Below are 55,002 nucleotides of genomic sequence, written 5' to 3'. Positions count from 1 at the left end.
GGTGGTTGCCGGGGGTCCGTGGGGTACGTTATAAAGGCCCGCTTTCCCGGGCCCCGGGGGAACCAAGGATGAGCGTTTCGTGGCTGCTAAAAAACCTGCAAAAAAGGCCGTCGAGGCCGCCAAGAAGTCCGCCAAACCCGCTGCGAAGAAGGTAGCGGCGCCTGCTGCTGCAAAACCGGCCGCCAAGAAGGCGACTCCGGCTCCTGCGCAACCGGTTGCCAAGAAGGCAGCTGCGACCAAGACCGTTGCCAAGCCGGCGCCGGCCTCCAAGACCGCAGCGACCAAGCCCGTGAAACCTGTCGCCAAGACCGCTGCCAAGCCGGCGGCGAGCAAGGCAGCTTCTGCTGCCGCCAAACCGGCTGCCAAGCCGGCGGCGTCCAAGTCCGTACCGAAACCGGCTGCAAAGCCGGTTCCGGCCAAGTCAGTCCCGGTCAAGGCTGAGAAGCCCGCGCCCGCACCGGCCCCCAAGGCCGTCCCTGCGAAGCCGGCAAAGCCCGCGACCCCGTCACTTAAGAATCCCGTGCCCGTTTCGAAATCTTCCGCAAAAACGCCAACCAAAACCGAAGCCCCCGCCAAGCCCGCCGCGACCCGTCCGGTCGGCAAGGTGGCAGTGGCCGTGACTGCAAAGTCGTCCAGCCCGACGCCCAAGACCAAGTACAAGGTGGTCGACTACAAGATCGACGAGACCACCGGTCGCCCGATCCTCCCGCAGGGCTACAAGCCTTCGGCGGACGAGGAGTACATGAGCAAGCTGCAGCAGGAATACTTCCGTCAGCGTCTGCAGAGCTGGCGCAACGAGATGGTCGAGGAATCCAAGCAGACCATCGAAAACCTGCGCGAAGAAGTCCGCGATATCGGCGACGAAGCCGAACGCGCCACGCGTGAGACCGAAAACTCGCTGGAACTGCGCGCACGCGACCGTGCACGCAAGCTGATCTCCAAGATCGACAGCACGCTCAAGCGCCTGGAAGACGGCGACTACGGCTACTGCGTGGACACCGGCGAAGAAATCGGCCTGGACCGCCTGGACGCGCGTCTGACTGCCGAGCGCACCATCGACGCCCAGGAGCGTTGGGAGCATCTGCAGAAGCAGCAGGGCGACTGATCGTCTTCCGCCGTTCGCAAAAAACCCCGCCATGTGCGGGGTTTTTTGTATGGGCGGCGGGTTGTTGCGGGCCGTTGTCGTGATGCGTGGTTGCAATGCGGTGTGTTGCGGAATCCGGTGGATCCCGTTGCATCGACCGTCGCGGCGCGAGTAAGCGCGAGCGGTGCAGGGCACTGGCGGCATCTGCAACCCGCACCTCGCCAGGCTTGGTCTGGAGCGGCTTGACAACACCTGGCGCGATTTGCAGCCGGTGCCTCACCAGACTTGGCTTGAAGCGGCTAGCAGCAAGTAGCGAGCAGTCATCAGGCGGACTTGGCCGCCGCGCTCAGAACCCACATGCACCCGTTGTACCTACCGCGCCGAGCACCGACTGCACCCGTCCTGCGGTGAGCGCAGTCGTCTTGTCGGCTGCGCTTATTGCAAATCGCGTAAATCCAGCTTGCGCAACCGCGGCGCTTTCCAGGCCGTGGTCGCCACTACGCCCAGCGTGACGCAGCCGCCGATGACGACCGCCGGCACCAGCCCGACCAGCCGCGCCATGACGCCGTCGTAGAACGCGCCCAGTTCGTTGGACGAGCCGATGAAGATGCCGTTGATCGACGACACCCGGCCACGCATCGCGTCCGGCGTAGCGAGCTGCAGAATGGTCTGCCGCACCACCACCGACACGCCGTCGCACATGCCGTAGACCAGCAGGATCGCCGCCGACAGCCAGAAGTGCCGCGACAGGCCGAAGGCGATGGTGCACAGCCCGAAGCCCGCCACCGACAGCATCAGGATGCGGCCGGCATTGCGCTGCAGCGGGTGCCGCGCCAGCCACACGCCGACCACAATCGAGCCCAGCGCCGGCGCACCGCGCAAGATGCCCAGTCCCTCGGGGCCGTAATGCAGGATTTCCTGGATGAAGGCGGGCAACATCGACACCGCGCCGCCCAGCAGGACCGAAAACATGTCCAGCGCCATCGCGCCGAGCATGATCTGGTTGGAGAGCACGAACTGCGCACCTTCGGCGATGCTGCGGAAGATCGGCGCACGCGGGCCGGCGTTGACCGGCTCGCTGACGCGCAACAGCGCCAGGGCCAGGATCGCCACCAACGCCACGCCTGCGGCAACGCCATAGGCCAGGCCCTTGCCGCCCCAGCCGACCAGCACGCCGCCCAGTGCCGGGCCGATCACCATACCGGCCTGGAAGGTGACGCTGCCGATGCTGGCGCCGCGTGCGAACGCTTCGCGCGGCAGCGCACGCGCGAACAAGGCGTTGTAGACCGGCGACAGGAACGAGCGCGCCGCGCCGGTCAATGCGATGGCGGCGTAGATCGGCCACACGCCTTGGATGGGCAGCCAGCCCTGCGCGACTGCCATCAACAGCAGCGCGGTAGCGACTAACCCCAGCACTGCGATCATGCCCAGGCGCCTGCGTGGCAGATGGTCGACCAGGTAGCCGGCAAACGGCGCGATGCAGAAGAACGGCAGGATTTCGGCAAGGCCGATCAGCCCGAGCGACAGCGGATTGCGCGTGATCTCATAGATGTGCCAACCGACCGTGACCGCCACGATCTGGTACGACAGCATCGCCGCGACGCGGTACAGCAACACCAGGCCGAAGCCCGGATGGGCGAACAGCGTGCGCAGCGAGTCGGTGGGCGAGGGCGTCGGCGTCGGTGTGTTCACTGTTGCGCGCGCGCCGTTTCACGGATGAAAGCCAGCATGGCGGCCACGCCGTTGCTGCGCGTCGGCGACAGATGTTTGGCCAGGCCAATGCCGGCGATGTAGTCCGGTTCGGTGGCCAGGATTTCCTGGGCGCTACGCCCGGAATACACGCGCAACGCCAGATAGATCAGCCCGGACACGATGGCCGAATCGCTGACGGCATGGAAGTCCAGCCGCTCGGCATTGCCTTCCGGCACGATCCACACCATCGACTGACACCCGTGCAAGCGGTGTTCTTCGGTCTTCCACTGCTCGGGGAAGGTGGGCAGCTTGCGGCCCAGATCGATCAGGTACTGGTAGCGCTCGGACCAGTCGCCGAAGAAGGAGAACTCGTCGGCAATGGCGGCCTGCGCTTCGACGGCAGTGGGTTCAAGCGGGAAGGGGGTGGTGGTCATCAAAATTCCAGAATCATTCGCAAAAATTCAGGGTCGTTCGGTCAAAGCCCCTCTCCCACCGGGGCGAGAAGGCGCGGTTTGCGCGCCATTGGCGCGCGTGCCTTGGAGCGCCCGCGCCGCCAGCGCGGGCCGGGGCGCGGAGCGGGGGTTGGGGTGAGGGTACGGGCGAAGCCTCGCTGGAATTCGATGCGGACTTCGTCCAGCCCTCAAAAAAGCGGTACACGCGGCTTCGCCTGCACCCTCATCCGCCCCTTCGGGGCACCTTCTCCCGCGCGCGGGAGAAGAAATCTGACGGACGCAGGCAAGAGGTCAGCTGCGCTTCCAGCGCACGCCTTGCGGGGTGTCTTCCAGCACGATGCCTTCGTCGGCGAGTTGCTTGCGAATAGCGTCGGCACGGGCAAAATCCTTGGCTTTCTTCGCCGTGCTGCGTTCTTCGACCAGGGCGGTGATGCGTGCATCGTCGCCGGCATCGGTGCCGCGCGAGAACCAGGCGGCCGGGTCTTGCTGCAACAAGCCCAGTGCCATTCCGGCACCCAGCAGCTCGGCCTTGGCGCGTTGCAATGCTGCAAGATTCTCTGGGCTGAGCCCGTCGATTGAGCCGCCGGCCGGTGCAAGCTCGAGCAGCGCCCGGTTCGCATCCTTGGCAAGCTTTGCCAGCACCGCCAGCGCCAGCGGCGTATTGAGATCGTCATTGAGCGCGTCTTCTATCTGCTCGGGAATCGCTGGCTCCGCCTCGATCGCTTTCAGGCTGCGCAAGGTCCCGTACAAGCCGTCGAGCCGCTTGACCTGATCGTCGATCAGCGCATCCGACCAATCCAGCGGCTGCCGGTAATGCGCGCTCAGCAACGCAAGACGCAGTGCTTCCGGCGGGTGTTTTGCGATCAGGTCGTGCACGGTCTCGATGTTGCCCAGCGACTTGCTCATCTTGGCGCCGCTGAAGTTGAGCATGCCGTTGTGCAGCCAGAAGCGGGCGAAGGTGGCGCCGCCATGCGCGCACTCGCTTTGGGCGATTTCGTTTTCGTGATGCGGAAACTGCAGGTCCACGCCACCGGCATGGATGTCGATGGTCGGGCCCAGGTGCGCGGCGGCCATCGCCGAGCATTCGATATGCCAGCCGGGGCGGCCGCGGCCCCACGGCGACTCCCAGCCGGGCAGGTCGTCGGTGGACGGCTTCCACAACACGAAGTCGCCGGGGTCGCGCTTGTACGGCGCCACGTCCACGCGTGCACCGGCCAGCATTTCATCGGGGTCGCGACGCGACAGCTTGCCGTAGCCGTCGAAACTGGCCACCGCAAACAACACGTGGCCTTCGGCGGCATAGGCATGGCCGTTGGCGATCAGCTGCTCGATCATCGCCACGATCTGCGGGATATGCGCGGTGGCTTCCGGTTCGATGTCCGGCGGCACCACGCCGAGCGCGGCCATGTCCTGGCGATAGATCGCCGCGAAGCGGTCGGTGATGGTGGAGATCGGGACGCCCTGCGCCTGCGCGGCGGCATTGATCTTGTCGTCCACGTCGGTGATGTTGCGTGCGTAGCGCAGCGCGCCATAACGGCGGCGCAACAGCGCGGCAAGCACGTCGAACACCACCGGGCCGCGGGCGTTGCCGATATGCGCGTAGTTGTAGACGGTGGGGCCGCACACATACAGCGTGGGGCAGGACGGATCGAGCGGCGCGAACGGTTCGACCCGCCGCGTCAGGTTGTTGTGCAGGCGCAGGCTCATCGGCATCTGAAAAAGGGTAACCGCACGATTCTAGCCCCTTGCGGCAGGATGGCGAACCGCCACGCCGACACCGGCGACCGGATGGGCTGCGTTCAGCCCAGGAGATCGCAAGCTCCATACACTTACGTATTGCCTGGCTTCGCCACTTCGGTCCTGATGCGACTTCTTCTGTTCCCCACGCTGTGTGTGTTGGCCTGGCAGGCACTGCCGGCACATGCGGCAGAGCCCGATGCCAAAAACCGGGTCGTCGTCATCGAAAACGTCAAGCTGGACTACGCGCAGGTGCTCAATGTCGAGCCGGTCTATCAGACCCTGCGCGCCACGCGTATCGAAGAGCAGTGCGAGGCCGAACAGGCGACGCCGGTGCCGGTTGCGGCGATCGAGGACGAGGGCCGCATCAACCGCATGGTGGATTCGGTCAAGGAGATGTTCTCGCGGCGACCCGAGCTGGCCACGCCGGCGGCAGTGCCGCCGACCAGTACGCGCCGTAACTGCAAAGTGGTGGAAGTGCCGCGCGAGTTCCGGCGCCCGATCGCCTTCGACGTGGACTACGTCTACAAGGGCACCAAGTACCGCTCGCGGCTGCCGGAAGATCCGGGCAACCGGCTGCGCATCCGGGTGTCGGTGACCCCATACATTCCCGACGCCATCGTCGCGCCGCCGCGCTGAGGCGCATGGCGGTTGCGCCGTGCCCGCATGCATGCGAGGATTCGCGCCCTATGCAAGCAATCCCCTTTCAGCACGACACCAGCGCCGCCCGGATGGCCTCCGGCATGACCTCGCGTGCCCGCCGACCGGAATCCCACATTTTCGCTGGGTAACCGGGGCGTTTTGCTGTCCGTTCTGAAGACCCAGCCCACCGGCTGGGTTTTTTCGTTTTGGCGTCACAAAAGTTTCAACCGCAAGAAACGCGCATGTCGCGCACCCCGTCGCTCCTGGCGGACCACGCAGCAGAAGCACGCAGCAAAGGATCGATCGATGTCACTGAAGCACTTCTTGAACACCCAGGACTGGAGCCGCGCCGAACTGGACGCGCTGTTGACCCAGGCCGCGTTGTTCAAACGCAACAAGCTGGGAAGCGAGCTGAAGGGCAAGTCGATCGCGCTGGTGTTTTTCAACCCGTCCATGCGCACCCGCACCAGCTTCGAGCTGGGTGCGTTCCAGCTGGGCGGGCATGCGGTGGTGTTGCAGCCGGGCAAGGATGCGTGGCCGATCGAGTTCAACCTGGGCACGGTGATGGATGGCGATACCGAAGAGCACATCGCCGAAGTGGCGCGTGTGCTGGGCCGCTATGTCGATCTGATCGGCGTGCGCGCGTTTCCCAAGTTCGTCGACTGGTCCAAGGACCGCGAAGATCAGGTGCTGAAGAGTTTTGCCAAGTATTCGCCGGTGCCGGTGATCAACATGGAGACCATCACCCACCCGTGCCAGGAACTGGCGCACGCGATGGCATTGCAGGAACACTTCGGCACGCAGGATCTGCGCGGCAAGAAGTACGTGCTGACCTGGACCTATCACCCCAAGCCGCTCAACACCGCGGTGGCCAATTCCGCGTTGACGATTGCCACGCGCATGGGCATGGACGTGACCCTGCTGTGCCCGACGCCGGACTACATCCTGGATCAGCGTTACATGGACTGGGCAGCGCAGAACGTTGCCGAAAGCGGCGGCTCGCTGCAGGTGAGCCACGACATCGCAAGCGCCTACAGCGGCGCCGATGTCGTCTATGCCAAGAGCTGGGGCGCGCTACCGTTCTTCGGCAACTGGGAGCCGGAAAAGCCGATCCGCGACCAGTACCAGCACTTCATCGTCGACGAAGCCAAGATGGCGCTGACCAACAACGGCGTGTTCTCGCACTGCCTTCCGCTGCGTCGCAACGTCAAGGCCACCGACGCGGTGATGGATTCGCCCAACTGCATCGCCATCGACGAGGCGGAAAACCGCCTGCATGTGCAGAAGGCGATCATGGCTGCCCTGATCGGCCGGGACCCGTAACAGCGTCGCTGGTGCGATCGCACTTTATTTTCAGTTCCAATCAATCGCCACAGGAGTTTTCTAATGTCGCAATCCAATGCTTCCCCGGGTCCCCGGTCCCCGGTCCCCGGTCCCGGCACCAAGGACATCGTCCTGGCGTTCTCCGGTGGTCTGGACACCAGCTTCTGCATCCCGTATCTGCAAGAGCGCGGCTATGCGGTGCACACGGTGTTTGCCGATACCGGCGGTGTGGATGCCGACGAGCGTGATTTCATCGAGAAGCGCGCCGCCGAGCTCGGTGCAGCCAGCCATGTCACCGTCGATGGTGGCCCGGCGATCTGGGAAGGCTTCGTCAAGCCGTTCGTGTGGGCGGGCGAGGGCTACCAGGGCCAGTATCCGTTGCTGGTGTCGGACCGTTACCTGATCGTCGATGCCGCGCTCAAGCGCGCCGAAGAGCTGGGCACGCGCGTCATCGCGCACGGCTGCACCGGCATGGGCAACGACCAGGTGCGTTTCGACCTGGCAGTGAAGGCGTTGGGCGATTACCAGATCGTCGCGCCGATCCGCGAAATCCAGAAAGAACACACCCAGACCCGCGCCTATGAGCAGAAGTATCTGGAAGCGCGTGGCTTCGGCGTGCGTGCCAAGCAGCAGGCTTACACCATTAACGAGAACCTGCTGGGCCTGACCATGTCCGGCGGCGAGATCGACCGTTGGGAAGCGCCGGGCGAGGGGGCACGCGGCTGGTGCGCGCCGCGCAGTGCGTGGCCGACCGAAGCATTGACGGTGACCTTGAAGTTCGTCGAAGGCGAAGCGGTGGAACTGGACGGCAAGCCGCTGCCGGGCGCCAAGATCCTGGCCAAGCTCAACACCTTGTTCGCGCAGTACGGCGTGGGCCGTGGCGTGTACACCGGCGACACCGTGATCGGCTTGAAGGGCCGCATCGTGTTCGAAGCGCCGGGCCTGATTTCGCTGCTCACCGCGCACCGTGCGCTGGAAGATGCGGTGCTGACCAAGCAGCAGAACCGCTTCAAGCCGGACGTGGCGCGCAAGTGGGTGGAGCTGGTGTACGAAGGCTTCTATCACGACCCGCTCAAGACCGATATCGAGGCGTTTTTGAAGTCCTCGCAGTCCAAGGTCAACGGCGAAGTGACGCTGGAAACCCGCGGCGGCCGCGTCGATGCGGTGGCGGTGCGTTCGCCGCACTTGCTCAACACCAAGGGCGCGACCTACGCGCAGTCGGCCGATTGGGGCGTGGAAGAGGCGGAAGGCTTCATCAAGCTGTTCGGCATGAGCTCCACGTTGTATGCGCAAGTGAATCGCTGAAGATCCAACGCCCCTCTCCTGCCAGGAGAGGGATTGGGGTGAAGGGACGTGCGAAGCTCAGCAATGTTCGATTGCACGAAGCCTCGTTCGTCTGCTCATCCGCCCTTGCAACATCCGATTTCACCGGGCTTCGCCCGTACTCTCATCCGCTCGCTTCGGGGCACCTTTTCCCGCTGGGAGAAGTCGTTGTCGCAATGGAACCCATGACCGCACTGCGCATCAGCACCGACAAGCAGGAACTGGATCTGCCCTTGATCCATCGCTTCCTCAGCGAGCAGGCCTATTGGTGCCTGGGTATCCCGCTGGACACGGTGCAGCGGGCGATCGCCGGTTCGCTGTGCGTCGGCGGCTATGTCGAGGGCGCAGGGCAGGTCGCGTTCGCACGGGCGATCACCGACGGCGCGACCTTCGCCTATCTGGCCGACGTGTTCGTGCTCGACGCCTACCGCAGCCGCGGCTACAGCAAGCAGTTGGTGGCAGCGATCATGGCCCACCCGCAGCTGCAGGGCCTGCGCCGCTTCATGCTCGCCACCTCCGACGCGCATGCGCTGTACGCCCAGTACGGCTTCGCTGCGCCGACTCATCCGCAGTCGCTGATGGAAATCGCCCATCACGACCTCTACCGCACCAGTCCCCCGGCTGCCTGACCCACCATGACCGACCTGCTCCAATCCACCCTCGAACACCTGGAAACGCTGGTGTCCTTCGATACCCGTAACCCGCCGCGGGCGATCGCTGCCGAGGGCGGCATCTTCGATTACCTGCGCGCGCAGCTGCCCGGCTTCCAGGTCGAGGTGATCGACCACGGCGCCGGTGCAGTGAGCCTGTACGCTGTGCGCGGTACGCCAACGTATCTGTTCAACGTGCATCTGGATACGGTGCCGGATTCGCCGCATTGGAGCGCCGACCCGCATGCGATGCGGCGCACCGAGGACCGGGTGATCGGTTTGGGTGTGTGCGACATCAAGGGCGCGGCGGCGGCGCTGGTGGCCGCGGCCAATGCCGGCGATGGCGATGCGGCGTTCCTGTTTTCTTCCGACGAAGAGGCCAACGACCCGCGTTGCATCGCTGCATTTCTGGCGCGTGGGTTGCCCTACGAGGCGGTGCTGGTCGCCGAGCCGACCATGAGCGAGGCGGTGCTGGCGCATCGCGGCATCAGTTCGGTGTTGATGCGCTTTGCCGGCCGTGCCGGGCATGCGTCGGGCAAGCAGGATCCATCCGCAAGCGCCTTGCACCAGGCGATGCGGTGGGGCGGCAAGGCGCTGGATCATGTCGAGTCGTTGGCGCATGCGCGCTTCGGCGGTTTGACCGGCTTGCGCTTCAATATCGGCCGCGTCGACGGCGGCATCAAGGCCAACATGATCGCGCCGGCGGCCGAGCTGCGCTTCGGCTTTCGTCCGTTGCCGTCGATGGACGTGGACGGCTTGCTGACCACTTTTGCCGGCTTTGCCGATCCTGCGGCAGCGCACTTCGAAGAAACCTTTCGTGGCCCCAGTTTGCCGTCGGGCGACATCGCGCGTGCAGAAGAACGCCGCCTGGCCGCGCGCGATGTGGCCGATGCGCTGGACCTGCCGATCGGCAACGCGGTGGACTTCTGGACCGAAGCCTCGCTGTTTTCGGCTGGCGGCTACACCGCGCTGGTCTACGGGCCGGGCGACATCGCCCAGGCGCACACCGCCGACGAATTCGTGACGCTGGAGCAGTTGCAGCGTTACGCCGCATCGGTTCACCGCATCATCAACGGCGCGCACTGACGCCCGATTCCTGCGCCTGGCGCATCCTTCTCCTCTTTCGATCACGGCAATGTCCCTCTCCGCACAGCCCCACAAACAGACCCGCCAGACCATCGTGCGCCTGCTTTCGAGCATGGCCAGCGCCAAGGAAATCAGCCAGTACCTCAAGCGTTTTTCGCAGCTGGACGCCAAGCGCTTTGCGGTGGTCAAGGTGGGCGGCGCAGTGCTGCGCGACGACCTGGACGCGCTGACGTCGTCGTTGTCGTTCCTGCAGGAAGTGGGCTTGACGCCGATCGTGCTGCATGGCGCCGGCCCGCAGCTGGATGCGGAGCTGTCTGCGGCGGGCATCGAAAAGCAGACCGTCAACGGCTTGCGGGTGACCTCGCCGCAAGCGCTGGCGATCGTGCGCAAGGTGTTCCAGGCGTCCAATCTGAAGCTGGTGGAAGCGCTGCAGCAGAACGGTGCGCGTGCGACATCGATCACCGGCGGCGTATTCGAGGCGGAGTATCTGGACCGCGACACCTACGGCCTGGTCGGTGAGGTCAAGGCGGTGAATCTGGCGCCGATCGAGGCCAGCCTGCAGGCCGGTTCGATCCCGGTGATCACCAGCCTGGGCGAAACCCCGAGCGGGCAGATCCTCAACGTCAATGCGGATTTTGCCGCCAACGAACTGGTGCAGGAACTGCAGCCGTACAAGATCATCTTCCTCACCGGCACCGGCGGGCTGCTGGATGCCGATGGCAAGCTGATCGATTCGATCAACCTGTCCACCGAATACGATCACCTGATGCAGCAGCCGTGGATCAATGGCGGCATGCGCGTGAAGATCGAACAGATCAAGGACCTGCTCGATCGCCTGCCGCTGGAATCGTCGGTGTCGATCACCCGGCCTGCAGACCTGGCCAAGGAACTGTTTACCCATAAGGGCTCGGGCACGCTGGTGCGGCGGGGCGAGCGCGTGCTGCGCGCGACTTCGTGGGATGAGCTGGATCTGCCGCGGTTGACGTCGCTGATCGAATCCAGCTTCGGCCGCACCCTGGTGCCGGATTACTTCGCCAACACCACGCTGCTGCGCGCCTACGTCAGCGAGAACTATCGTGCCGCGGTGATTCTCACCGACGAAGGTCAGTTCGGTGCAGGCCGGCTGACCTACCTGGACAAGTTCGCCGTGCTCGACGATGCGCAAGGCGAAGGCCTGGGCCGTGCGGTATGGAATGTGATGCGCGAAGAAACCCCGCAGCTGTTCTGGCGCTCGCGTCACAACAACCAGGTCAACATCTTCTACTACGCCGAATCCGACGGCTGCATCAAGCAGGAAAAGTGGAAGGTGTTCTGGTACGGGCTGGAGAATTTCGAACAGATCCAGCACTGTGTGGCGCACTGCGCGACGCGTCAGCCGACCTTGCTGGGCTGAGCGCAATGACACCCGCCGCCTTGCCACCGACTTGGAGCGAGATGCCCATCTTGCGCGGGCAGCACGCTACCCTGGAGCCGCTGCAGCCTGCCCATGCCGATGGCCTGCGTGCGGCGCTGGGCGACGGCGCGTTGTCGCGCTTGTGGTACACCGGCGTGCCGGCACCGGCCCAGGTCGATGTCTACATCGCGGCGGCAATGGCAGCCCGCGCCGATGGCACGGCGTTGCCGTTGGTGGTGCGCGATGCGGCAGGTGACATCGTCGGCTGCACGCGCTATTACGCGCTGGATGCCGCCGTGCCGCGGCTGTCGATCGGCTACACCTGGTACGCACCGCGTGTGCAACGCAGCGGCGTCAATACCGAAGCGAAGCTGATGCTGCTGCAGTACGCCTTCGAAACGCTGGGCTGCCTGAGCGTGGTGTTCGAAACCAGCTGGTTCAATCACACCTCGCGCGCGGCGATCGCGCGGCTGGGCGCAAAGCAGGACGGCGTCCTGCGCAATCACACCCGCCACGCCGACGGTACGCCGCGCGATACCGTGGTGTTCTCCATCATCGATACGGAATGGGCCGGGGTGAAACGCCACCTGCAGTTCCGCCTGGAAGCAAACGCATGAGTGTTCAAACAACAACCATCGGCATCGTTGGCGCCCGCGGGCATACCGGTTCGGAACTGATCAAGCTGGTCGTGGCGCATCCGCATCTGCAGCTGGTGTTCGTGTCCTCGCGCGAACTGGCGGGGCAGGCCGTGGCCGACCATAACGACGGCTATCGCGGCGATCTGCGCTTCGAGAGCCTGGATGCCGACGCGGTGGCCGCCAAGGGCGCCGATGTGGTGATCCTGGCACTGCCCAACGGCAAGGCCGAGCCGTTTGTTGCCGCAATCGATGCGCGCCTGCCGCAGACGCTGCTGATCGATCTGTCGGCAGACTATCGCTTCGACCCGGCGTGGTATTACGGCTTGCCGGAACTCACCCGTGGCAAGTATGCGGGGCAGCGCCGCATCAGCAACCCCGGCTGCTATGCCACTGCAATGCAGCTGGCGATCACCCCGTTGCTGGACCAGCTGGCCGGTCCGCCGCAATGCTTTGGTGTGTCCGGTTATTCCGGCGCAGGGACGACACCATCGGACAAGAACAACCCCGAGCTGCTCGCCGACAATCTGATGCCGTATGCGCTGACCAACCACATGCACGAGCGCGAAGTGTCGGCGCAGCTCGGCGTGCCGGTGGAGTTCATGCCGCACGTGGCGCCGCATTTCCGCGGCATCACCATGACCGTCAACCTGTGGCTGCAGCAGCCGCTGACGCGCGAGCAGATCCAGGCGCGCTATGCACAGCGTTACGCGGGCGAGCCGCTGATCGAGCTTGTCGACGAGGCGCCGTGGGTGAGCCGCATCGCCGGCAAACACGGCGTGCAGATTGGCGGCATCACCCTGGCGCCCGGCAACAAGCGCGTGGTGGTGGTGGCGACCCTGGACAACCTGCTCAAGGGCGCGGCGACCCAGGCCATGCAGAATCTCAACCTGGCATTGGGCTGGGACGAGTTGACCGCAATTTCGATGTGATTCTCGGGACCAGGGACCAGGGACCGGGGACCCGGGAAGAGCAAGGGCAAACGCTCTTAGCTTTTCCGGGTCCCCAGTCCCCGGTCCCCGGTCCCGCAAAAAGGACCCAAATGACTAATCTGTTGTGGCAAAAGCCCGGTGTTGCGGTGGACGCCAAAATCCAGACGTTTCTGGCCGGCGACGACGTGATCCTGGATCGCGAATTCTTCCTGCACGACATCGCAGCCAGCAAGGCGCATGCGCAGGGGCTGCAGCACATCGGCATCCTGTCGTTGCAGGAGCTAGGCGGCTTGAGCGAACAACTCGATCTGCTGGCGGACGATTTCCGCAGCGGTGCGTTCGTGCTTGATGCGCAATACGAAGATTGCCACTCGGCGATCGAAGCGCGCTTGACCGAGCGTCTGGGCGATGCCGGGCGCAAGATCCACACCGGGCGCAGTCGCAACGATCAGATTCTGGTCGCCACGCGGCTATGGTTGAAGGACAAACTGCAGCGCGTGGCCGAGCTCAGCGGCGAGATCGCCAAGGTGGCGCTGGATCGCGCGCAGGCCGAAGCGGCATTGCCGGTGCCGGGCTACACGCATATCCAGCGTGCGGTGGTGTCGTCGGCGGGCATGTGGTGGGCGGGCTGGGCAGAGGCGTTTATCGATAACGCCGTGCGCGCGACCGATACCCTGCGCCTGGTGGACAGCAACCCGCTCGGCACCGCCGCCGGGTACGGCGTCAATCTGCCGCTGGACCGCGCGCATACCACTGCCGAGCTCGGCTTTGCACGTCTGCAGGTCTCGCCGATCTACGCGCAGCTGTCGCGCGGCAAATACGAGCTGGCCGCACTCGAAGCACTGGGTAGCGCTACGCTGGACCTGCGGCGTATCGCCTGGGATCTGTCGCTGTTCACCAGCGGCGAATTCGCCTTTGTCGCGCTGCCGGCGCAGTACACCACCGGCAGCTCGATCATGCCCAACAAGCGCAACCCGGACGTGATCGAACTGATGCGCGCTACCCATGCCAGCGTGGCAGCCGCACGCACCGAGATCGAACAACTGCTGTCGCTGCCCTCCGGCTACCACCGCGATCTGCAGAGCAGCAAGGGCGCCATCGTGCACGGCTTCGGCCGTGGCCTGGCCGCGTTGGAATTGCTGCCTGCGTTGCTTGCCAATCTGGAGTGGCGCCCGGACAAACTGCATGCGGCGATAGACTCGGGCATGTACGCCACGGACGTGGCGGTGGAAGCGGCCGTGGCCGGCGTGCCGTTTCGCGATGCCTACAAGGCTGCCGCGGAAGCATCCGAGACCGCAGGACAGGGACGCACGCCGGAAGGCAGCCTGGCCGCGCGCGTCTCGCCTGGTGCCGCAGCCGATCTGCAACTGGATGTGTTGCGCGCGCGTTGGCAGGCGCTGCGCTGATGGCCATGATCAGCACCGACACGGCCGAGCATTACCCGTGGGGCGAGGCCTGCGAAGGCTGGCATCTGTTGCGCGACCCCAGCTTGAGCGTGCTCGAAGAACGCATGCCGCCAGGCGCCGCAGAGTTGCGCCATCGGCATAGTCGCGCACGGCATTTTTTCTACGTCGTGGCTGGTGAAGTGATGCTGCAGCTGGACGGTGCGCAACATGTGCTGCGCGTGGGGCAGGGCCTGCATGTGCCGCCGGGGTCTACCCATCAGATGCAAAATCTCTCGGACGTGGAAGCGCGCTTTTTGGTGATTTCCGCACCGCATGGCCGCGAACGCACGTCAGCGGCCGCACGCATCAAGGATGCAGGCTGATGAAGACGCGCTATCTGGTGTTGGCGATCCGCAATGCCACGTTTCCCGCCGATGTGGTGGAGCCGCATCTGGCGTTTCTGGAGGAACTGCGCGCCGCCGGGCAACTGGAGTTGACCGGTGGCTTCAGCGATCGCTCCGGCGGGGCGTATGTGCTGGTCAACGTCGACAGTCTGGAGGAGGCCAAGCGGATCGTCGCGCGCGACCCCCTGGTGCTGCGCGATGCGTCCACACTGACCGTCTACGAATGGAACACGTTCTGAGTACCTTGCCCCCATGAGTACGCCCGCCGGCACGTCATCGCCCTTTACCGAGCAGCCGCTGCCGCCGTGGCGGCGCGCGGTGCTCAAGGTCGGCAGCAGCCTGCTTGCCGCCGATGGCGGTGGCCTGTCGCCGCGCTTCGCGCTGGGCTTGGCGCAGTTCGTCTCGGCCAATCTGGCGGCCGGGCGTGAACTGGTGATCGTGTCGTCGGGCGCGGTGGCCGCAGGCCGCGCAATCTTGCCGAAGGCTGCCGAGATCGGCGCGCCGATCGCAGCGCGACAGGCGCTGGCTGCGCTGGGTCAGGCGCAGTTGATTGCGCTGTGGCAACGCTTTTTCGAACGGCCGGTCGCGCAGGTGCTGCTCACGCACGACGACCTGCGCAACCGTCGTCGTTATCTCAATGCACGCGCCACCCTGGGCGAGTTGCTGCGGCTGGGCGCGCTGCCGGTGATCAACGAAAACGACACCGTGTCGGTGGACGAGCTCAAGCTGGGCGACAACGACAATCTGGCTGCAATCGTCGCCGCGCTGGTCGATGCCGATGCGTTGTTCATCGCCACCGACATCGACGGCCTGTACAGCGCCGACCCGCGCAGCAACCCGCTGGCGCGGCCGCTCGACGATGTTCCCGAGCTCACCCCACAGGTGATGGCGATGGCTGGCGGCAGCGGCAGCAGCGTGGGCACCGGCGGCATGCGCACCAAGCTCGAAGCCGCCGCAAAGGCCGGCGCGGCCGGCATCGAAACCTATCTGTTCAATGGACGCAGCAGCGAGGTGGTACGCGGGCTGGCGCAGGATCGCCTGTGCGGTACGCGCATCCACGCCGCACGCACGCGCATCGCGGCACGCAAATACTGGCTGCGTCATGCACCGGTGGAGGCGGGCGCCATCCTGATCGATGCGGGCGCTGCAACCGCGCTCAGCGACAAGGGCGCCTCGCTGTTGCCGGGCGGCGTGGCCGGTGCCGAAGGCGACTTCCGTCGCGGCGACATGGTGGAGATCCGTCTGCGCGATGCCGATGGCGAGCGGTGTCTGGCGCGCGGCGTCAGCCAGTATTCGGCGCTGGATATCCGCCGGATTGCGCGCCGCCACTCGCGCGAGATCGATGGCGTACTCGGTTACAGCTATGGCGAGAACGTGGTGCATCGCGACGATTTGGTGCTTTTGTAGCGGGGAATGGAGAATCGGGAATGGGGAATCGCAAACGCTTGTCACCGAACTTCTCCCGGCGCCGATTCCGTCGCAGTAAAGTGATATCGCGTGCTTTTACCATTCCCGAATCCCCACTCCCGGCCCCCAAATGACCATCAAAACGCTCGCCCTGCAATGCCGCGATGCCGCGCAGGTACTGTCGCAACTCTCTGCCGACGCAAAGCAGTCCTTGCTTGAAGCGATGGCTGCGGCGCTGGAAGCCGATGCCGCATTGATCCTGGCTGCCAACGCGCGCGATCTTGAGGCGGCGCGTGCGAAGGGAACGGCCAGTGCCATGCTCGATCGGCTGGCGCTGGACGACACGCGCCTGGCCGGCATCGCGGCGGCATTGCGCGAGGTGGCGCAGTTGCCGGACCCGGTCGGTCAGATCACGCGCGACGACACGCGCCCCAATGGCATCCGCGTGCAAAAGGTTCGTGTGCCGCTGGGGGTGATCGCGATGATCTACGAGGCCCGCCCCAACGTCACCGCCGACGCTGCGGCGTTGTGCATCAAGGCCGGCAACGGTGTGATTTTGCGTGGTGGCTCGGAGGCGATTCACTCCAACACCGCGATTGCGCGCGCACTGCAGAGAGCATTGCGCGAGGCCAATGTGCCCGAGGCCGCGTTGACGCTGGTCGAGGATCTGCGCCGCGAGACTATGCTGGAGTTGCTGCAGCTCAGCGACATCATCGACCTGGCGATTCCGCGCGGCGGCGAGGGCCTGATCCGTTTTGTCGCCGAACACGCGCGCGTGCCGGTGATCAAGCATTACAAGGGCGTGTGCCATCTGTTTGTGGATGCCTCAGCCGACGTGGACCTGGCCGTGCGTCTGTTGGTCGATGGCAAGGCCAGCCGACCGTCGGCCTGCAATTCGCTGGAGACCTTGCTGGTACATGCAGACATCGCCGAGCGTTTTCTGCCGGTTGCTGCGCAAGCGCTGCGCGAACGCCATGTGGAGCTGCGGGGCGATGCGGCAACGCGTGCATTGCTGCCCGATATCGCGGCGGCCAGCGACGAGGACTACGCCGCCGAATTTCTCGATCTGATCCTGGCGATCCGCGTGGTGCCGGATCTGGACACCGCGCTGGCGCATATCCGCCAATACGGCTCGGACCACACCGAAGTGATTGCCACCGAAGACGCCGCAAACGCCGAGCGTTTCATGCACGCGCTACGCTCGGCGGTGGTGATGGTCAACGCCTCTTCGCGCTTCTCCGATGGTGGCGAGCTTGGCCTGGGCGCGGAGATCGGCATCTCGACCACGCGTCTGCACGCGTATGGCCCGATGGGCCTGGAAGCGCTCACCGTGGAGCGCTTTGTGGTGCGTGGAGAGGGCCAGGTGCGGCACTGACGTGGCGTCCGTTGCCGGTTAGTCGTGTGGCGCTGTTCATGGCAGCGCCACTGGCCGACATCGCCTCGATCATGTGGCCGTCTTTTCTCCTCCAAGCACCGTGCTCATCCATTCATCGCTTGTGGGGGAAACGAAGCCAGTTCCTGACAGCCACACCTGCTTTCCGGCGCGGTCCCACTTTTCCATCTTTTCTTTGAATTGGGCGGGATAGTCGTTTGCACTGCAGGCGATATTGCACCAGGGGTCGCACACATAGATGTCCGCGTTCCAATCTGTCATGTCCGGAGGCAAGGTGCCTGCGCGTGGCACTGGGCCGACGATCGCAGTGGCGTGGGCTTGTCCGCCGAAGAAGGCAAGGCGTGCGATCAGGTTATAATCTTGCTGCAAATAGTGGACAGCCAGGGTAGCCAGTTCACCGCAGTTGTGCGCGTTGCCATCCATGGCCGCCGACACCACGTCCTCTTCCAGGTCTTCCACCTGCTGTCGCATCCGGGCGATCTCTGAGGTCGCGTTGTGGATTCGAAAGGCCTCCTCGAAGCCAGCGTTTCTCTTTTTGTTGCTCGATTTCAAGCGGGGCGCTTTGTAGTACTCGGCCCTGATGGAGCGCATGACGTCTCTGACAGCATTGAGGCTCGGCGAGAGTGGAGGCTGTTGTGAAGACGATCTACCCGCACTCCTGCTATGACTCACGTTGCTCAGTCCTGCCAACACGCCCGTTGTTTGGTCGTAGCTGTTGACGTGCTGCACAGTGCTGCCCGCTGGCAGCTGCTGGGCCGGAGAGCTTTCGGTATATGTGAGTCTTCCCGAATTGACACGATCGACGGAACCGCAAATACCCATGGATGAGCACCTGATTGTTGAAGTCCACTTCATGATGTGCGCGAACATCCTCTTCTAAAAATGGAAGCGCGAAGCGATTGACTTGTGTGCGAATCGTCGACATCAGCATGGCATCCAGCACGCAATCTGCGACCGATGGAACATTTCGCTACTTGGAGCGGCTAACAAAACGCAGCGAGCAGTCGTCAGGTGGGCGTGGGCGGCGCGGAGGAACCGGAGTGTACGCGTGGTACATGCCGCACCGAGCACCGGCCGCGCCCGCCTGGCGGTGAGCACAGTAGTTTTGTTAGTTGCTCTCAATTGTTGACTCTGATCGCCTGCGATCTGGCGAGGGTGATGGGCTGGCCACTGTTCTTACTAGGTCCACTGCGCTTCCGAGCTGAGCGATACTGGACTTTGGTGGTTCGCATGCCAGGCGTCGCCTGCTGCCGGTCTCGGTGGTCCCAACCCGCCCACCACGACCTTTGACACTCCCCCGGCAGCCCGCCACCTGCCTACAGTCGACGATTACCCAGCACGTTCCGGAGTCGTCGATGCGCAGCTTTGCCGCCTGCCTGCTTGCCACCGCCATTGCTGCCGCCACCGGCAGCGCCTTCGCTCAGACTTCGCCGATGACGCCGGACATCACCGGCAAGCCGTTCGTGGCAAGCGACGCCGCCAACGACTACATCAAGCGCGAGGTGATGATCCCTATGCGCGACGGCGTGAAGCTGCATACCGTGATCGTGGTGCCCAAGGGCGCACGCCATGCGCCGATGGTGCTGACCCGCACGCCCTACGATGCCAGCGGCCGTAGCGAGCGCCTGGCATCGCCGCACATGAAGGATCTGCTGCCGCTCGGCGACGATGTGTTTGTGGAAGGCGGCTACATCCGCGTGTTCCAGGACGTGCGCGGCAAATACGGCTCCGAAGGCGACTACGTGATGACCCGCCCGCTGCGCGGCGCGCTCAATCCCAGCGCTGTGGATCACGCCACCGATGCGTGGGACACCATCGACTGGCTGGTCAAGAACGTTGCCGAATCCAACGGCAAGGTCGGCATGATCGGCTCGTCCTACGAAGGCTTCACCGTGGTGATGGCGCTGACCCACCCGCATCCTGCATTGAAGGTGGCCGCGCCGGAGAGCCCGATGATCGATGGCTGGATGGGCGACGATTGGTTCAATTACGGCGCGTTCCGCCAGGTCAACTTCGACTACTTCACCGGACAGCTCAGCAAGCGCGGCAAGGGCGCCGGCATCCCGCGCCAGGGACAGGACGATTACAGCAATTTCCTGCAGGCCGGGTCGGCCGGGGATTTCGCCAAGGCCGCCGGGCTGGAGCAATTGCCGTGGTGGCACAAGCTCACCGAACACCCGGCCTACGATGCGTTCTGGCAGGAGCAGGCGCTGGACAAGGTGATGGCGCGCACGCCGCTCAAGGTACCCACGATGTGGCTGCAGGGCCTGTGGGACCAGGAAGACATGTGGGGCGCGATCCACAGCTACGCGGCAATGGAGCCGCGCGACACGCGCAACACGCTCAACTATCTGGTGATGGGGCCGTGGCGGCACAGCCAGGTCAATGCCGAGGCCGGCACATTGGGTGCGCTGACGTTCGATGGCGACACCGCGCGTCAGTTTCGCCGCGATGTGTTGCGCCCGTTTTTCGACCAATACCTGGTGGATGGCGCGCCCAAGGCGAGCACGCCGCCGGTCTTCATCTACGACACCGGCGAGAACCGCTGGGATCGCCTGCAGTCCTGGCCGCGCAGTTGCGACAAGGGCTGCGCGTCGGCGAGCAAACCGCTGTATCTGCAGGCCGGCGGCAAGCTGTCCTTCGACAAGCCCGCTGCCGGGCAGAGTGCGTTTGAAGAATACGTTTCCGACCCGGCCAAGCCGGTGCCGTTCGTGCCGCGCCCGGTGGATTTTGCCGACCGCAGCATGTGGACCACCTGGCTGGTGCACGACCAGCGCTTTGTGGACGGCCGCCCCGATGTGCTGACCTTCGTCACCGAACCGCTGACCGAACCGCTACAGATCGCCGGTGCGCCGGATGTGCATCTGCAGGCGTCCACCAGTGGCAGCGACAGCGACTGGGTGGTCAAGCTGATCGATGTGTACCCGGATGAGATGGCGTCCAGCCCGAAGATGGGCGGCTATGAGCTACCGGTGTCGCTGGCGATCTTCCGCGGCCGGTATCGCGAGAGTTTCAGCGCGCCCAAACCGCTGGCGGCCAATCAACCGCTGGCGTTCGAGTTCGGCCTGCCGACGGCCAATCACACCTTCCAGAAGGGCCACCGGGTGATGGTGCAGGTGCAATCCAGCCTGTTCCCGCTCTACGACCGCAACCCGCAGACCTTTGTCCCGAATATCTTTTTCGCCAAGCCGGGCGATTATCAAAAGGCCACCCAGCGCGTCTACGTGACGCCGGAGCAGCCCAGCTACATCAGTCTGCCGGTGCGTTGACCGCACGGGCGCCGCGTGTCGGCGGCGCCCACAGGTCTTCCAGCAGCTGCGGGCGGCAGACCACCCAGGCGGCAGCCAGCTGCACCACGATGCAGATCACCAGAAACACGAACGGCGAGGTCCAGCCGCCGCTGTGCGCATGCAGCCAGCCGAACAGGAACGGCCCCAGGCAGCTCACCGCATAGCCCACGCCTTGCGAAAAACCGGAGAGCGCTGCCGAGCCGGCGGCGGTGCGGCTGCGTTGGTTGACCAGCACCAGCGCCAGCGGAAAGGTGCTGGGCCCCAGGCCGAGCAAGGTCACCCACAGGATCGGCGCCGCCAGCGGTGCCCACCACAGCCCGGCGAACGCGACCAGATGGCAGGTCGCGCATAGCAGCACGATCGGGAACGGGTTGCGCATGCGCACTGCCAATGCCGGCATGGTCAACGCGCCGACCATGCCCAGCGCGGCGAACAGCGCGACCATGGTGCCGCCGAACGCGGGCGAGGCGCCGGCTTCGCGCAGCAGCGTGGGCAGCCAGGTAAACATCGAATAGGTCACCAGCGAGGTCATGCCGAAGGTGATCGCCATGCTCCAGCCCAGGGCGGTACGTGCGACCCGGCCTTCGGCCTCGGGAGTCGGCGTGACCGGCGCCGGGCCGGTGGCGCGCAGGCGGCCCTGGCTGGCCCGCACCAGCGCCCAGGCCACCAGGGCCAGCAGCGCCGGCAGCACCCACACCACCATCGAGCTGCGCCAGCCCAGCGCGTCGGCCACCGGCACCGCCAGCAACGCAGGCAACAGGGTGCCGACCTGAAGCACGGTGATGTACAGCGTACTGACGCGGCCCACGCGGTCGCCGAAATAGCGCTTCACCAACGGGGGCAACACCACATTGCCCATGCCCATGCCGGCCAGCGCTACCAGCGAACCGGCCAGCAGCCCGCCAGTGCCTGGCAATAATGGCCGTAATACCAGCCCGAGCGTGGCCAGCGCCATCGACGCCAGTGCGGTGCGCAGCAGGCCGAAGCGACGAAGGACCGCTGGCGTTGCAACGCCGGTCAACGCAAAGGCGGCAGTGGGCAACATGCCGAGCGCGCCCATGGTCGGCGCACCGAACGCGTATTCGTCGGCGATGCGTTCCAGCAGCGGAGTGAGCGAGGTCACTGCCGTGCGCAAGTTGAATGCGGACAACAAAATGGCGGCCAGTACCAGGCCACGCCCACGCAATTGGGCAGACGGGGACGAGGCGGCAGTGACAACAGACATGACAGACCATCCGCACCGTGCACGGCCGTGCGACGGCGCCTGAAAACACAAAACCGGCACAAGGCCGGTTTTGTGTTTTGAAACTGGTCGGGGAGACAGGATTCGAACCTGCGACCTCTACGTCCCGAACGTAGCGCTCTACCAGACTGAGCTACACCCCGAAGGAGCCGCGTATGTTACATAGGGAATGCGGAATCGGCAAGCATCTGCCGCAATTATTTTTCCTGCGGCCGGTGCGCATGCTCGGGCTCGCGTGCTTCGAACCACATGCCGTTGAGCACCGCGGCCAATGCCGCCAGACCGGTGCCGAGAATCCAGGCGAAGTACCACATTAGTTGTGCTCCTGAAAAACGTTGAGAGAGTGGGAAGGCGAGCGCGGCTGCGACGACGTGCTGGCGTCGCAGCCGTTGCGTCAGCTAATACGCATTGGGAGTGGCTGAGAGTTCCGCGGCAGTGACCTTGCCTCTGAGCACGCGATACACCCACGCCGTGTAGGCCAGCACGATCGGCATGAAGACGGTGGTGGCCAGCAGCATGATCCACAGCGTGAGGCGACTACTGGAGGCGTCCCACAGCGTCAGGCTGGCGCTCGGTGCAGTGGACGACGGCAGCAGGAACGGGAACAGCGCAAACCCCACGGTAAAGACGATGCCGACGATGGCGCTGGCCGACGCAATGAACGCCAGGCCGCCGCGTCGCGCGCGCAACAGCACTGCGCTCATCGCGAGCCCGAGCAGGCCGAGCAGCGGCGCCATCAAGGTGGCCGGCATGCTGCTGTAGTTGTGCAGCCAACCACCGGCGGCCGTGAGTGCTGCGGTCTTGGTCAGTGGATTGGTCTGCGCATCGGTCGCCAGCACCGATGTCACCGCATAGCCCGGCAAGCCAAGCGCCACCCAGACACCGGCTGCAGCAAACAACGCCACCGCCGCCATCGCGGCGATGCTGCCGATACGCGCTGCGCGTTCGGCCACCGGTCCATCGGTCTTGAGCACCAGCATCGCCGCGCCGTGGGCGATCAGCATCGCCACGCTGAGCAGACCGGCGAGCAAGGCAAACGGCGTCAGTAGCCCGAACAGATTGCCGGTGTAAAACGTGCGCATGCTGTCGTCGAAATGGAACGGCACACCCAACACGACATTGCCGACCGCCACGCCCATGATCAACGCCGGAACGAACCCGCCGACGAACAATGCCCAATCCCAGCTATTGCGCCAGCGTTGGTTCACCAGCTTACCGCGGAACTTGAAGCCGACCGGCCGCAGGATCAGCGCAAACAACATCACGAACATCGCCAGATAGAACCCGGAAAAACTCACCGCATACAGCGGCGGGAACGCGGCGAAGATCGCGCCGCCGCCCAGGATCAACCACACCTGGTTGCCTTCCCAGACCGGGCCGACGGTGTTGATCACCAGCCGGCGTTCGGCATCGTTTTTGGCAACGAACGGCAGCAGCGCGCCGACGCCCAGATCGAAGCCGCCCATCACTGCGTAACCGGACAGCAGCACGCCGAGCAGCAGCCACCAGATCACGCGCAAGCTTGTGTAGTCGAGCAAGATAAAATCCATCACGGTCTCTCCTGGGTTACGGTGCACTGCCGGCCATGACGCCCGAACTCAACGGTGCGTGATTCAACGAGGCATGAGCGTGCGGCAGGGAAGGCGACGCATTGGGTTGCGTCGGCGGGAACAGCGCATCCGGGCCAGTGCGGATGGTCTTGAGCGACAACTTGATCGCAATCACCAGCAGCGTGGTGTACAGCGCGGTAAAGCCCACCAGCGTCAGCACGATCTCGTACAGATCCAGACCGGATGCGGCGTAGAACGTGGGCAGCACGCCTTCCACCGCCCACGGCTGGCGGCCATACTCGGCCACGAACCAACCGCATTCGATCGCGATCCACGGCAACGGCAGCGTCCACACCGCCAAGGTCAGGAACCAGCGCTTTTCCTGGAAGGTGTGCTTGCAGGCGAACCAGAACGCAATGGCGAAGAAGGCGATGAGATAGATGCCGATGCCGGCCATGATGCGGAAGGTCCAGAACAGCGGCAGCACGCGTGGCACCGTATCCATCGCCGCCTGCGCGATCTGCTCGGGCGTGGCATTGCCGATATCGTCGCGATAACGCTTCAGCAGCAGGCCGTGGCCCAGGTCCTGCCAATGCGCGTCGAAGACCTTGCGCGCTTGGGCATCATTGGTGTCGGCGCGGATACGCTGAAGCGCGCCGTAGGCGATCTGCCCACCGCGGATGCGATGCTCGGCGCGTCCAACGAGTTCCAGGATGCCGGGGATGGGCGTATCCAACGAACGTGTGGCGATCAGCCCCATCAGATACGGAATCTTGATCGCGTAGTCGTTGCGATGGGTCTGCTGGTTGGGAATGCCGAAGGCAGTGAAATCCGCCGGCGCGGCTTCGGTGTCCCACATTGCCTCGATCGCGGCCAGCTTCATTTTCTGATGTTCGTTGGCGGCATAGCCGCTCTCGTCGCCCAGCACCACCACCGACAGCGACGACAGCAGGCCGAAGGCCGCGGCCACCGCAAACGAGCGGCGTGCCATCTCGGTGTGCTTGCCGCGCAGCAGGTAAAACGCGCTGATCGACATCACGAACACCGCGCCGAGCACGTAACCGGCACTGACGGTGTGCACGAACTTCGCCTGCGCCACCGGGTTGAACAGCACCGCCATGAAATCCACCACTTCCATGCGCATGGTGTCCGGGTTGAATACCGCGCCGGTCGGGTTCTGCATCCAGCCGTTGGCGATCAGGATCCATAGCGCGGAGAAGTTGCTGCCCAAGGCCACCAGCCAGGTGGTGATCAGGTGCTGCACCTTGCTCAGGCGATTCCAGCCCAGGAAAAACAGGCCCAGAAAGGTCGCTTCGAGAAAGAACGCCATCAGCCCTTCGATCGCCAGCGGTGCACCGAAGATGTCGCCCACGTAATGGCTGTAGTACGACCAGTTCATGCCGAACTCGAACTCCATCACGATGCCGGTGCCGACACCCATGGCGAAGTTGATGCCGAACAGCACGCCCCAGAACATGGTCATGCGCCGCCAGATCGGCTTGCCGGTCATGACGTAGACGCTTTCCATGATGCCGAGCAGGAACGACAGGCCCATGGTCAGCGGTGGAAAGATGAAGTGGTACATCGCGGTGACTGCGAATTGCAGCCGCGATAGTTCGACAACGGTCGAGTCGATCATGGCGGGGTGGCCTGGTTGAGTATCGGTGAGCAACGTGGCCGATCATCTGCCGCCGCTGCGTTGCGCGCGTTGATCCAAATCAATGCGGCCCCGATCGGGTGGGGCACACTGTCCATCCCGCAGTGGGCAGTGGCGACTTAGAGCAGCTAACAAAACTCCTGTGCAGCCGCCAGGCGGGCGCGGCCGGTGCTCGGAATCGGCATGTACCACCTGTACACTCCGGTTTCTCCGCGCCGTCCGCACCCACCTGACGACTGCTCGCTACGCGTTGTTAGCCGCTCTTACAATCGCCTGCGATGCGCCGCCTGAAGAGAGCCATGTGAGCCAGCCCAGCGTGCAAGCCAGCGAAACGCCCGCCCAGCGCCGTCAACGCGGCCAATGGCTCGATGCGCTTGCCGCACCCGCTGCACGGGCCAGGCGGCTGTCCGGCGTGGCGGTGGCGCTGTCTGGCGTGTTGTTGCTTGCGCAATCGGCGGCCATCGCGTGGTTGGTGCAGGCGGTGCTGGTACAGCACCTGGCGCTGGCGCAGCTGCGTCATGTGGGCATCGGGTTGCTGCTCGCAATGCTTGGGCGCGCCGTGCTCATGGGGTGGGCGCAAGCGCTGACCGGCAAAGTGGCCGATGTGGCCAAGCGCGAACTGCGCATGCGCATTGCGCGTCGGCTGGTGCAGCACGGGCCGCTGTGGTTACGCCGGCAACGCAGCGGCGAACTGGGCGAGTTGAGCCTGGCGCATACCGATGCGCTGGACGGCTATTTCGTCGGTTATCAGCTGGCGCACACCGAGATGACGCTGGTGCCGCCAGCGATCCTGATCGCGGTGTTTTCGGTCGACTGGGTGGTGGGCCTGGTGCTGTTGCTGACCGCGCCGTTGATTCCATTCTTCATGATGCTGGTGGGGTGGGGCGCAGAAGCTGCAGGCCGCGAGCAGCTCGGCGAGCTGGCGCGGATGGGCGGGCACTTTGCCGATCGTCTGAAGGGGCTGGGCTTGCTGCGGGTGTACGGGCGCGGGGAGGCCGAATTGGGCGGTATCGCCGCAGCGGCCGAGGGCGTGCGCGAGCGCTCGCTCAAGGTGCTGCGCATCGCGTTCCTGTCGTCCACTGTGCTGGAATTCTTCGCCTCGGTGAGCGTGGCCATCGTGGCCTTGTACTTCGGTCTGAGCTATCTGGGCATGCTCGACCTGCACGGGTTGCCGTCGCTGGGCGCGGGCATGTTCTGCTTGCTGTTGGCGCCGGAATTCTTTGCGCCGTTGCGGCGTCTTGCAGCGCATTACCACGACCGTGCCAATGCGCTGGCCGCCGTGACCGAGGCCGAGCGGTTGCTGGAAGGTTTTGTGACCGAAGCCGATGCCAGTGCCCCAGTTGCACCGACCCCGCCGCGCGCCTTTGAGTCTGCGCAGGCGCATGCGCCGTTGCTGCAGGCACATGGTCTGGCGCTGCGTCCGCTTGGCGCGCCGCACACGGTGATCACGCAGTTTTCGCTGGACCTGCAGCCCGGTCAGCGCGTGGCGGTGATCGGTGCCAGCGGGAGCGGCAAGAGCACGTTACTGGAAGGGCTTGCCGGCTGGCTGCCACCGGAAGCGGGCAGTGTGGTGCTGCGCCCGGGCACGCGCGTGGGCTATGCCACGCAGCGGCCGTATCTGTTTCACGGCAGCATTGCCGACAATCTGCGGCTGGCCGATCCGCAGGCCAGCGATGCGCAGCTGCATGCAGTGGCCGATGCGGCGCAAGTGATGCGCTTTGCCGCGCAGCTGCCGGCGGGCCTGGACACGGTGATCGGCGAACGCGGCTTTGGCCTGTCCGGTGGCGAGGCGCGACGTGTGGCATTGGCGCGGCTGCTGCTGCGCGCGCCGGATCTGCTGCTGCTGGACGAACCCACCGCGTTTCTCGACCCGGACACAGAAGCGGAATTGCTGCGCGCACTCGGGGTATTTGCACGCGACCGTGCAGTGGTAGTGGCGACGCACAGCCCTGCAGTGATGCGCTGGGCCGATACGGTGATCGATCTGCGTGGCACCACCATGACGGCGAGCGCGCCATGAACGACGCACGCCACGATCGTCTGAGCGAGGTGTTTCGCCGGCATGCCTGGCGCTTGCTGCTGTCCGCGCTGCTGGTGCTGGTCACAATGTTGGCCGGAGTGGGTCTGTTGAGTCTGTCCGGCAGCTTTCTCACTGCGGCGGCATTGGCTGGCGTTGCCGGCATGGGGGCAGGCTTCAATTTCTTCTCGCCGTCGGCAGGCATCCGGGCATTGACGTTTGCGCGCATCGTGTCGCGCTATGGCGAAAAATTGATCGGCCACGATGCCACCTTGCGTATCGCCCGCGATCTGCGGGTGTGGTTCTTCCGTCGTGCGTTGCCGCTTGCGCCGGGGCGGTTGTCGGCCACGCGCACCGGCGATCTGTTGGCACGGTTGATGTCCGACATCGGCGAAGTCGATGGCCTGAGCGTGCGCGCGCTTGCGCCGCTGACGGCGCTGCTCGGCATCTGGTTGGCCGGTGCGGGTGCCGCTGCGTTGATCTATCCGCCGGCCGCATGGTTGTTGCTGGCGCTTGGTGTGCTGATTGGCGGGCTGGTGCCCTGGCAGGTGGCACGTGGTGGCGCACAGCGCGAGCAGCTGCGCGCGCAGCAACGCACGGCGTTGCGCACGCAGGCGTTCGAAGGTCTGGAAGGTGCAGCGGATCTGGCGGCGGTCGATGCGCAGGGTGCCTGGCTGCATCAACTCGACGCTGCTGCGGCAGCAGTGATGGATGGCGACCGCGTGCAGCGCCGTCGATTGATCGCCGGCAACCTGCTACATGCGGCGTGCGGTGCCATCGGTCTGGCCGGCATGTTGTGGCTTGCCTTGAGCGCCGCCGAGCGTGGGCTGATTGCAGCGGACATGGCCGCAGGCCTGGTGTTTCTGACCATGGCGCTGCTGGAGGTATGGGCGGGTGCCGGGCTGGCCTTGCAGGCACTGCAAAGCGCACGCGTCGCAGCGCGGCGCCTGCAGTCCATCGTCGATCAAGCGCCGTCGGTCAGCGATCCGGTGCAGGCACTCGACGTGCCACGCACAGGCACGCTGCACCTGCAGCAGGTGTCGTTTACATGGCCCGGTGGCGTGCGGCCGGTGCTGCACGCGCTCAATCTGACGCTGGCATCTGGCGAACGCATCGCCATCAGCGGCGACAGCGGCAGCGGCAAGAGCACTTTGTCGGCATTGTTGCTGCGGCTATGGGACCCGCAGGCCGGGCAGGTGAGTTACGCCGGCATCGATCTGCGTCACTGCGCGCAGGCGCAATGGCATCGACGCATCGCCTGGTTGCCGCAGAACGCGCCGGTGTTTGCCGGCAGCGTGCGCGAGAATCTGGCCATCGGCGATGCCGATGCCGACGACGCCGCCATGTGGCGGGTATTGGAGCAGGTGCGCCTGCACGACTGGGCCAGCGCGCACCATGGTCTGGACACCTGGGTGGGCGAAAACGGCGCCACGCTCTCCGCAGGCCAGGCACGCCGCCTTGCGCTTGCGCGTGCGCTGTTGCGCGATGCTGCCATCCTGCTGCTCGACGAACCCACCGACGGCCTGGACGTGGACACGGCGCATGCCCTGTTGCTCGATCTGTCCGCCGCGCTTGGCCAGCGCAGCCTGGTGATGATCACTCACGACAGCGTGCCTGCCGGCGTGGTGCAACGGCGCTATCGCATGCGTGCCGGGGTGCTGGAGCCGCTGCCGTGACAGGTATTTGATCGTGATCGGCGAGAGTTGTCGCCGCGCAACCGCTGACTGCGGTTTATAGGGCCGGCATTACGCGGAGCGATACACCGCCCATGCAAGCACCGCGCTGTTCGCGATCGCCGTGGCCCAGAAGGTGATCTGGAAAGAGGTCTTGCTGGATTTGTGCCGGAACAGCGACTGCGCCAACAGCGCGCCCGGCCAGCCACCGAGCACTGCAATGCCGTGCAAAGTGGCCTCCGGCGTTCGTCGCTGGCCGCGGGTTGCCGCGGTCTTGTCGCGCCGGTAAGCAATCAGCGCCACGCTGCTGGCAGCCGCGTACCAGACTGCCACCCAGACCGGCAGCAGACCTGCTGCGACGATGCTGGCCATGCTTACCGCAAACAGCGCGGTCAACGTCTTGCGCGGCACCACGCGGCGCGCGCCTGGCCTGGATCTGGAAATCAGCAGGCGTCCAGAAAAGCGCGCACCGCCGGGCCGAAGCGGGCGAAATCCACCAGAAACGCATCGTGGCCTTGCGGCGAATCCAGGCCGATAAAGCGCGCATCCGCGCCGCCTGCACGCAACCCTTCGGCAATCTGTTCCTGCTGCTGCACCGGGAACAGGATGTCGGTGTTGGCACCGATCGCCAGTGCGCGTTCGATGCGGATGTTTGCCAGGCCGGCCAGCACCTCGGCCTCGGTGGAGACGTCTGCAGCCGGCGTGCTGTCGGCGGCCTGCGCGGCAGCGATGGACGACGCATCCACATAATCGGCCAGATCGAACCAGTCCATCGAGCGGCTCAGATACAGATAGCAGTTGGGATCGAAGAAGCGCACAAAGCGACGCGCATGGCCTTCGAGATAGCTTTCGACCTGAAATTCCAGGCCGAACGGATCGTCGGCGGCCTGTTCGGAATCCAGCCGCACCCGGCCAAAGCGGCCGTCCCATTCCAGCGCCGAGCGGTAGGTGATCACGCCGAGTTTGCGTGCCATGCGCATGCCCGATTCCGGGTAGCGCGTGTCGTCGTAGTGGCCGCCGTTCCAGTGCGGATCCAGCCGGATCGCTTCGCGCTGCAGCGAGCGGATGGCAATGGAAAACGGCAACGCCTGTGCGCTGCCGGAGATGTTGATATGGCTGCGCGCAATGCCGGGATGCCGCAGCAACAGCGCCAGCGCGGTCATGCCGCCCATCGAGTTGCCGATCAGGCAGGCGAGCTGTCCGATACCCAGCGCACGCACGACATCGGCTGCTGCATCGGCAACATCCTCGATCGACAGGTCCGGGAAGGTCAGGCGATACAACTGCCCGGTTGCCGGGTCGATGGAGGCAGGCCCGGTGGAGCCCTTGCAGCTGCCCAGCGAATTGACGCACACCACAAACCAGCGCTCGGTATCGATCGGCTTGCCCGGCCCCAGCATCGCGTCCCACCAACCCGGCTCGGGGTTGGCCTGATTTGCAGCCGCATGCGCGTTGGGCGACAAGCCGGTGACGATCAGCACCGCGTTACTGCGATCGGCAGCCAGCGTGCCCCAGGTTTCGTAGGCCACACGGGCCTGGTATAGCTCACCACCGCGCTTCATCGGAAACGGCGAAGGCAGGGAGTGGAATAACGTGCCGGCAGGGATGAATTCGGTCATGTCGCAATTCTATCCGGCATTGCGCGCTAGTGCTCCCGCACCAGCCGGACCGCCAGCTCACGCGCTTCTAGTGAATACTTTGCCTTACTCATGGCCCCATCTTCCCAAGAATTGAAGCCTCCCGGAATCCCGGAACGGTTCAATGCTTTGAAATGGTCCTGTCTAGGCAGAAATGTCCATTCTTAACGTCAATGGTCATATCGTAATATTCCAATATGCCATTGCCAAGATTGTAAGCGGAACCAATGTCACTACTTTTTTTCAGTTTTGGATGTTTTTTAAAGGGCAGTCCTTGGGCACTCGCTTCAGCGGAGCTATGCAGCTGATCGGATTCATATACGACAAGCTGTTCGCCGTTTCCTGTGTCAATGTCCGCTAGCACGTCTTTGCCATTAATTTCAACCATACCCATGATAAATTTCGTCCCGCCGAACAAGTCTGACGCTAAGCGTAGCTCACCACTGCATGCGTCGCTAGAACGAAGATTAATTTGCGAATATGAAATTTTAAATTGACCCATGCCTTGCATAAGGTCGAGTCCAATAACATTTTCCACCGACGGATCATCGCTTACAAGAACGGTTATGTCCGCGGCTGTAAAAGCGCCAAGTTTAAAGCTCTTGATATGCGCAAAAAAAACATCAATTTGGCGATCTTCGAAAACCAGATCATAAATGATATTGTCGACTCCCCGTAAACTTGATCCATCCATAACTACAGGTCTCCGGGCACACTAGCCACCGAGGAGACCAACGATGCGCAAGAGCAAGTTCACAGAAAGCCAGATTGTCGCCACGCTGAAGCAGGTTGAGGGCGGCCGCCAGGTCAAGGATGTGTGCCGCGAGCTGGGTATTTCCGACGCGACGTACTACGTCTGGAAGTCCAAGTACGGTGGCATGGAGGTAGCTGATGTGCAGCGCCTTCGCGACCTGGAGACCGAGCACAGCAAGCTCAAACGCATGTACGCCGAGCTTGCGATGGAAAACCATGCACTCAAGGATGTCATCGCAAAAAAGCTGTAGACCCGGCGCATAAACGCCCGCTTCTTGCCTGGCTCGTCGAGCAACATGGCTGGAGCGAGCGCCGGGCCTGTGCGGTCGTTGGCGTGGCTCGCTCGACGGCGCGCTATCGGCGTCGTCCTGATCGCGACGAGGAGGTCATTGCACTGTTGTCCGAATTGGCCGAGCGTTTTCCCGAGCGTGGTTTTGGAAAACTTTTTCAGATCATCCGTCGTCGCGGACATGTGTGGAATCACAAGAGGGTCTGGCGCGTGTATTGCCTGATGAAGCTTAATCAGCGTCGTCGCAGCAGGCGTCGGGTCCCGACGCGTCATCCACAACCGCTGGCATGCGGAGAGCGACCCAATGCTGGATGGTCAATCGACTTCATGTCCGATGCGCTGTGGGATGGTCGGCGTTTCCGCACGTTCAATGTCATTGACGACTTCAGTCGGGAAGCCTTGGCGATCGAAGTGGACTTGAATCTTCCGGCGGCCCGCGTCATCCGCACGTTGGAACGCATCGCAGCCTGGCGCGGCTATCCCGCTAAGCTTCGCTTGGACAATGGCCCGGAGTTTGTCGCATTAGCCTTGGCCGAGTGGGCCGAGTGCAAAGGCATCGCATTGGATTTCATCGAGCCGGGACGGCCGATGCAAAACGGTTTCATCGAACGCTTCAACGGCAGCTACCGGCGCGGCGTGCTGGATATGCATCTCTTCCGCACGCTGAGCGAGGTCCGCGAACAGACCGAACACTGGCTGGCCGACTACAACCAACAGATACCGCACGACAGCCTGGGCGGGCTAACGCCCGCCGAGTTCCGTGATCAACATCAACCGCAGACCTCTAGTTTTGGCTGGCACTGAATTGCGGGGAGTCGACAATATGCCCGCTATTCTTTTTAGGGGAAAGCCCTAGCGTGTGCGCAGTTGTGCCTCCGATGACGGTTGCCGATCCGCCGGTATCGAAAGCAAAGTCGGTAATGATATCGTTTATCTCCGCCTTTACTCTAAACGGCTCGCTTTCTTCTAACGGATTCGCGCTGCGAAATATTCTTTGTATACGAGCTTCGGATTTATTGATGGAGAATCTTGGGCTTTTACTTTCTATTCGTGGAACAGAAACAGCGGCTGGCGCAAGAATTTCGACATCATTAGTATATTGACCAGGTGCCTCTTCGAGCACGGTTTTTTGCACAAACTCCTCAACATCGCTGGTTGCAGAATGAATCAGGGCCGACCATTTAGGGTAATCCCCTCTAATCACCGCATTGCCAGCAAGTAAGCTTTTGCACTTGAAGTTGATGTTGTAATCATTCTGCAAGGAACGCTTAGCGATATCAGCGCAACGAGCGGCATGTTTGTCAGAATTGCTGATGTCGCCATGAGCTCTTGCAACGTAAGCCTTCAGCATCTCCATTTTAGACAGATTGCTCTTTTCTTGGACTAGCATGGAATCTAATGCTGACAGATCGCCTGACCCCATAGCTAGGTCGGCGGAATCCAACTTGGGATTGAGAACCAGAGAGCTCTCCTGCGCCCGGCCATCAGACCAGGCAAGGAGGGCGAACAACGCAAGGAAGAAATTCACCATGGACTATATCAACTATGCGCCCATAGAAAAAATACTTGCGTTGAAGAAGTAACCTGAGGAAGAGGCATAGCCGCCGCTGAAATTGTAGCGAGACCAGCCACTTCCAGTAGCACCAAATTCCAAACGCCACGAATTGTCCGTACTTAGTTTGGCAGTGATACTACCCGGACCCAAAGGAGCTGTATACCCATATGTGGCCATGCTTGGCGTGACAATGACAGAACTGTTGCCGAAGGTGGCCTCGGCGCTTCCTGTCATTATTCCGTTGCTGTTTACAACACCCGTGAACGTGAAAGGTCCGACTTTCGTTGACTTACTAACGTTCCCTAGAATTCCAGTAGACGTGTCATACTGGACGCGAGTTTTGAAATACGAGTTGTTTTCGACATAGATCATGCCCTCGCTCGTCTTAGCCGCTCCACCCCAGGTCCATACATCATTCCTTATATCGACTTCACCGCCGATAGGGTTGCCGTATTGGTCTCTTAAAACTCTACTAGTAATTTCTGCCACGAGAACTCTCCTTGTCGCGTCGGTGTTCCGATATGCTGAGTTAGATTAAACCAAAATCATATAAAAATCAGCCGTAGGCCCCAGAAAAGCAGAATCTCAATTTTTGGTCTTGAAATGTCGCGATACCATGTTAGTCAGTGGTAGAGCTTGCGAGAGGGTCGCCTGAACCGTTGTAAATTGTTAAGGTAAAATCCCAGTAGCTTATAGGCGACACTTGCTCTGTCGAGACATCAAAAAAGTAATTGCCAGGAATGTTTGTCTTCTCACTGATATTAACGATATCGTCCAAGTCAACCCGCAGAACCTGGGAGCCAATTCTAGGAGATGCATGAGAGTCAATTGACTCAACTTTTATCAGTAGACCCCTTGGCTTGGCTACACGAGGGAAACGTTGTTTTTGCGGCTTTTCAGAACTGGATAGTGCTAAAGAGACGGACGGCAAAGTTGCCAGAACTATACCTGTTAAAGATGCGGCGCCTAAAGCAAGTACTTTTCTACGTGAATGAGTTTTTTCCATATCCATTGCAATCTAACTCCTTTGATTGGCGTGCTAGCGTTTGATTGACTTCTTGGCGTTGAACTTCAGCTTCGAAATTTTACACTAATAACCCCACCCGATTTTACATTGCTAAGTATCACTCGCGTCACTAACAGCAAAGGCAGAGGATGTCTGATGCACCTCATACTTTTTGCGACATTGATGACATTTAGCGTATTTGTCGCGACATCTACACAAAATGAATAGGGTGCGAGATGGTAAATTAAAGGATGCAACGGTGGCACAGGCAGTGATATGTGATTCCTTACTGATAGTTCTTAGTAAACCTTCTCATTTCACATGAGTGGTTGACGGGTGCAATAATTCGGCATGTTCTGACGTGTTTTGAATATCAATTAACTGGATTCATTGCTTTGAAATCAGTGGTCAAAATATTATGAGCGTAATCATTAGATTTTTTGCGGTTTTCCTTATAGTTATATTGTTGTCATCATGCATTTTCACTCCGCCGACGAAATATCTGGCCGGCTCTCGCTTCTTTGTGACTTGCTCCTCAAAGGATGTATTGGGGCGATCCAAGTGCGATGACGATGCGAAAAGACTGTGCGATGACTTGCCGATCCGGTCAGACGTATTGGTTAATTCAGGTGGCGACGAAACCACATATACGGCCTGGTATTATTGTCCATGAAGCTGGGAGGAAGTATCTTCGTCCTAAGGCACTAGTGGAAAGATCTTGAAAAACATTAGCGTAGAGGCCTCATCTATTAATCAAGATGAAATTATCGGGCCAAGGCTCGCGAAGAAGAAAGCTTGCGGCCCGCATTTCATGATCTTTAAAAAATAAATTTGTAATGGCTCCCGAGCTGCTGTTCGCAATGCTTGCCAAGATCATTCCCTGGTGATGAGAGTAATGTCGGCGCATAATATCGCAATTTAGATTAGTGCCATTGTCGAGCGAAATTGATTCAAATAGTCCGTTATTTCCAAGTGCACCAAGCTGGCATAGATTATGGAAGTTCATTATGACACTTGGCGCTTCTAGGTTTATTGCAAGCATCGATGCATAGGGGGCAATGATTTTTTTATTCCGCTTTTCACGGCTGATAGACAACTCTGGTTCGCCTACTGGCCCGTATATTCCATCAGATAAGGCGTCAATGTAATGACCCACTGAAACTCTGCTCAGGTGTTAGTTTTCAGAGGAGACATCGATGAGTGCAGTGATGGACGAAGAACAGATCAAGCGCTGGACGGCCCGGCGCAAGTCGGCGCTGGTGCTGGAGATCATCCAGGGGAAGACGACGGTGGCCTTGGCCAGCCGGCAATTCGACCTGACGCCCAATGAGATCGAAGGCTGGGTCGAGGAAGGTAAGCGCGGGCTGGAGAACGCGCTGCGGGCCAAACCAGAAGACGTGCGCGAGCAGTACGCACGCCAGCTCAAGGACCTGCAGGAAGCCTACGGCGAGGCCATGCTGGAACTGCGCGCCCGAAAAAAGTTGTCAGCCCTGCTGGGCAAGGACGAGAGCTGATGGTCTCGATCCAGCAGGGCCTGAAGGAGGACGGGTTCGACGTCTCGATGGTCAAGCTGTGCCGCTGGTTCGGTGTGGCCCGGCGCAGCGTGTACTACACGCCGCGCAAGGCAGCGCCGAAGGTGAAGCCGGAGCTGGCCGCACCGATCGAAGCCATGATCGAGGCCGAGCCGTCGTTCGGGTATCGGACGGTGGCCGGACTGTTGGGGATGAACAAGAATACGGTGCAGCGGATCTTTCAGATCAAGGGCTGGCAGGTGCGCAAGCGGGCCGTGGGCAAGCGACCGCGGATCGAGGCCTTGCCCTCGGTGGCCAGCGCGCCGAATCAACGCTGGGCCACCGATCTGTGTCGGGTCTGGGGCGGCAAGGACGGCTGGCTGAGCCTGGCCCTGGTGATCGATTGCCATACCCGGCAATTGCTGGGCTGGCAGCTCTCGCGCACAGGCAGGGCCAGCACCGCCGTGGCGGCCTTGGAGCAGGCGCTGATCACCCGCTTCGGCACGCTGGGCAAGGTCAAGGAGCCGTTCCTGCTGCGCTCGGACAATGGCCTGGTCTTCACCAGCCGCGACTACACCCGCCTGGTCGCCGGCTACGGCCTGAAGCAGGAGTTCATCACGCCACACTGTCCGCAGCAGAACGGGATGGTCGAGCGCGTCATCCGAACACTCAAGGAACAGTGCGTCCATCGGCACCGGTTCGAGAGCCTGGCCCACGCCCTACGCGTCATTGGCGACTGGATTGGGTTCTACAACCGGCAGCGGCCGCATCAGGCACTGAAGATGATGACGCCTGACCAAGCCTATGCCGCTACATTAACCACCTGACCTGTGCAGAAACCGATGGGTCATTACATCAGCGCGGACCCAAGCAAGCTTGGTCAACTATGCTTACATAACGCTTTATCAATACAGTCCGGCAGTTAGCGGCCGATGATCAATTCCAACTCGTTCTTGCCTGGCAGTTCCACCATCACCGGCACGCTCTCGACATCGTCGGCCTGGCGCATCGCATTGCCGCTGCGTGACAGCCGTGCCAGCACCTGCACGGTGTCCAGCGACGACAGCGTGCGCGTCGGCATCGGGCTGTCGCCGTCGTCCAGGGTGATGGTCAACGGCAGCTCGCGCAGCGCGTGTTTTTCCACCGCCACCGGCATCGGCGTGTCGGCGGCGCGCGCAATCACGAAGACGCTGGTGTCGCCCGGCAACCCGGCGCGTTTGGCGAACTCGGCATCCAGCGTCACGCGTACCTGGATGCGTTTGCCGCTGGCTGCATCGGCGGCAGGCGTAGTCGGCGTCTGGATCGGCGCCAGCCTGGCTTCCTGCCGCGCAGCGTTGATCTGTTCGAGCAGGCCGGGCCGGGTGGCGGCGTCGACCACGCTCAGCAGCGGTTCCCAGGTTGCGCTGGCCTTGGCCGGTTGACCTGCCTGACGCTGCACCACGCCGAGAAACCAGCGGGCGCGTTGATGGTCCGGTTGCACCACCAGCGCGTGTTCGAGCAGACGCATCGCCTCCGGGTCCGGGCGGCCGCTGTCGTCGGCGAGCATGCGCGACTGCGCGGCCGCCACCAGCACGTCCGGCTCGTCCGGGCGCAGCGCTACCGCGCGCGCAAACGCGTCGCTGGCCTCGGCAAATTTCTGCTGGCTGGACAACGAGCGCCCCAACAACACCCAGCCTTCGGCCTGATCGGGGTTGCGCGCCAGGGCGGTGCGCAGCTGCACGATGGCCTCGTCCAGGGTGCGTGGCGTGGCCGGACGGTCGGCCACCTGTTCGATCGCCGATGGCGTGCCGACCAGCCAGTACAGCGCCGCGCTTGCGGCCAACAGCAGCAGCGCAACGCTGGCGGTGACGCCACGTGCTTCGCGCCACAGTGGGCGCAGCGCCACGCCGAAGGCGAGCAGCGCGACAACCGCAACCGCAAGGACAAAGCCGACCATCACCACTCCTGCTCATCGGCGGGCAACGCGGGCGCCGCCGCGCTGCGTCGACGCACCACGAAGACAACCGCGCCAGCCCCCAGCAGCAACACCAGCAATGGGCCGAACCACAGCAGCCAGGTGCGCGATTCCACCTGCGGGCGATACAGCACGAACTCGCCATAGCGGGCGACCAGAAACTGCCGGATCTGCGCATCGCTGCGGCCTTCGTGCATCAAGGTCAGTACCTCGCGGCGCAGGTCCTGCGCAATCTGCGCATTGGAATCGGCCAGCGACTGGTTCTGGCACTGCACGCAACGCAGCTCGGCGGTCAGCGCATGGAAGCGCGCTTCTTCGGCCGCCGAGCGGTAGTGCAGCGGCGACGGATCGCCGACCGGCTGGGCCAGGGCCAGCCAGGGCAACAGCAGCAGCGTGAGCAGCCAGGCGCGCATCATCGGGGGGCGTGCAGGTCCGGTGCGGCGGTGGGCGAGCGCTCGATCTTGCTCAGCATCGGAATCAACTGGGTGTCGATGATGGATTGGGTGAGCATGCCGCTGTATTTCCAGCGCACCACGCCGCGCCCGTCGATCAGAAAGGTTTCCGGCGCCGCAGCGATGCCGAAGTCGATGGCGGTGCGCCCGTCCTTGTCTGCGACCACCAGCAGATACGGGTTGCCCAGCTGCTCAAGCCAGCGCAAGGCATCGGCGCGCTCGTCCTTCCAGTTGTAGCCGATCACGCGCACGCGCTTGGTCAGCGCAAAGCGGCTCAATACCGGGTGTTCTTCGCGGCAGGCCGGGCACCAGCTGCCCCACACGTTGATGATGTACGGCGCGCCGCGTAGCTCGCGCGCATGCACCACGATGCTGGGGTCGTGCAGCAGCGGCAGCGCGAACTCCGGCGCCGGTTTGCCGATCAGGGCCGAGGGCAGGGCATCGCGATCGCCCTGACCGGAGCGCACCACCGCGTAGACCAGCAGCGCTGCAAGTGCAAGCAGCAGCACGATGGCGCCCACGAGTACGGCAGTGGGCAAACGGGGTGAACGTGACTCAACCATCTTGGATCTCCGGAGAACGACGAAAACGCCGGTCGGCCGCGGTGACCAGGCCACCGAGCGCCATCAGCAACGCCCCCAGCCAGATCCAGCGGACGAACGGTTTGAGGTGGACGCGCACCGCCCAGGCCTGATTGCCCAGCGGTTCGCCAAGCGCGACATACAGGTCGCCGAACGGGCCGGGGCGGATCGCCGCCTCGGTCAAGGTCTGCCCGCCGCTGGCATAGCGCCGTTTTTCTGCATGCAGCACGCCCACCGGCGTATCGTCCTTGAACACCTGCAGGTTGGCACGGTCGGAGACGTAATTGGGGCCGCGCAGTTCTTGCACGGTGTCGAAGTGCAGCGCGTAGCGGCCGATCTGCACCTGCTGGCCCGGCGCCAGCGCGACTTCGCGTTGCAGGCTCAGCGACTCCACCAGCAAGGCACCGGCCAGAAATACCGCAACGCCCAGATGCGCCAGCACCATGCCCAGCATTTCGGCCGTGAACTTGCGCCCCTTGGCTGCGCGGCGGGTCCACAGAAAGCGCGCCGTGCCAAGCATCACCCAGGCCGCACCGGCCACGCCGATGGCGGCTTTGAGCTGGCCTTGCGGCGCCATGAACCAGGCCAGCACGCCTGCGGCAAGCGCCAGGCCTGCCCACGGTGCCAGCATCGCCAGCGGCCGCGACGCCTGCTCACGCTGCCAGCGGGTGAGCGGGCCGAACGGCAGCAACGCCACCAGCGGTGCCATCAACACCACAAACAAGGTGCCGAAGTAGGGCGGGCCGACCGACAGCTTGCCCAGGCCCAGTGCATCGGCCAGCAACGGATACAGCGTGCCCAGCAGCACCATCGCGCAGGCGCAGGTGAGCAGCAGGTTGTTCAACAGCAGCAAGGTTTCGCGCGAGCTGCCGGCAAACGCGCGGCGTGGGTCGTTGCTGGCGGACATGCCCGGCGCGCGCAGGACGTACAGCAGCAATGCGCCACCGACCACGATCAGCAGAAACACCAGGATGAACAGCCCGCGCGACGGGTCGGCAGCGAACGAATGCACGCTGGTCAGCACGCCCGAGCGCACCAGAAAGGTCCCCAGCAACGACAACGCAAACGCCGCAATGGCCAGCAACAAGGTCCAGCTGGAAAAGCTGCCGCGTTTTTCGGTGACCGCTTGCGAATGCAGCAACGCGGTGCCGACCAGCCACGGCATGAAACTGGCGTTTTCCACCGGGTCCCAGAACCACCAACCGCCCCAGCCGAGTTCGTAATACGCCCACCAGCTGCCCAGCGCGATGCCCACGGTGAGCATCGACCACGCCACATTCGTCCACGGCCGCGTCCAGCGCAGCCAGCGCGCATCCATGCGGCCTTCCAGCAGCGCGGCGATGGCGAAAGCGAACGGCACCGCAAAGCCGACGTAGCCGCAGTACAGCATCGGCGGATGGATGATCAGCCCCGGGTCCTGCAGCAAGGGATTGAGGTCGGCGCCTTCCAGCGGCACCGGCAGCAGCCGCGCGAACGGATTGGAGGTGAACAACAAAAATGCCAGGAAGCCGACGCTGATCAGTGCCATCACCCCCAGCACGCGCGCGATCACTTGCGCCGGCAACTGGCGCGACCACAGCGCCACCGCGCCGGTCCACAGCGCCAGCACCAGCGTCCACAGCAGCAGCGAGCCTTCGTGCGCGCCCCACACCGCCGAGTAGCGGTAGATCACCGGCAACAGGCTGTTGGAATTTTCGGTGACATAGCGCACTGAAAAGTCCTGCACCAAGAACGCATGCGTCAGCAGCGCGAAGGCCGCGGCGATCAGGCCCAGCTGCACCAATGCTGCCGGGCGCGCCACCGCCATCCAGCTGCGGCGCCCGCGCTGCGCGCCAGCCAGCGGCAATGCGGCCTGCACCAGCGCGACCAGCAGGGCGAGGACCAGCAGAAAGGTGCCGAGCTCAGGAAGCATGGGGAACTCGGGATTGGGAGCAAAGACGCATAGACCGCTGCCGCGAACCGTCAATCAAGAAGCAGAGCAGGCCGGACACAGGGGCGTTACCGGAACACATGTTTAATGTTGTGCTGCGACGTGTTGCCGGAACACGCAGCTCCCATCTCGCGGTGCCAGGTTGATTGGTGTGCACGGCCGCGCGGCGGCGTGCTGCCTGGCGGAACTGGAGCGACAGCATCAAAGACGGGTAAGCCGTCAACGCGGCACCATCCGCGCCGATGTCAGGGCTCTCACTTGCCTGCGCTTGCCGGTGATCCGGTCTGCCGCCACTGCTTCCGACCGTCACTGCGTCACCTTGCCTGGGGCCACCTGGTGCTTGCGATGCGCGCTGCCCATCTTGTCGGCCACTTCCTTCGGCATATAGGTTTCATCGTGCTTGGCCAGCACGTCTTCGGCCACGAACACGCCCTGCTGCATGCGACCGGTGGCGACCACGGCCTGACCCTCGCGGAACAGGTCCGGCAGGATGCGGTCGTAGCGCACCGCCAGTTGCGCATCGCCGTCGGTGACGCGGAACTGCGCTTCCAGCGAACCGGAGGCGCGTTTGAACGAGCCTTTTTCCACCATGCCGCCGAGCCGGAACCGGGCGTGGTTGCCGGCATCGCCGCGCAATACCTCCGACGGCGTGTACAGATATGCCACGTTGCGCTGCAAGGCCATCGCCACCAGCGTGGTCGCCAGCCCGGCGGCCAGCACCAGCGCCAGCACCAGCCACAACCGGCGGCGACGTTGCGGGTTCATCGGGTCAGCTCCGCATCGCTGGGCAGCGTGCGCTTGCGCTCGCGCAGGCGGCGCGCCTGCGCGATCTTCAGCGCACGACGCACTTGCCAGCGGCCGGCGATCAGGTCCCACAGCAGCACCAGCACAAACACCGCGTAGGCGGCGATCACGTAAGGCAGATAGCTCATGCTGCGCCCTCGGCATCGCGCACGATCCAGGCCTTGCCGGCCTCGCGGCGCAGGTTGTCGGCGCGCGCGCGGGTCAGCAGCGACCCGGCGAACCAGAACTTGGTGCCGATCACCATCAACCACAGCGGCAGCAACATGCTGGCATCGATCGTCGAAGGGCCAAGCAGACGAATGCTCTGGCCCTGATGCAGCGAGTTCCACCACACCACCGAATAGCGAATCACCGGCAGCAGCGCCACTCCGACGATCGCCAGCAACGCGGCCGCGCGTGCCGCCTGGCGACGGTCGTCGATGGCGTGATACAGGCCGATGACGCCCAGATACAAGAACAGCAGAATCAGTTCGGTGGTCAGGCGCGGGTCCCAGTCCCACCAGGCGCCCCACATCGGCTTGCCCCAGATGCTGCCGGTGAGCAACGTGATCACGGTGAATGCCGCGCCGATCGGCGCGCATGCCATCGCCAGGATCTCGCACACCTTGATGCGCCAGATCAGCGCGATCGCCGCATACACCGCCATCAGCCCGAACACGAACAAGCTCATCCACGCGCTCGGCACATGGATGTAGAGAATGCGGAAGCTATCGCCTTGCTGGTAGTCGGCCGGCACCGCAAACAGCGCCTGCCACATGCCTGCGCCCAGCAGCAATGCGGCCAGCGCGTAGCACCACGGCGCCCAGCGCGCGGTAAATCGGTCGAAGATCGGAGGTGAGGCGACTTGATGGAACCAGCGGACGACGACGTTCATGCGATGGCGATGGCTCTTGGCGTGGCGATGGCTTTTTGCATGGAGACAGCTCTCGGTACGACACCGCCGAACGACTTACGGTGTCCCATCAATGGCGCATCTGCAACATCGATCAGCTGAGCGAAATCCGGATCGCCGCCGCTGCCGCCAACGGTGCCAGCACAATGCCGATCACCAATCCGGCGCCCAACAACAACAACGCACCCACCGCATCCTGTCCTTGCCCGCTGGCCGCAACGCTGCCGGCGCCGAACACCAGCACCGGCACATACAACGGCAACGCCAGCAACGCCACGAGAATACCAGAGCGTTTCATCGTTACCGTCAGTGCCGCAACCACTGCGCCCAGCAGGCTCAATAACGGTGTGCCCAGTACCAACGATGCCAGCAGCACCGGCAATTGGTCATGCGGCAGGTGCAGCAATTCGCCCAGCAACGGCGTCACTGCGATCAGCGGCAAGGCGCTGGTCGCCCAATGCAGCAGCACGCGCACGGCGATCAACCACGCCAGCGGCACCGGTGCCAGCAACCATTGCTCCATCGAGCCGTCTTCTACGTCGCTGCGGAACAGCGCGTCCAGCGACAGCAGGCCCGCCAGCAGCACCGACAGCCAAAGCACCGCCGGCGCCGCCTGCGCCAGCAGGTCCGGGCGGCCACCCAGGCCCAGCGCAAACAACACCACGATCAGCAGCGCGAACAAGGCCGGCTGCAGCGCGTCGCTGCGACGGCGCCACAGCAATTGCAGATCGCGACGCAGCAGCGCGCGCGCGGCCTGCAGCAACGACGGTTGTGGCGACGGCGTGCTCATGCTGCGGCCTCCAGGGTGAGCATGCGGGTGCGCACCGGCGGGGCCGCGTAGGCGCCATGGGTGGTGACCAGCGCCGCGCCGCCACCGCGCAGATGCGCGGAGATCATCCGGTTGACCAAGGTGATGCCGTCCAGATCGAGGTTGGCGTAGGGCTCGTCCAGCAGCCACAACGGCGCAGGCGACAACCATAGCCGCGCCAGTGCCAGCCGTTTGCGTTGCCCGGCCGACAACTGCCGCACCAGGGCATCTTCGTAGCCGGCCAGGCCCACGATGGCCAGCGCGCTGCCGGGCATCTGCTTGGCCCGCCGGCCATGCAGGCCACACAGAAAGTGCAGGTTTTCCAGCGTGCTCAGATCGGCCTTCAGGCCGGGCAGGTGCCCCAGGTAGGCCATGAAGCGACTGCGGTCGCTGCGCCGGGCGGTCTTGCCGTCGATCTGGATTTCGCCGTGATCCACATGCAGCAGGCCGGCCAGCACCCGCAGCAAGGTGGTCTTGCCGGCGCCGTTGTCGCCCTGCACCAGCAGGGCTTCGCCGGCATCGACATGGAAATCCAGCGGGCCAAAGACCGGCTCCTCATTGCGGCTGAAGGCCAGCGCGCGCGCCGCCAGCAGCGGGGGCGCAGTGTGCAGCGGTTCGATCATCGGCGCAGCGGGCTCCCGTCGCAGGACGGCATGGGGAAGGGCGGGACAGGGCGCGCATTGTAGCGACGATGGCCGCGGCACGGGCGCATCGCAGCGGCGCGATGTGTCCGGGAACGCTGTTTTGCGGTGAGTCTGGCGCAACCGCGCGGTCGCTTTGCGTACACTCGCGGTCCCCCGTTTCTTGTTCCGGACAGGCACGATGCCCCTCACGACCAAGCTGCCCAAGGTGGGCACCACCATCTTCACCGTCATGTCGCAGCTGGCGGCCGAACACGGCGCGGTCAACCTGGGACAGGGCTTTCCCGATTTCCCGGTGCCGCAGCGCCTGGTCGATGAACTGGAAGCGGCCATGCGCGCCGGCCACAACCAGTACCCGCCGATGACCGGTGTTGCGTCGCTGCGGCAGGCCATCGCCGGCAAGGCCCAGCGCTGCTACGGCGCACAGGTCGACGCCGACACCGAAATCACCGTCACCAGCGGCGCCACCGAAGCGATCTTCAATGCCATTCACGCCGTGGTGCGGGTCGGCGAAGACGTCATCGTGCTGGATCCGGCCTACGACTGCTATGAGCCGGCGATCGATCTGGCCGGCGCGCGTGCGGTGCATGTGGCGCTGCACCCGCAGACCTTCGCGGTCGATTGGCAGGCGCTGCGTGCGGCGATCACACCGAAGACGCGGCTGCTGATGATCAATTCGCCGCACAACCCGTCCGGCGCGATGCTCTCGGCCGAGGACATGCAGACGCTGACCGAACTGCTGCGCGGCACCGAGATTTTTCTGCTCTCGGACGAGGTCTACGAGCACATCGTGTTCGACGGCCGCCGTCACGAATCGGTATTGCGCTGGCCGGAACTGCGCGAGCGCGCGTTCGTGATTTCCAGTTTCGGCAAGACCTACCACTGCACCGGCTGGAAGATCGGCTACGCCATCGCACCGCCGGCGCTCACCGCCGAATTTCGCAAGGTGCATCAGTACAACACCTTCACCAGCTTCGGCCCGGCGCAGCACGCGTTCGCCGCGATGATCCGCGACGAGCCCGAGCACGACGAGCAGCTTGGCGCGTTCTATCAAGCCAAGCGCGACCGCTTCCGCGAACAGCTGCTGACCACGCGCCTGCTACCGCTGCCGGTGCCCGGCGGCTATTTCCAGCTGGTGGACTATTCGGCCATCAGCGATCTGCCCGACACCGAATTCGTAAAGTGGCTGACGATCGAAAAGGGCGTGGCCGCGATTCCGCTCTCGCCGTTCTACGAACAGGCACCAGCCGGTCAGCGACTGGCACGGCTGTGCTTCGCCAAGAACGATGCAACGTTGGATGCGGCGATCGAACGTTTGCAGAAGCTCTGAGGGCCGGGAATGGGGGATCGGGATTGGGGAATCGTAAGAGCGTTACTGGACTCCTTCTCGATTCCTGCCGGCCCGGGAAAGGGAATCGTGAGCGCGTCGCGGGTGTCCTGCTCGCCCCTCCGACGTTGTCACCCACTTAGCGCACAGACACCACCACAGCCGCTCTACCCATTCCCGATTCCCGACTCCCCATTCCCGAGCCTCATATGCACGACCTCCGCATCTCCCTGATCCAAGGCGACACTCGTTGGCATGATCCGGCCGGCAATCGCGATTATTACGGCGCGTTGCTGCAGCCGTTGGCCGGGCAGACCGATCTGGTGATCCTGCCGGAGACCTTCACCAGCGGGTTCTCCAACGAGGCCATCGACAAGGCCGAAGGCATGGATGGGCCGACCGTGGAGTGGGTGCGTGCTCAGTCGGCGCGGCTGGGCGCTGCGGTTACCGGGAGCGTGCAGTTACGCACGCCCGAAGGCGTGTTCAACCGGCTGCTGTGGGCCACGCCGGACGGGGCGCTGCAGTCTTACGACAAACGCCATCTGTTTCGCTTCGGCAACGAGCATCTGCGCTACGCGGCCGGGCGCGATCGCCTGTGCGTGGACTGGAAGGGGTGGCGGATCAATCCGCAGATCTGCTACGACCTGCGCTTTCCGGTGTTCTGCCGCAACCGCTTCGATGTCGAGCGGCCGGGCCAGCTGGATTTCGATCTGCAATTGTTCGTCGCCAACTGGCCGTCTGCGCGCGCGTATGCCTGGAAGACGCTGCTGCGCGCACGTGCGATCGAAAACCTGTGCTTTGTGGCTGCGGTCAACCGCGTCGGCGTAGATGGCAATCAGCTGCACTACGCCGGCGACAGCGCGGTGATCGATTTCCTCGGCCAGCCGCAGGTGGAAATCCGCGAGCAGCCGCAGGTGGTCACCACCACCCTCAGCGCCGTGGCACTGGCCGAGCACCGCGCACGCTTCCCGGCAATGCTGGATGCGGATCCGTTTTCGTTGACCGAGTAGGGCGGAGTCGGCGGTCGGGATTAGGAATGAGAGATTAGGGATTCGCCACAGCGAGCATGCTGCCGCCTGCGCCAATATCGCTTACGCCAATCCCGACTCCCCAATCCCTGCTACTCAGCCAACCGGATTTCGTAAATCTTCGGCCAACGCTTGCCGGTGACGAATAGCCGATCGTGCTTGGCATCGTAGGCGATGCCGTTGAGCACATCGTTGCTGGGGTCGGTCAAGCTGTCGGCATCGGGAACCAGCGCCTTCAAGTCGATCCAGCCGATCACCTTGCCGCTAGCCGGGTCGATCCGCGCGATGCGGGTGGTGAGCCAGACATTGGCCCACAGCTCGCCCTTGACCCATTCCAGTTCGTTGAGATTGTCCAACGGCTTACCGCGCGCGGTGACCTTGATGGTGCCGGTCTGCTGCAGCGTTTGCGGGTCCAGCCGGCGGATGCGGGCAGTGCCATCGCTCATGTACAGGCTGCGCTCGTCGCTGGTCAGCGCCCAACCTTCGCCGGCATACGCGAAGTGCGAGCGCGGTGTCAGCGTAGCCAGGTCGTAGACGAAGCCCCGCTGGTTACGCCAGGTCAACTGGATCAGCCGGTCGCCCCAGGCCACGATGCCTTCGCCGTAGTAGGGCGCAGGCGTATCGGCCTGCTGCAGCACGCGGCCGGTTTCCAGCTCGACCTTGCGCACGCTGGAGTGGCCCAGCTCGCCGGTGCTCTCGTACAGATGCCCGTTGAGATAGAACAGGCCTTCGGTAAAGGCGGCGGTGTCGTGCGGATAACTGTTGACGACGGTAAAGCCCCGGGTCGGAATCGTCTCGCTGCAATGCGCGAGCGACGGCAGCAACAGGGCGGCGAAGAGCAGTCTGTGGGCGATGCGTGACATGCCCGAATGATCCCATGTCGGGGCTGCTTGTGCAGCGCGCTGCCATGCGCGCGCCGAGATAATCATTCGCTGAACGCGCGTTGGAGAGGTGCGTTGACCTTGTCGCGGCTGCTACGCCGGCGCTGCTAGTCTCGCGCCACGTCCACCACCGGCAACGCACACATGATCAAGTCACTGTCTCTTTTTGCCCTGCTCGGCGCGGCAACGCTGGCTCCGCAGGCGCAGGCCGCCGGCAATATCGATTGCCAGTTGAAGTTCAACCTGTCGGGCTGGTCGGTGTTCTACAAGACTGCCAGCGGCACCGGCACCATCACCTGCGATAACGGGGCGGTCATTCCGGTCAAGATTTCCAGCAAGGGCGGCGGTTTGACCGTTGGCAAGTCCAAGATCACCGGTGGTCGCGGTTCGTTCACCGGCGCCTACAGCCTCAACGATCTGTTCGGCACCTACGCCGCGGCCGAAGCGCATGCGGGTGTGGTCAAGTCCAGCACCGCACAGGTGGTCACCAAGGGCGATATCTCGCTGGCCCTGGCGGGCACGGGCGAGGGCATCGATCTGGGCATCAACGTCGGTAACTTCGTCATCGAGCGCCGTAAGTAAGCGCAGCCCAGAGATCGCTGCGCTCAGCGTCAGGTGGGTGCAGCAGCTGAGCAGTGTCGGCAGTGTTGTGCGGGGCTTCGCGCCATCGAGACCCGTTTGACCGTTGCTCGCGATGCGCCGTCGGCCAGTCCATGCGGTCGTGCATCGTGCCAGTGGCGCATGGCGTCTGGATGCCGCTTGCCTGGATGCGAAGCGCTTTGGGCGCTTGATCGCCGCTGGGTAGTGCGAGGTCGTCGTCGCTTGCACTACAGCTGCAATCGATCGTGATGCTCGGAGCAATCTGTTGTACAAACAAAAAACGGCCCTTTGCAGGGCCGTTTTTTATTGCGCGTGCCGCATCTTAGCGACCGCGATTACCGCCACCGGGCGGGCGACGATTGCCGCCGCCCGGCGGGCGCCCACCGGGACCGCCGGCACCGCGCGGTGCGCCACCCGGACCACCGGGACCGCGATTGCCGCCAGGACCACGGTTACCACCGGGGCCGCCTGCGCGTGCGCCGGTCGGGCGACCTGCCGGACGCGCCGTGCCATAGGGGCTGAAGCCCGGGTTGGCGTGATCGGACGGGAAGCTCGGTGCATTGCCCGGATGTCCATACGGGTGCTTGCGCTGGCCTTGTCCCTGACCTTGCGACTGGCCCTGTCCGCCACCGGCACCGTCACGCCCTGGCCCGCGAGCACCGGGACGTGCATTGCCTGGGCCTGGGCCGCCGGCGCCTGGACGCGCACCACCCGGACCTTTCTTGGCATAAGGACGCGCCTGACCGGTGCCTGGACCGCTGGGGCCGGCATTGCGGTGACCGCTCGGGCCGGTGCTCACGCCATCGGGCACGTACCAGCTGCGGAACGCGGCCGGGTTGCCATCGGGCAACGAGCGGTCGCCCTTGGCCGGGCCACGCTGTTTGAACGGGCGTTGCTGCGATTGCTTGGCCGCCGCTTCGCCGCTGACGGTGAGGCCGCCCTTGAAGCCGCCCGGCTTGCCGCGACCACGGCCGCCGCGGTCTTCGCGCAGGTTGTCGAAGCGACGCAGCTCGCGACCTTCATCGGCACCGGAGGTCTGCCCATTGACGTAGGCATTGCTGCGACCATCGCGCGAGACATGCACGGTGGACTTGGCAGCACGCCGCTGGCCGATCACCGGTTGCAGGGTCAGTGCAGAAGGCGCGCCTTCTTCCAGCTTGAGCTCGGCGCGCAGGGTGTCGACCTTTTCCTGTGCCACTTCCACCGACTGCCCACGCAGCAGTTCGCGCGGCAGCGAGATCTTGCCGTAGCGGCTGCGCTTGAGGCGACTGACCTGGCAGCCCTGCGATTCCCACAGACGGCGCACTTCACGGTTGCGGCCTTCCTTGACCACCACGCGGAACCAGTCGTGCGAATCGGTGCCGCCGATGCGCTCGATCTCGTCGAACTTGGCGCCGCCGTCTTCCAGCAGCACACCGCGCGACAGCCGTTCGATGATGGCGTCGGACACGTTTTCTTCGCCTTCCGGGGCGCGCACGCGCACCACGTATTCGCGTTCGACCTCGTAAGAGGGGTGCATCATCGCGTTGGCCAGCTCACCGTCGGTGGTCAGCAGCAGCAGGCCGGTGGTGTTGATGTCCAGGCGGCCGATGGCGATCCAGCGCGAGCCCTTCAATGCCGGCAGCGACTCGAACACGGTCGGGCGGCCTTCGGGATCTTCGCGCGTGGTCACTTCGCCTTCGGGCTTGTTGTAGATCAGCACGCGCGAGGGCTCGGTCAGCGCGCTGGCCACGAAACTGCGGCCGTCCAGCTCGATCTTGTCGCCGCTGCGCACCGACATACCGGTCTGCGCGACGGCGCCATTGACCTTGATCAGGCCATCGGCAATGCGCTGCTCGAGCGCGCGGCGCGAGCCCAGACCGGCCTGGGCCAGCACCTTGTGCAGGCGCTCTTCCAGCTTCGGCACTTCGGGCGCGCTGTCGCGCTTGAGGGAAAGCTTGTTCAACGACAGCTTGCGGGGGGTGTCACTCATGTGTCTGGCTCCGGCCGACGCGTTGCGGGTCGGCCTCTGGGTCGGAATCGGCTTCGTCAACAGCCACGGTCGTCGTCGCGACGGCGTTGTCTTCGTCTTCGTTCACTGCATCCGCGCGCGTGCCCGGCGCGGTGTCGGGGTCGCCCTCGCGGGCGCTGTCTGGGTCTTGCATGTGGTGCATGTGTTGCGCCGAGGAATCCTCGGGGTGCTGCGGTGTGTCGGCGCTCGGCGCGTCGGCGGTGTCGTCTGCCGTGCCCGCGTCGGCGCTGGATGCCTGGTCGTCGTCGGTGCTGTCGCTGCCGACATCGCCATCAACATCGGTGCCGGCATCGATGTCGTTATCTATTTCAAATAAACGATGCGAATCCGCTGCAACGTCCGAGTCGCTTTCGCTTTCGCTTTTGCTGTCGGTCGGCGCACTAACGCTTGCTTCAACGGCGGTTTCGGCATCTGCATCGGACGCAGCGGCAAGCGCCGTCTCCGTCTCCGACGCATCCGATGCATGCTCAGCGGCATCGGCATCGGCATCGGCATCGGCATCGGCGTTGCCACCATCCGCGTCGGACGCCCCTGCATCGGCCTGGTCTTGCGCCGCATCCATCGCTGCCGAGGCCGGCACCACGCCATCCAGCTGACCATCGCGGTCCAGCGGCAGCTGCGGCTCCAGTTCGGCAATGTCCTTCAACTCAGACAATGGCGGCAGCTCGTCCAATCGCTTGAGCCCGAAGTAATCCAGAAAGCCTTTGGTGGTGCCGAACAGGGCGGGCTTGCCGGGTACGTCGCGGTGGCCGACCACGCGGATCCACTCGCGTTCTTCCAGGGCCTGGATGATATTGCTGCTGACCGCCACCCCGCGCACCTGTTCGATCTCGCCACGCGTGATCGGCTGGCGGTAGGCGATCAACGCCAGGGTCTCCAGGGTGGCGCGGGTGTACTTGGTGCGGCGCTCGGTCCATAGACGGGCGACCCAGCCGTGCACATCGGCCTTGACCTGGAAACGGAAGCCCGAGGCCACCTCGACCAGTTCCACGCCGCGCTCGGCGCAGCCCTCGCGCAGTAGTTCCAGCGAGCGTTCGACGCTGCCGGGCGGTGCCGGCTCTTCTTCCGGAAACAGGCCCTGCAGCTGCGCCAGCGTCAGCGGCTGGCTGCTTGCCAACAGGGCGGCTTCGATAATGCGGGTGATCAGCGCTTGATCCATTCGGCGATCGGCTTCAGATAGGTTCGTTGGCAGCGTCGCTGTCATCGAATTCGCTGGAGAATTGCAGCGGCGCATTGGTATTGCCCAACGCCAGCGACTTCACGTAGATCGGCGCCAGCGGCGCCTCCTGCACGATGTCCAGCAACTGCTCCTTGGCCAATTCGAGCAGCGCCAGGAAGGTGACCAGCACGCCGAGCTTGCCTTCTTCGGCAGTGAACAGCGATTCGAAGCGGTAGAACTTGCCGTCGTCCAGGCGGCTCAGCACATCGCCCATGCGCTGGCGCACACTCAGCGCCTCGCGCTTGATCGCGTGGCCGGTGAACAGCTCGGCGCGCTTGAGCACGTCGTACAGCGCCATCAGCATTTCTTTCAGCTCCACCGGCGGCGGCAGCTTGACCGCTGCACGCTCGGGCAGATGCGCCTGCACCGGCGCGCTGTCGCGGCCCATGCGGGGCAGGGTGTCCAGGTCTTCGGCGGCCTGCTTGAAACGCTCGTATTCCTGCAGACGGCGCACCAGCTCTGCGCGCGGGTCGTCCTCTTCGCCTTCCTGGCTGGGTGGGCGCGGCAGCAGCATGCGCGATTTGATCTCGGCCAGGATCGCAGCCATCACCAGATATTCGGCCGCCAGTTCGAAGCGCAGCTCCTGCATCACGTTGATGTAGTCCACGTACTGCCGGGTGATCTCGGCGACCGGGATATCCAGGATGTCCAGGTTCTGACGGCGGATCAGGTACAGCAATAAATCGAGCGGACCTTCGAACGCGTCCAGAATCACTTCCAGCGCATCCGGCGGGATATACAGATCCTGCGGGATCTGCAGCACCGGTTGCCCATGCACCACCGCCAGCGGCATTTCCTGCTGCTGTGGGTGAGCGCTTGCGGCTGGCGGAGTCGCGACGTGCGCGAGTTCGGAATTCATCAGGTGGACATCGGGTCTTACGGTCGCCGGCCGCGGTCTGAGCCGCGCCTGCAGGGCTTTGCCTTGAGTTATTGCGATCAATGTCGTGCCTGCTTCGGCACGCTCCCACAAATCCACAAACGCCGGTCCGCGTACCATCGGGCGCCGCGTGGCAGGCGGCGACGGAACAGCGAGGAGGTCGTCTACGCGAACCGGCGGTGGGCAGCGAATCGGTCGTCGAATGAGGCGTGGTGCCTGGGCCGACGGGCCGCTGCGTCCGGTTGCGTGTGCAGTAGGCGTCAAGGGTAATGCGTGCGCGGGGGCGGTGTCCAGCGCTGACGCGGCTAGAATCCCTGCGACGATCTTCCAGTTCTGGGTGAGGTGGCATGTGTGGTACGTAATCGAAGGGTATGACCGGGCCGATGCATTGGCCGCGCGGCAGCAGGCGCGACCGGCGCATCTGGCGCGCCTGCAGGCGCTGGCCGCGGCGGGGCGGTTGCTGGTGGCAGGCCCGTGCCCGGCCATCGATGCGGAAGATCCGGGTCCGGCCGGTTTCAGCGGCAGCGTGGTGATCGCCGAGTTCGACGCACTGGAGGACGCACGCGCCTGGGCCGATGCCGATCCCTATGTGGCCGCGGGCGTCTACGTGCGCACGGAAGTCCGCCCGTTCCGCCGGGTGCTGCCATGAGCCGGATCGAGCGGATTCGCGAAGCGTTGCAATCGGCGCTGGCACCCACCGAGCTGGAGGTGGTGGACGACAGCCATCGGCATGCCGGCCACGCCGGTGCCCGCGATGGCCGCGGACATTTCAATGTGCGGGTGGTCAGCGCCGTCTTCGCCGGCAAACCGCCGCTGGCCCGTCACCGTGCGGTCTACGCTGCGGTGGGAGAGATGATGCAGACCGACATCCATGCCTTGTCGATCGAAGCGATCGCGCCCGGCGAGGCGGGGTAGGCCGAAACCCGAAGAGCCCATGCATCCTCGTAGGAGCGCACTCGGGCGCGACGGGCGTTATCGCAGTAACGCCCGTCGCGCCCGGGTGCGCTCCTACGTGGTGGGTCCAACACAGCAGCCCGAACCACTCAACCGTGATCACCGCCACCTCTCGTTTGTGGACACGTGGGTGCAGGTTTGTTGCGCCGCAGCACATCCATTCACGTATTCATCACCTGCAGATGCTTGATCTGTAAGCGTTTTCACAGGCGTGAAGATAGGGGTTTACGCCCGCTTATGAAAACGCTTACAGTCCGCGCCAGTTTTGGGAAGCCGGTCGCGGAGGGCGACACGAATGGCCAAGGGTGCGGTCACCATCAAAGATGTCGCTCGGGAAGCACGGGTCTCTGTCGCCACCGTGTCGCGTGCGCTCAATGGGCACGACAACGTTGCCGGACCGGTGCGCCAGCAGGTCATGGACGTGGCCGAGCGGCTGCGTTACAGCCCGCATGCGGCAGCCCGCAGCCTGAGCAGTCGGCGGTCGCAGACCCTGGGCGTGGTGCTGCCCGACCTGTACGGCGAATTCTTTTCCGAGTTGATCCGCGGCATCGACGGTGCCGCGCGGGCTGCCGGTCAGCACTTGCTGGTGTCCAGCTATCACGGCGACCCGGAAGCCCAGGGCAGGGCGCTGCGGTCGATGCGCGGGCGCGTCGATGGCTTGCTGGTGCTCTCTCCTTACGCCGAGCAGCCGGGCTTTCTCACCGATAACCTGCCGCAGTCGCTACCCACGGTGCTGATCAATGCGCATCTGCCCGGTGCCGGTTATCCGGTGCTGAGCATCGATGACCATGCCGGCGCCATGGCCATGACCGAGCATCTGCTGCGCGCCGGCCACCGGCGCATCGCCTTCATCGGCGGGCCCGCGCTCAATTTCGATGCGCGCGAACGCCTGCGCGGTTTCCGCGACGCGATTGCCGGATTCGGCGAGCAGGCGCAGGGGATCGAATATGGCGGCGACTTCGACGAAGCCTCCGGTCATCGTGCCGGGCTGGCGATGCTGGCCGCCGGCGCATTGCCCGATGCGGTGTTTGCCGCCAACGACATGACCGCACTCGGCTGCCTGTACGCGTTTGCGCAGGCCGACCTGTCGGTGCCCGGCGATGTCGCATTGGCCGGGTTCGACGATATCCCGCTGGCACGCTTCGTCCATCCGGCGCTGACCACGATGCGGGTCAGCATCGCGCGCCTGGGCGAACAGGCAATGACCCGATTGATGCGGCTGGTGGAACTGCCCGGCCATGACGACGGTATCCGCCAACTGCTCACGCCCGAGCTGGTGATCCGTACTTCCTGCGGTGCCGGCGAGCCCGGCCCCTGACTTTCGCGGACGTTCTGTCCGCTCCCGCTGCTCCCCCGCAGCGGTCGTTCCTGCTGGTTTGCAACGCCACAACAACAATCTGTACCGATCCCTGGAGGGACCAATGCGCCACCACCACCCCCATTCCGCCCGCCCGGCGCGCAAGCTGCTCAGCTGTGCCCTGGCCAGCTGCCTGCTCCTGGGCGCCGCGCCTGTATTTGCGCAGAGCACTGCCGCGACCATCCGCGGCCAGGTCAGCGTGGACTCCGCACCTGCGGCGCAGGCCCAGGTGACCGCGACCAATCTTGCGACCGGCCTGACCCGCACCGTGCAGGTCAGCAATGGCAGTTATTCGGTCGGTGGTCTGCCGCCGGGCTCGTACCGCATCGACGTCACCGCCAACGGCCAGACCAGCACGCAGAATGTGACCGTGCAGGTCGGCCAGACGGCCACCTTGAACCTGGGCGTTGGCGGCGAACCGGCCACGGCCGCAGGGGGGAACGCCACCACGCTGGACGCGGTGCAGGTCAAGGCACCACCGGTGCTGGTGGAGACGCGCACCTCCGAAAACGCCACGTATATCTCCAACGTGCAGATCCAGAACCTGCCGCGTGCCACGCGCAACTTCCTGGAACTGGCCGACACCGTGCCGAACGTGCAGTTCACCCGCGACGCCAACGGCACTACCAAGGTGCGCACCGGCGCCACGTCGGCCGAAGGCACCAACGTCTACATCGACGGCGTCAGCCAGAAGAACTACGTGCTGACCGGCGGCGTCAGCGGCCAGGATTCCAGTCGCGGCAATCCGTTCCCGCAGTCGGCGATCGGCGAATACAAGGTCATCACCTCCAACTACAAGGCGGAGTTCGACCAGGTCAGCGGCGCGGCCATCGTGGCCTCGTCCAAGTCCGGCACCAACGATTTCCACGGCAGCTTCTTCTGGGACACCAGCAATGACGGCTGGCGCGAGGAGAGCCCGCTGGAGAAGAAGGCCGGCATGCGCGACGACTTCGAAGAAACCCAGTAC

55 protein-coding genes, 1 tRNA gene and 2 other RNA genes (1 of these 58 running past the window's edge) are annotated in these 55,002 nt (G+C 64.0%); 28 read left to right on the top strand and 30 right to left on the bottom strand.

All coding sequences use genetic code 11. From position 1 onward, the window contains the following. Positions 1-79 precede the first annotated feature (79 nt). Entirely contained in the window at positions 80-1,105 is a 1,026-nt protein-coding gene (gene dksA / locus ACCQ06_RS12830; RefSeq protein WP_228323857.1) for an RNA polymerase-binding protein DksA, read from the top strand. A gap of 414 nt (positions 1,106-1,519) precedes the next feature. Here dksA and ACCQ06_RS12825 read toward each other — a convergent pair whose 3' ends face one another. The 3 genes from ACCQ06_RS12825 to cysS all read right to left on the bottom strand — a co-directional run bounded on the left by ACCQ06_RS12825 (position 1,520) and on the right by cysS (position 4,935). Continuing rightward, on the bottom strand, positions 1,520-2,776 hold the full coding sequence (locus ACCQ06_RS12825; RefSeq protein WP_228323858.1) for an MFS transporter: 1,257 nt from the start codon (positions 2,774-2,776) through the stop codon (positions 1,520-1,522). Then, positions 2,773-3,210 (bottom strand): SufE family protein, encoded by a 438-nt coding sequence (locus ACCQ06_RS12820; RefSeq protein WP_104614659.1) that lies wholly within the window; start codon positions 3,208-3,210, stop codon positions 2,773-2,775. The genes ACCQ06_RS12825 and ACCQ06_RS12820 overlap by 4 nt, the downstream gene beginning before the upstream one ends. Before the next feature lie 309 nt (positions 3,211-3,519). Beyond that, the gene (gene cysS, locus ACCQ06_RS12815) at positions 3,520-4,935 is read right to left on the bottom strand and encodes a cysteine--tRNA ligase (RefSeq protein WP_228323859.1); all 1,416 of its coding nucleotides are present in this window, start codon (positions 4,933-4,935) and stop codon (positions 3,520-3,522) included. A 156-nt stretch (positions 4,936-5,091) separates the two neighbouring features. Between cysS and ACCQ06_RS12810 the strand changes: the two genes are divergently transcribed. The 13 genes from ACCQ06_RS12810 (at position 5,092) to ACCQ06_RS12750 (ending at position 17,520) form a co-directional block, all read left to right on the top strand. After that, positions 5,092-5,604 (top strand): hypothetical protein, encoded by a 513-nt coding sequence (locus ACCQ06_RS12810; protein WP_104614731.1) that lies wholly within the window; start codon positions 5,092-5,094, stop codon positions 5,602-5,604. Between the two features lie 309 nt (positions 5,605-5,913). After that, on the top strand, positions 5,914-6,930 hold the full coding sequence (locus tag ACCQ06_RS12805; RefSeq protein ID WP_316686105.1) for an N-acetylornithine carbamoyltransferase: 1,017 nt from the start codon (positions 5,914-5,916) through the stop codon (positions 6,928-6,930). A 63-nt stretch (positions 6,931-6,993) separates the two neighbouring features. After that, positions 6,994-8,235 carry an argininosuccinate synthase gene (locus ACCQ06_RS12800; protein ID WP_316686102.1) on the top strand — a complete coding sequence of 414 codons (1,242 nt, stop codon included), beginning with the start codon at positions 6,994-6,996 and terminating at the stop codon, positions 8,233-8,235. 194 nt (positions 8,236-8,429) lie between these two features. Further along, positions 8,430-8,882, top strand: a complete 453-nt coding sequence (locus ACCQ06_RS12795) for a GNAT family N-acetyltransferase (RefSeq protein WP_228323861.1) — start codon at positions 8,430-8,432, stop codon at positions 8,880-8,882. Positions 8,883-8,888: 6 nt separating this feature from the next. Continuing rightward, positions 8,889-9,989, top strand: coding sequence for an acetylornithine deacetylase (locus tag ACCQ06_RS12790; protein WP_316686100.1), 1,101 nt, complete (start codon positions 8,889-8,891; stop codon positions 9,987-9,989). A 49-nt stretch (positions 9,990-10,038) separates the two neighbouring features. Beyond that, positions 10,039-11,382, top strand: coding sequence for an acetylglutamate kinase (locus tag ACCQ06_RS12785; protein ID WP_228323863.1), 1,344 nt, complete (start codon positions 10,039-10,041; stop codon positions 11,380-11,382). Positions 11,383-11,387: 5 nt separating this feature from the next. Continuing rightward, positions 11,388-11,999 (top strand): GNAT family N-acetyltransferase, encoded by a 612-nt coding sequence (locus ACCQ06_RS12780; RefSeq protein WP_316686097.1) that lies wholly within the window; start codon positions 11,388-11,390, stop codon positions 11,997-11,999. After that, a complete protein-coding gene (argC, locus tag ACCQ06_RS12775) occupies positions 11,996-12,949 on the top strand; it encodes an N-acetyl-gamma-glutamyl-phosphate reductase (protein ID WP_316686095.1) in 954 nt (317 codons plus the stop codon). The genes ACCQ06_RS12780 and argC overlap by 4 nt, the downstream gene beginning before the upstream one ends. 110 nt (positions 12,950-13,059) lie before the next feature. Next, complete coding sequence (locus ACCQ06_RS12770; RefSeq protein ID WP_316686093.1) at positions 13,060-14,355, top strand: argininosuccinate lyase; 1,296 nt, start codon at positions 13,060-13,062, stop codon at positions 14,353-14,355. Next, positions 14,355-14,717: a cupin domain-containing protein gene (locus tag ACCQ06_RS12765; RefSeq protein WP_316686091.1), complete on the top strand. Its 363-nt coding sequence runs from the start codon at positions 14,355-14,357 to the stop codon at positions 14,715-14,717. The genes ACCQ06_RS12770 and ACCQ06_RS12765 overlap by 1 nt, the downstream gene beginning before the upstream one ends. Then, a complete protein-coding gene (locus ACCQ06_RS12760; protein ID WP_055852082.1) occupies positions 14,717-14,977 on the top strand; it encodes a YciI family protein in 261 nt (86 codons plus the stop codon). Before ACCQ06_RS12765 ends, ACCQ06_RS12760 begins: the two co-directional genes overlap by 1 nt. A gap of 13 nt (positions 14,978-14,990) precedes the next feature. Then, complete coding sequence (proB, locus tag ACCQ06_RS12755) at positions 14,991-16,145, top strand: glutamate 5-kinase (RefSeq protein WP_316686086.1); 1,155 nt, start codon at positions 14,991-14,993, stop codon at positions 16,143-16,145. A 130-nt stretch (positions 16,146-16,275) separates the two neighbouring features. Then, positions 16,276-17,520 carry a glutamate-5-semialdehyde dehydrogenase gene (locus ACCQ06_RS12750; RefSeq protein ID WP_316686084.1) on the top strand — a complete coding sequence of 415 codons (1,245 nt, stop codon included), beginning with the start codon at positions 16,276-16,278 and terminating at the stop codon, positions 17,518-17,520. Positions 17,521-17,589: 69 nt separating this feature from the next. Here ACCQ06_RS12750 and ACCQ06_RS12745 read toward each other — a convergent pair whose 3' ends face one another. Continuing rightward, complete coding sequence (locus ACCQ06_RS12745; RefSeq protein WP_316686081.1) at positions 17,590-18,129, bottom strand: hypothetical protein; 540 nt, start codon at positions 18,127-18,129, stop codon at positions 17,590-17,592. Between the two features lie 390 nt (positions 18,130-18,519). Further along, a non-coding RNA gene (locus ACCQ06_RS12740) (sX9 sRNA) lies at positions 18,520-18,595 on the bottom strand. 298 nt (positions 18,596-18,893) lie between these two features. Here ACCQ06_RS12740 and ACCQ06_RS12735 point away from each other — a divergent pair. Then, positions 18,894-20,807, top strand: a complete 1,914-nt coding sequence (locus ACCQ06_RS12735) for a CocE/NonD family hydrolase (protein ID WP_104614646.1) — start codon at positions 18,894-18,896, stop codon at positions 20,805-20,807. On the opposite strand, the gene ACCQ06_RS12730 is transcribed toward ACCQ06_RS12735, so the two are convergent. From ACCQ06_RS12730 to ACCQ06_RS12710, 5 genes are all read right to left on the bottom strand, one after another. Next, on the bottom strand, positions 20,788-22,014 hold the full coding sequence (locus ACCQ06_RS12730) for a CynX/NimT family MFS transporter (protein WP_316692592.1): 1,227 nt from the start codon (positions 22,012-22,014) through the stop codon (positions 20,788-20,790). The genes ACCQ06_RS12735 and ACCQ06_RS12730 overlap by 20 nt on opposite strands. Before the next feature lie 123 nt (positions 22,015-22,137). Next, a tRNA-Pro gene (locus ACCQ06_RS12725) sits at positions 22,138-22,214 on the bottom strand. 54 nt (positions 22,215-22,268) lie between these two features. After that, a complete protein-coding gene (gene cydX, locus ACCQ06_RS12720; RefSeq protein WP_104614644.1) occupies positions 22,269-22,385 on the bottom strand; it encodes a cytochrome bd-I oxidase subunit CydX in 117 nt (38 codons plus the stop codon). A gap of 84 nt (positions 22,386-22,469) precedes the next feature. Continuing rightward, complete coding sequence (gene cydB / locus ACCQ06_RS12715) at positions 22,470-23,621, bottom strand: cytochrome d ubiquinol oxidase subunit II (protein ID WP_316686075.1); 1,152 nt, start codon at positions 23,619-23,621, stop codon at positions 22,470-22,472. A 16-nt stretch (positions 23,622-23,637) separates the two neighbouring features. Continuing rightward, on the bottom strand, positions 23,638-25,260 hold the full coding sequence (locus ACCQ06_RS12710) for a cytochrome ubiquinol oxidase subunit I (RefSeq protein WP_316686073.1): 1,623 nt from the start codon (positions 25,258-25,260) through the stop codon (positions 23,638-23,640). A 201-nt stretch (positions 25,261-25,461) separates the two neighbouring features. Between ACCQ06_RS12710 and ACCQ06_RS12705 the strand changes: the two genes are divergently transcribed. The 3 genes from ACCQ06_RS12705 (at position 25,462) to cydC (ending at position 28,971) form a co-directional block, all read left to right on the top strand. Then, a non-coding RNA gene (locus ACCQ06_RS12705) (sX9 sRNA) lies at positions 25,462-25,537 on the top strand. A gap of 9 nt (positions 25,538-25,546) precedes the next feature. After that, a complete protein-coding gene (cydD, locus tag ACCQ06_RS12700) occupies positions 25,547-27,298 on the top strand; it encodes a thiol reductant ABC exporter subunit CydD (RefSeq protein ID WP_316692590.1) in 1,752 nt (583 codons plus the stop codon). Then, a complete protein-coding gene (gene cydC, locus ACCQ06_RS12695; protein ID WP_316686071.1) occupies positions 27,295-28,971 on the top strand; it encodes a thiol reductant ABC exporter subunit CydC in 1,677 nt (558 codons plus the stop codon). Before cydD ends, cydC begins: the two co-directional genes overlap by 4 nt. Positions 28,972-29,040: 69 nt before the next feature. Here cydC and ACCQ06_RS12690 read toward each other — a convergent pair whose 3' ends face one another. The 3 genes from ACCQ06_RS12690 to ACCQ06_RS12680 form a co-directional block, all read right to left on the bottom strand. Further along, on the bottom strand, positions 29,041-29,382 hold the full coding sequence (locus ACCQ06_RS12690; RefSeq protein ID WP_316686069.1) for a DUF1294 domain-containing protein: 342 nt from the start codon (positions 29,380-29,382) through the stop codon (positions 29,041-29,043). A gap of 29 nt (positions 29,383-29,411) precedes the next feature. Then, complete coding sequence (gene metX, locus ACCQ06_RS12685; protein WP_104614640.1) at positions 29,412-30,587, bottom strand: homoserine O-acetyltransferase MetX; 1,176 nt, start codon at positions 30,585-30,587, stop codon at positions 29,412-29,414. Positions 30,588-30,726: 139 nt separating this feature from the next. Beyond that, on the bottom strand, positions 30,727-31,299 hold the full coding sequence (locus tag ACCQ06_RS12680) for a hypothetical protein (protein ID WP_316686065.1): 573 nt from the start codon (positions 31,297-31,299) through the stop codon (positions 30,727-30,729). 43 nt (positions 31,300-31,342) lie between these two features. Between ACCQ06_RS12680 and ACCQ06_RS12675 the strand changes: the two genes are divergently transcribed. Beyond that, positions 31,343-32,451, top strand: a protein-coding gene (locus tag ACCQ06_RS12675; protein WP_316686063.1) for an IS3 family transposase whose coding sequence is annotated in 2 segments (ribosomal slippage) — positions 31,343-31,604 and positions 31,604-32,451 — 1,110 coding nt in all. Because the reading frame shifts where the segments join, the coding sequence is not laid out codon by codon here. Here the strand turns inward: ACCQ06_RS12675 and ACCQ06_RS12670 are convergent. The 4 genes from ACCQ06_RS12670 to ACCQ06_RS12655 form a co-directional block, all read right to left on the bottom strand. Further along, positions 32,432-33,178 (bottom strand): hypothetical protein, encoded by a 747-nt coding sequence (locus ACCQ06_RS12670; RefSeq protein WP_316686056.1) that lies wholly within the window; start codon positions 33,176-33,178, stop codon positions 32,432-32,434. The genes ACCQ06_RS12675 and ACCQ06_RS12670 overlap by 20 nt on opposite strands. Positions 33,179-33,190: 12 nt before the next feature. Further along, the gene (locus ACCQ06_RS12665) at positions 33,191-33,691 is read right to left on the bottom strand and encodes a hypothetical protein (protein WP_316686053.1); all 501 of its coding nucleotides are present in this window, start codon (positions 33,689-33,691) and stop codon (positions 33,191-33,193) included. A 130-nt stretch (positions 33,692-33,821) separates the two neighbouring features. After that, a complete protein-coding gene (locus ACCQ06_RS12660) occupies positions 33,822-34,214 on the bottom strand; it encodes a hypothetical protein (protein WP_316686051.1) in 393 nt (130 codons plus the stop codon). A gap of 736 nt (positions 34,215-34,950) precedes the next feature. Continuing rightward, positions 34,951-35,364, bottom strand: coding sequence for a glucoamylase family protein (locus ACCQ06_RS12655; protein ID WP_316686049.1), 414 nt, complete (start codon positions 35,362-35,364; stop codon positions 34,951-34,953). A gap of 40 nt (positions 35,365-35,404) precedes the next feature. Here ACCQ06_RS12655 and ACCQ06_RS12650 point away from each other — a divergent pair, with 40 nt between their 5' ends. Both ACCQ06_RS12650 and ACCQ06_RS12645 read left to right on the top strand, forming a co-directional pair. Next, entirely contained in the window at positions 35,405-35,722 is a 318-nt protein-coding gene (locus tag ACCQ06_RS12650) for a DUF1153 domain-containing protein (RefSeq protein WP_316685821.1), read from the top strand. Next, positions 35,722-36,546, top strand: coding sequence for an IS3 family transposase (locus ACCQ06_RS12645; RefSeq protein ID WP_323706400.1), 825 nt, complete (start codon positions 35,722-35,724; stop codon positions 36,544-36,546). Before ACCQ06_RS12650 ends, ACCQ06_RS12645 begins: the two co-directional genes overlap by 1 nt. A gap of 95 nt (positions 36,547-36,641) precedes the next feature. Here ACCQ06_RS12645 and ACCQ06_RS12640 read toward each other — a convergent pair whose 3' ends face one another. The 9 genes from ACCQ06_RS12640 to ccmA form a co-directional block, all read right to left on the bottom strand. Continuing rightward, positions 36,642-37,655, bottom strand: a complete 1,014-nt coding sequence (locus ACCQ06_RS12640) for a tetratricopeptide repeat protein (protein WP_316686047.1) — start codon at positions 37,653-37,655, stop codon at positions 36,642-36,644. After that, positions 37,655-38,089, bottom strand: a complete 435-nt coding sequence (locus ACCQ06_RS12635) for a cytochrome c-type biogenesis protein (RefSeq protein WP_316686045.1) — start codon at positions 38,087-38,089, stop codon at positions 37,655-37,657. Before ACCQ06_RS12635 ends, ACCQ06_RS12640 begins: the two co-directional genes overlap by 1 nt. Next, the gene (locus ACCQ06_RS12630; RefSeq protein WP_316686043.1) at positions 38,086-38,688 is read right to left on the bottom strand and encodes a DsbE family thiol:disulfide interchange protein; all 603 of its coding nucleotides are present in this window, start codon (positions 38,686-38,688) and stop codon (positions 38,086-38,088) included. Before ACCQ06_RS12630 ends, ACCQ06_RS12635 begins: the two co-directional genes overlap by 4 nt. Beyond that, on the bottom strand, positions 38,681-40,618 hold the full coding sequence (locus tag ACCQ06_RS12625) for a heme lyase CcmF/NrfE family subunit (RefSeq protein WP_372364371.1): 1,938 nt from the start codon (positions 40,616-40,618) through the stop codon (positions 38,681-38,683). The genes ACCQ06_RS12630 and ACCQ06_RS12625 overlap by 8 nt, the downstream gene beginning before the upstream one ends. Before the next feature lie 324 nt (positions 40,619-40,942). Then, complete coding sequence (gene ccmE, locus ACCQ06_RS12620; RefSeq protein WP_228323879.1) at positions 40,943-41,401, bottom strand: cytochrome c maturation protein CcmE; 459 nt, start codon at positions 41,399-41,401, stop codon at positions 40,943-40,945. Then, positions 41,398-41,568 carry a heme exporter protein CcmD gene (locus tag ACCQ06_RS12615; protein WP_104614634.1) on the bottom strand — a complete coding sequence of 57 codons (171 nt, stop codon included), beginning with the start codon at positions 41,566-41,568 and terminating at the stop codon, positions 41,398-41,400. The genes ccmE and ACCQ06_RS12615 overlap by 4 nt, the downstream gene beginning before the upstream one ends. Next, on the bottom strand, positions 41,565-42,314 hold the full coding sequence (gene ccmC / locus ACCQ06_RS12610; protein ID WP_055852126.1) for a heme ABC transporter permease CcmC: 750 nt from the start codon (positions 42,312-42,314) through the stop codon (positions 41,565-41,567). The genes ACCQ06_RS12615 and ccmC overlap by 4 nt, the downstream gene beginning before the upstream one ends. 112 nt (positions 42,315-42,426) lie before the next feature. Beyond that, the gene (gene ccmB, locus ACCQ06_RS12605; RefSeq protein WP_104614632.1) at positions 42,427-43,122 is read right to left on the bottom strand and encodes a heme exporter protein CcmB; all 696 of its coding nucleotides are present in this window, start codon (positions 43,120-43,122) and stop codon (positions 42,427-42,429) included. Continuing rightward, the gene (gene ccmA, locus ACCQ06_RS12600) at positions 43,119-43,763 is read right to left on the bottom strand and encodes a heme ABC exporter ATP-binding protein CcmA (protein WP_104614631.1); all 645 of its coding nucleotides are present in this window, start codon (positions 43,761-43,763) and stop codon (positions 43,119-43,121) included. Before ccmA ends, ccmB begins: the two co-directional genes overlap by 4 nt. 199 nt (positions 43,764-43,962) lie before the next feature. Here ccmA and ACCQ06_RS12595 point away from each other — a divergent pair, with 199 nt between their 5' ends. Further along, positions 43,963-45,111, top strand: a complete 1,149-nt coding sequence (locus ACCQ06_RS12595; protein ID WP_104614630.1) for a pyridoxal phosphate-dependent aminotransferase — start codon at positions 43,963-43,965, stop codon at positions 45,109-45,111. A 206-nt stretch (positions 45,112-45,317) separates the two neighbouring features. Further along, the gene (locus ACCQ06_RS12590; protein ID WP_104614629.1) at positions 45,318-46,118 is read left to right on the top strand and encodes an amidohydrolase; all 801 of its coding nucleotides are present in this window, start codon (positions 45,318-45,320) and stop codon (positions 46,116-46,118) included. A gap of 110 nt (positions 46,119-46,228) precedes the next feature. Here ACCQ06_RS12590 and ACCQ06_RS12585 read toward each other — a convergent pair whose 3' ends face one another. Next, positions 46,229-46,999, bottom strand: coding sequence for a glutaminyl-peptide cyclotransferase (locus ACCQ06_RS12585; RefSeq protein WP_316686026.1), 771 nt, complete (start codon positions 46,997-46,999; stop codon positions 46,229-46,231). A 162-nt stretch (positions 47,000-47,161) separates the two neighbouring features. Here ACCQ06_RS12585 and ACCQ06_RS12580 point away from each other — a divergent pair, with 162 nt between their 5' ends. Continuing rightward, positions 47,162-47,599 (top strand): hypothetical protein, encoded by a 438-nt coding sequence (locus ACCQ06_RS12580; protein ID WP_104614628.1) that lies wholly within the window; start codon positions 47,162-47,164, stop codon positions 47,597-47,599. A 340-nt stretch (positions 47,600-47,939) separates the two neighbouring features. On the opposite strand, the gene ACCQ06_RS12575 is transcribed toward ACCQ06_RS12580, so the two are convergent. The 3 genes from ACCQ06_RS12575 to ACCQ06_RS12565 are packed head-to-tail and all read right to left on the bottom strand — an operon-like array spanning position 47,940 to position 51,706. Further along, positions 47,940-49,589, bottom strand: coding sequence for a pseudouridine synthase (locus tag ACCQ06_RS12575; protein WP_316686023.1), 1,650 nt, complete (start codon positions 49,587-49,589; stop codon positions 47,940-47,942). Next, positions 49,582-50,862: an SMC-Scp complex subunit ScpB gene (gene scpB, locus ACCQ06_RS12570; RefSeq protein WP_316686021.1), complete on the bottom strand. Its 1,281-nt coding sequence runs from the start codon at positions 50,860-50,862 to the stop codon at positions 49,582-49,584. The genes ACCQ06_RS12575 and scpB overlap by 8 nt, the downstream gene beginning before the upstream one ends. Next, entirely contained in the window at positions 50,801-51,706 is a 906-nt protein-coding gene (locus ACCQ06_RS12565; protein WP_104614626.1) for a segregation and condensation protein A, read from the bottom strand. Before ACCQ06_RS12565 ends, scpB begins: the two co-directional genes overlap by 62 nt. A 367-nt stretch (positions 51,707-52,073) precedes the next feature. Between ACCQ06_RS12565 and ACCQ06_RS12560 the strand changes: the two genes are divergently transcribed. From ACCQ06_RS12560 to ACCQ06_RS12545, 4 genes are all read left to right on the top strand, one after another. Beyond that, on the top strand, positions 52,074-52,373 hold the full coding sequence (locus tag ACCQ06_RS12560; RefSeq protein WP_228323886.1) for a YciI family protein: 300 nt from the start codon (positions 52,074-52,076) through the stop codon (positions 52,371-52,373). Further along, positions 52,370-52,639 (top strand): BolA family protein, encoded by a 270-nt coding sequence (locus tag ACCQ06_RS12555; RefSeq protein ID WP_316686018.1) that lies wholly within the window; start codon positions 52,370-52,372, stop codon positions 52,637-52,639. Before ACCQ06_RS12560 ends, ACCQ06_RS12555 begins: the two co-directional genes overlap by 4 nt. 334 nt (positions 52,640-52,973) lie before the next feature. Next, entirely contained in the window at positions 52,974-53,996 is a 1,023-nt protein-coding gene (locus tag ACCQ06_RS12550) for a LacI family DNA-binding transcriptional regulator (RefSeq protein WP_316686016.1), read from the top strand. A gap of 103 nt (positions 53,997-54,099) precedes the next feature. Next, a protein-coding gene (locus tag ACCQ06_RS12545) for a TonB-dependent receptor (protein ID WP_316686013.1) crosses the window boundary here: on the top strand, positions 54,100-55,002 show its start. The gene runs 2,076 nt beyond the window's last position; 903 of the gene's 2,979 nt are visible here — the first part of the coding sequence; it begins with the start codon at positions 54,100-54,102; its stop codon lies off the right edge, out of view.

Origin of the sequence: Xanthomonas sp. NCPPB 4467 (assembly GCF_041475665.2) — a bacterium.
GTDB classification, from domain to species: domain Bacteria; phylum Pseudomonadota; class Gammaproteobacteria; order Xanthomonadales; family Xanthomonadaceae; genus Xanthomonas; species Xanthomonas dyei.
The sequence above is the reverse complement of the archived record's forward strand: the minus strand, read 5'-3'. Positions and strand labels throughout refer to the sequence as shown.

What these genes read in the sequence shown, in the direction of transcription:
- ccmA (WP_104614631.1), bottom strand. Translation starts at nt 43,763, where the DNA reads ATGATCGAACCGCTGCACACTGCGCCCCCGCTGCTGGCGGCGCGCGCG.
- ACCQ06_RS12785 (WP_228323863.1), top strand. Translation starts at nt 10,039, where the DNA reads ATGTCCCTCTCCGCACAGCCCCACAAACAGACCCGCCAGACCATCGTG.
- ACCQ06_RS12575 (WP_316686023.1), bottom strand. Translation starts at nt 49,589, where the DNA reads ATGAGTGACACCCCCCGCAAGCTGTCGTTGAACAAGCTTTCCCTCAAG.
- cydC (WP_316686071.1), top strand. Translation starts at nt 27,295, where the DNA reads ATGAACGACGCACGCCACGATCGTCTGAGCGAGGTGTTTCGCCGGCAT.
- ACCQ06_RS12670 (WP_316686056.1), bottom strand. Translation starts at nt 33,178, where the DNA reads ATGGTGAATTTCTTCCTTGCGTTGTTCGCCCTCCTTGCCTGGTCTGAT.
- ccmE (WP_228323879.1), bottom strand. Translation starts at nt 41,401, where the DNA reads ATGAACCCGCAACGTCGCCGCCGGTTGTGGCTGGTGCTGGCGCTGGTG.
- cysS (WP_228323859.1), bottom strand. Translation starts at nt 4,935, where the DNA reads ATGAGCCTGCGCCTGCACAACAACCTGACGCGGCGGGTCGAACCGTTC.
- ACCQ06_RS12635 (WP_316686045.1), bottom strand. Translation starts at nt 38,089, where the DNA reads ATGATGCGCGCCTGGCTGCTCACGCTGCTGCTGTTGCCCTGGCTGGCC.
- ACCQ06_RS12795 (WP_228323861.1), top strand. Translation starts at nt 8,430, where the DNA reads ATGGAACCCATGACCGCACTGCGCATCAGCACCGACAAGCAGGAACTG.
- ACCQ06_RS12615 (WP_104614634.1), bottom strand. Translation starts at nt 41,568, where the DNA reads ATGAGCTATCTGCCTTACGTGATCGCCGCCTACGCGGTGTTTGTGCTG.
- cydB (WP_316686075.1), bottom strand. Translation starts at nt 23,621, where the DNA reads ATGGATTTTATCTTGCTCGACTACACAAGCTTGCGCGTGATCTGGTGG.
- ACCQ06_RS12745 (WP_316686081.1), bottom strand. Translation starts at nt 18,129, where the DNA reads ATGCGCTCCATCAGGGCCGAGTACTACAAAGCGCCCCGCTTGAAATCG.
- proB (WP_316686086.1), top strand. Translation starts at nt 14,991, where the DNA reads ATGAGTACGCCCGCCGGCACGTCATCGCCCTTTACCGAGCAGCCGCTG.
- ACCQ06_RS12770 (WP_316686093.1), top strand. Translation starts at nt 13,060, where the DNA reads ATGACTAATCTGTTGTGGCAAAAGCCCGGTGTTGCGGTGGACGCCAAA.
- ACCQ06_RS12660 (WP_316686051.1), bottom strand. Translation starts at nt 34,214, where the DNA reads ATGGATATGGAAAAAACTCATTCACGTAGAAAAGTACTTGCTTTAGGC.
- ACCQ06_RS12580 (WP_104614628.1), top strand. Translation starts at nt 47,162, where the DNA reads ATGATCAAGTCACTGTCTCTTTTTGCCCTGCTCGGCGCGGCAACGCTG.
- ACCQ06_RS12810 (WP_104614731.1), top strand. Translation starts at nt 5,092, where the DNA reads ATGCGACTTCTTCTGTTCCCCACGCTGTGTGTGTTGGCCTGGCAGGCA.
- cydX (WP_104614644.1), bottom strand. Translation starts at nt 22,385, where the DNA reads ATGTGGTACTTCGCCTGGATTCTCGGCACCGGTCTGGCGGCATTGGCC.
- ACCQ06_RS12790 (WP_316686100.1), top strand. Translation starts at nt 8,889, where the DNA reads ATGACCGACCTGCTCCAATCCACCCTCGAACACCTGGAAACGCTGGTG.
- ACCQ06_RS12765 (WP_316686091.1), top strand. Translation starts at nt 14,355, where the DNA reads ATGGCCATGATCAGCACCGACACGGCCGAGCATTACCCGTGGGGCGAG.
- scpB (WP_316686021.1), bottom strand. Translation starts at nt 50,862, where the DNA reads ATGCGCCGCTGCAATTCTCCAGCGAATTCGATGACAGCGACGCTGCCA.
- ACCQ06_RS12800 (WP_316686102.1), top strand. Translation starts at nt 6,994, where the DNA reads ATGTCGCAATCCAATGCTTCCCCGGGTCCCCGGTCCCCGGTCCCCGGT.
- ACCQ06_RS12555 (WP_316686018.1), top strand. Translation starts at nt 52,370, where the DNA reads ATGAGCCGGATCGAGCGGATTCGCGAAGCGTTGCAATCGGCGCTGGCA.
- ACCQ06_RS12650 (WP_316685821.1), top strand. Translation starts at nt 35,405, where the DNA reads ATGAGTGCAGTGATGGACGAAGAACAGATCAAGCGCTGGACGGCCCGG.
- ACCQ06_RS12735 (WP_104614646.1), top strand. Translation starts at nt 18,894, where the DNA reads ATGCGCAGCTTTGCCGCCTGCCTGCTTGCCACCGCCATTGCTGCCGCC.
- ACCQ06_RS12645 (WP_323706400.1), top strand. Translation starts at nt 35,722, where the DNA reads ATGGTCTCGATCCAGCAGGGCCTGAAGGAGGACGGGTTCGACGTCTCG.
- ACCQ06_RS12780 (WP_316686097.1), top strand. Translation starts at nt 11,388, where the DNA reads ATGACACCCGCCGCCTTGCCACCGACTTGGAGCGAGATGCCCATCTTG.
- ccmB (WP_104614632.1), bottom strand. Translation starts at nt 43,122, where the DNA reads ATGAGCACGCCGTCGCCACAACCGTCGTTGCTGCAGGCCGCGCGCGCG.
- ACCQ06_RS12820 (WP_104614659.1), bottom strand. Translation starts at nt 3,210, where the DNA reads ATGACCACCACCCCCTTCCCGCTTGAACCCACTGCCGTCGAAGCGCAG.
- ACCQ06_RS12565 (WP_104614626.1), bottom strand. Translation starts at nt 51,706, where the DNA reads ATGAATTCCGAACTCGCGCACGTCGCGACTCCGCCAGCCGCAAGCGCT.
- ACCQ06_RS12585 (WP_316686026.1), bottom strand. Translation starts at nt 46,999, where the DNA reads ATGTCACGCATCGCCCACAGACTGCTCTTCGCCGCCCTGTTGCTGCCG.
- ACCQ06_RS12680 (WP_316686065.1), bottom strand. Translation starts at nt 31,299, where the DNA reads ATGGATGGATCAAGTTTACGGGGAGTCGACAATATCATTTATGATCTG.
- ACCQ06_RS12640 (WP_316686047.1), bottom strand. Translation starts at nt 37,655, where the DNA reads ATGGTCGGCTTTGTCCTTGCGGTTGCGGTTGTCGCGCTGCTCGCCTTC.
- argC (WP_316686095.1), top strand. Translation starts at nt 11,996, where the DNA reads ATGAGTGTTCAAACAACAACCATCGGCATCGTTGGCGCCCGCGGGCAT.
- ACCQ06_RS12590 (WP_104614629.1), top strand. Translation starts at nt 45,318, where the DNA reads ATGCACGACCTCCGCATCTCCCTGATCCAAGGCGACACTCGTTGGCAT.
- ACCQ06_RS12805 (WP_316686105.1), top strand. Translation starts at nt 5,914, where the DNA reads ATGTCACTGAAGCACTTCTTGAACACCCAGGACTGGAGCCGCGCCGAA.
- ccmC (WP_055852126.1), bottom strand. Translation starts at nt 42,314, where the DNA reads ATGAACGTCGTCGTCCGCTGGTTCCATCAAGTCGCCTCACCTCCGATC.
- ACCQ06_RS12625 (WP_372364371.1), bottom strand. Translation starts at nt 40,618, where the DNA reads ATGCTTCCTGAGCTCGGCACCTTTCTGCTGGTCCTCGCCCTGCTGGTC.
- ACCQ06_RS12550 (WP_316686016.1), top strand. Translation starts at nt 52,974, where the DNA reads ATGGCCAAGGGTGCGGTCACCATCAAAGATGTCGCTCGGGAAGCACGG.
- metX (WP_104614640.1), bottom strand. Translation starts at nt 30,587, where the DNA reads ATGACCGAATTCATCCCTGCCGGCACGTTATTCCACTCCCTGCCTTCG.
- ACCQ06_RS12750 (WP_316686084.1), top strand. Translation starts at nt 16,276, where the DNA reads ATGACCATCAAAACGCTCGCCCTGCAATGCCGCGATGCCGCGCAGGTA.
- ACCQ06_RS12630 (WP_316686043.1), bottom strand. Translation starts at nt 38,688, where the DNA reads ATGGTTGAGTCACGTTCACCCCGTTTGCCCACTGCCGTACTCGTGGGC.
- ACCQ06_RS12595 (WP_104614630.1), top strand. Translation starts at nt 43,963, where the DNA reads ATGCCCCTCACGACCAAGCTGCCCAAGGTGGGCACCACCATCTTCACC.
- ACCQ06_RS12710 (WP_316686073.1), bottom strand. Translation starts at nt 25,260, where the DNA reads ATGATCGACTCGACCGTTGTCGAACTATCGCGGCTGCAATTCGCAGTC.
- ACCQ06_RS12760 (WP_055852082.1), top strand. Translation starts at nt 14,717, where the DNA reads ATGAAGACGCGCTATCTGGTGTTGGCGATCCGCAATGCCACGTTTCCC.